This is a genomic window from Nocardia sp. NPDC058518, assembly GCF_042719655.1.
Lineage (GTDB): Bacteria > Actinomycetota > Actinomycetes > Mycobacteriales > Mycobacteriaceae > Nocardia.
Window position 1 is genome coordinate 4,896 of sequence record NZ_JBHXNJ010000017.1, and the last position, 46,641, is coordinate 51,536.

At 67.9% G+C, this 46,641-nt stretch carries 48 protein-coding genes; 27 read left to right on the forward strand and 21 right to left on the reverse strand.

Annotated features, from left to right (window positions below; translation table 11 throughout):
- Nucleotides 1-205 precede the first annotated feature (205 nt).
- A complete protein-coding gene (locus ACFWPX_RS25745) occupies nt 206-559 on the forward strand; it encodes a hypothetical protein (protein ID WP_378929751.1) in 354 nt (117 codons plus the stop codon).
- 155 nt (nt 560-714) lie between these two features.
- Here ACFWPX_RS25745 and radA read toward each other — a convergent pair whose 3' ends face one another.
- Both radA and ACFWPX_RS25755 read right to left on the reverse strand, forming a co-directional pair.
- Nucleotides 715-2,115, reverse strand: a complete 1,401-nt coding sequence (gene radA, locus ACFWPX_RS25750; RefSeq protein WP_378929753.1) for a DNA repair protein RadA — start codon at nt 2,113-2,115, stop codon at nt 715-717.
- A gap of 95 nt (nt 2,116-2,210) precedes the next feature.
- Complete coding sequence (locus ACFWPX_RS25755; RefSeq protein WP_378918416.1) at nt 2,211-2,927, reverse strand: hypothetical protein; 717 nt, start codon at nt 2,925-2,927, stop codon at nt 2,211-2,213.
- Between the two features lie 351 nt (nt 2,928-3,278).
- On the opposite strand from ACFWPX_RS25755, the gene carD reads away from it, so the two are divergent.
- The 6 genes from carD (at nt 3,279) to ACFWPX_RS25785 (ending at nt 7,835) form a co-directional block, all read left to right on the forward strand.
- Complete coding sequence (gene carD, locus ACFWPX_RS25760) at nt 3,279-3,767, forward strand: RNA polymerase-binding transcription factor CarD (protein ID WP_019044685.1); 489 nt, start codon at nt 3,279-3,281, stop codon at nt 3,765-3,767.
- Between the two features lie 12 nt (nt 3,768-3,779).
- On the forward strand, nt 3,780-4,517 hold the full coding sequence (gene ispD, locus ACFWPX_RS25765; protein ID WP_378929755.1) for a 2-C-methyl-D-erythritol 4-phosphate cytidylyltransferase: 738 nt from the start codon (nt 3,780-3,782) through the stop codon (nt 4,515-4,517).
- Nucleotides 4,514-4,981, forward strand: a complete 468-nt coding sequence (gene ispF, locus ACFWPX_RS25770) for a 2-C-methyl-D-erythritol 2,4-cyclodiphosphate synthase (protein WP_378708847.1) — start codon at nt 4,514-4,516, stop codon at nt 4,979-4,981. The genes ispD and ispF overlap by 4 nt, the downstream gene beginning before the upstream one ends.
- Nucleotides 4,982-5,113: 132 nt before the next feature.
- A complete protein-coding gene (gene cysS, locus ACFWPX_RS25775; protein ID WP_378918412.1) occupies nt 5,114-6,517 on the forward strand; it encodes a cysteine--tRNA ligase in 1,404 nt (467 codons plus the stop codon).
- A complete protein-coding gene (gene rlmB / locus ACFWPX_RS25780; RefSeq protein WP_378918410.1) occupies nt 6,517-7,506 on the forward strand; it encodes a 23S rRNA (guanosine(2251)-2'-O)-methyltransferase RlmB in 990 nt (329 codons plus the stop codon). Before cysS ends, rlmB begins: the two co-directional genes overlap by 1 nt.
- A gap of 50 nt (nt 7,507-7,556) precedes the next feature.
- A complete protein-coding gene (locus tag ACFWPX_RS25785) occupies nt 7,557-7,835 on the forward strand; it encodes a DUF4190 domain-containing protein (protein WP_378913754.1) in 279 nt (92 codons plus the stop codon).
- Nucleotides 7,836-7,837: 2 nt separating this feature from the next.
- On the opposite strand, the gene ACFWPX_RS25790 is transcribed toward ACFWPX_RS25785, so the two are convergent.
- From ACFWPX_RS25790 to kstR, 7 genes are all read right to left on the reverse strand, one after another.
- Nucleotides 7,838-8,641 (reverse strand): enoyl-CoA hydratase/isomerase family protein, encoded by an 804-nt coding sequence (locus ACFWPX_RS25790; RefSeq protein WP_378929757.1) that lies wholly within the window; start codon nt 8,639-8,641, stop codon nt 7,838-7,840.
- Nucleotides 8,642-8,655: 14 nt separating this feature from the next.
- Complete coding sequence (locus ACFWPX_RS25795) at nt 8,656-9,831, reverse strand: acyl-CoA dehydrogenase family protein (RefSeq protein WP_378913756.1); 1,176 nt, start codon at nt 9,829-9,831, stop codon at nt 8,656-8,658.
- Between the two features lie 22 nt (nt 9,832-9,853).
- Entirely contained in the window at nt 9,854-10,720 is an 867-nt protein-coding gene (locus ACFWPX_RS25800; RefSeq protein WP_378929759.1) for a metal ABC transporter permease, read from the reverse strand.
- Nucleotides 10,720-11,568, reverse strand: a complete 849-nt coding sequence (locus tag ACFWPX_RS25805) for a metal ABC transporter ATP-binding protein (RefSeq protein WP_378929761.1) — start codon at nt 11,566-11,568, stop codon at nt 10,720-10,722. Before ACFWPX_RS25805 ends, ACFWPX_RS25800 begins: the two co-directional genes overlap by 1 nt.
- Nucleotides 11,569-11,576: 8 nt before the next feature.
- Nucleotides 11,577-12,461, reverse strand: a complete 885-nt coding sequence (locus tag ACFWPX_RS25810; protein ID WP_378929763.1) for a metal ABC transporter solute-binding protein, Zn/Mn family — start codon at nt 12,459-12,461, stop codon at nt 11,577-11,579.
- A gap of 143 nt (nt 12,462-12,604) precedes the next feature.
- Nucleotides 12,605-15,175 carry a trehalose-phosphatase gene (otsB, locus tag ACFWPX_RS25815; RefSeq protein ID WP_378929765.1) on the reverse strand — a complete coding sequence of 857 codons (2,571 nt, stop codon included), beginning with the start codon at nt 15,173-15,175 and terminating at the stop codon, nt 12,605-12,607.
- 344 nt (nt 15,176-15,519) lie between these two features.
- Nucleotides 15,520-16,134, reverse strand: coding sequence for a cholesterol catabolism transcriptional regulator KstR (gene kstR / locus ACFWPX_RS25820; RefSeq protein WP_378908636.1), 615 nt, complete (start codon nt 16,132-16,134; stop codon nt 15,520-15,522).
- 147 nt (nt 16,135-16,281) lie between these two features.
- Here kstR and ACFWPX_RS25825 point away from each other — a divergent pair, with 147 nt between their 5' ends.
- The 7 genes from ACFWPX_RS25825 to ACFWPX_RS25855 all read left to right on the forward strand — a co-directional run bounded on the left by ACFWPX_RS25825 (nt 16,282) and on the right by ACFWPX_RS25855 (nt 23,754).
- A complete protein-coding gene (locus tag ACFWPX_RS25825) occupies nt 16,282-18,405 on the forward strand; it encodes an acyl-CoA dehydrogenase family protein (RefSeq protein WP_378929767.1) in 2,124 nt (707 codons plus the stop codon).
- Between the two features lie 19 nt (nt 18,406-18,424).
- Nucleotides 18,425-19,489, forward strand: a complete 1,065-nt coding sequence (locus ACFWPX_RS25830) for an acyl-CoA dehydrogenase family protein (RefSeq protein ID WP_378930006.1) — start codon at nt 18,425-18,427, stop codon at nt 19,487-19,489.
- Complete coding sequence (locus ACFWPX_RS25835) at nt 19,474-20,637, forward strand: acyl-CoA dehydrogenase family protein (RefSeq protein ID WP_378929769.1); 1,164 nt, start codon at nt 19,474-19,476, stop codon at nt 20,635-20,637. The genes ACFWPX_RS25830 and ACFWPX_RS25835 overlap by 16 nt, the downstream gene beginning before the upstream one ends.
- 14 nt (nt 20,638-20,651) lie before the next feature.
- A complete protein-coding gene (locus tag ACFWPX_RS25840) occupies nt 20,652-21,608 on the forward strand; it encodes a bifunctional MaoC family dehydratase N-terminal/OB-fold nucleic acid binding domain-containing protein (protein WP_378929771.1) in 957 nt (318 codons plus the stop codon).
- 61 nt (nt 21,609-21,669) lie between these two features.
- Nucleotides 21,670-22,092, forward strand: coding sequence for a MaoC family dehydratase (locus tag ACFWPX_RS25845; protein ID WP_378929773.1), 423 nt, complete (start codon nt 21,670-21,672; stop codon nt 22,090-22,092).
- The gene (locus ACFWPX_RS25850; protein WP_378929775.1) at nt 22,089-23,273 is read left to right on the forward strand and encodes a lipid-transfer protein; all 1,185 of its coding nucleotides are present in this window, start codon (nt 22,089-22,091) and stop codon (nt 23,271-23,273) included. The genes ACFWPX_RS25845 and ACFWPX_RS25850 overlap by 4 nt, the downstream gene beginning before the upstream one ends.
- 43 nt (nt 23,274-23,316) lie before the next feature.
- Nucleotides 23,317-23,754 (forward strand): NUDIX domain-containing protein, encoded by a 438-nt coding sequence (locus tag ACFWPX_RS25855; RefSeq protein WP_378929777.1) that lies wholly within the window; start codon nt 23,317-23,319, stop codon nt 23,752-23,754.
- On the opposite strand, the gene ACFWPX_RS25860 is transcribed toward ACFWPX_RS25855, so the two are convergent.
- Nucleotides 23,727-24,332 carry a TetR/AcrR family transcriptional regulator gene (locus ACFWPX_RS25860; RefSeq protein ID WP_378929779.1) on the reverse strand — a complete coding sequence of 202 codons (606 nt, stop codon included), beginning with the start codon at nt 24,330-24,332 and terminating at the stop codon, nt 23,727-23,729. The two genes, ACFWPX_RS25855 and ACFWPX_RS25860, sit on opposite strands and share 28 nt — an antisense overlap.
- Before the next feature lie 64 nt (nt 24,333-24,396).
- Here ACFWPX_RS25860 and zapE point away from each other — a divergent pair, with 64 nt between their 5' ends.
- From zapE to ACFWPX_RS25890, 6 genes are all read left to right on the forward strand, one after another.
- Complete coding sequence (gene zapE / locus ACFWPX_RS25865; RefSeq protein WP_378929781.1) at nt 24,397-25,455, forward strand: cell division protein ZapE; 1,059 nt, start codon at nt 24,397-24,399, stop codon at nt 25,453-25,455.
- Between the two features lie 136 nt (nt 25,456-25,591).
- Nucleotides 25,592-26,521, forward strand: a complete 930-nt coding sequence (locus ACFWPX_RS25870) for a DUF4129 domain-containing protein (protein ID WP_378929783.1) — start codon at nt 25,592-25,594, stop codon at nt 26,519-26,521.
- 100 nt (nt 26,522-26,621) lie between these two features.
- Entirely contained in the window at nt 26,622-27,086 is a 465-nt protein-coding gene (locus tag ACFWPX_RS25875; protein ID WP_378929785.1) for a hypothetical protein, read from the forward strand.
- 17 nt (nt 27,087-27,103) lie between these two features.
- Nucleotides 27,104-28,066 (forward strand): MoxR family ATPase, encoded by a 963-nt coding sequence (locus ACFWPX_RS25880; protein ID WP_056818940.1) that lies wholly within the window; start codon nt 27,104-27,106, stop codon nt 28,064-28,066.
- Nucleotides 28,063-29,337 (forward strand): DUF58 domain-containing protein, encoded by a 1,275-nt coding sequence (locus ACFWPX_RS25885; RefSeq protein ID WP_378913773.1) that lies wholly within the window; start codon nt 28,063-28,065, stop codon nt 29,335-29,337. Before ACFWPX_RS25880 ends, ACFWPX_RS25885 begins: the two co-directional genes overlap by 4 nt.
- The gene (locus ACFWPX_RS25890; RefSeq protein ID WP_378929787.1) at nt 29,334-29,789 is read left to right on the forward strand and encodes a hypothetical protein; all 456 of its coding nucleotides are present in this window, start codon (nt 29,334-29,336) and stop codon (nt 29,787-29,789) included. Before ACFWPX_RS25885 ends, ACFWPX_RS25890 begins: the two co-directional genes overlap by 4 nt.
- Here the strand turns inward: ACFWPX_RS25890 and ACFWPX_RS25895 are convergent.
- Nucleotides 29,786-30,697: an SDR family NAD(P)-dependent oxidoreductase gene (locus ACFWPX_RS25895; RefSeq protein WP_378929789.1), complete on the reverse strand. Its 912-nt coding sequence runs from the start codon at nt 30,695-30,697 to the stop codon at nt 29,786-29,788. The two genes, ACFWPX_RS25890 and ACFWPX_RS25895, sit on opposite strands and share 4 nt — an antisense overlap.
- A gap of 103 nt (nt 30,698-30,800) precedes the next feature.
- Between ACFWPX_RS25895 and ACFWPX_RS25900 the strand changes: the two genes are divergently transcribed.
- Nucleotides 30,801-31,466 carry a TetR/AcrR family transcriptional regulator gene (locus ACFWPX_RS25900; protein WP_378929791.1) on the forward strand — a complete coding sequence of 222 codons (666 nt, stop codon included), beginning with the start codon at nt 30,801-30,803 and terminating at the stop codon, nt 31,464-31,466.
- A gap of 10 nt (nt 31,467-31,476) precedes the next feature.
- On the opposite strand, the gene ACFWPX_RS25905 is transcribed toward ACFWPX_RS25900, so the two are convergent.
- Complete coding sequence (locus tag ACFWPX_RS25905; RefSeq protein ID WP_378913777.1) at nt 31,477-31,830, reverse strand: winged helix-turn-helix transcriptional regulator; 354 nt, start codon at nt 31,828-31,830, stop codon at nt 31,477-31,479.
- Nucleotides 31,831-31,901: 71 nt separating this feature from the next.
- Here ACFWPX_RS25905 and ACFWPX_RS25910 point away from each other — a divergent pair, with 71 nt between their 5' ends.
- On the forward strand, nt 31,902-32,660 hold the full coding sequence (locus ACFWPX_RS25910; protein WP_378929793.1) for an SDR family oxidoreductase: 759 nt from the start codon (nt 31,902-31,904) through the stop codon (nt 32,658-32,660).
- A 63-nt stretch (nt 32,661-32,723) separates the two neighbouring features.
- Here the strand turns inward: ACFWPX_RS25910 and dmpG are convergent, their stop codons facing one another.
- The 3 genes from dmpG to ACFWPX_RS25925 are packed head-to-tail and all read right to left on the reverse strand — an operon-like array spanning nt 32,724 to nt 35,510.
- Nucleotides 32,724-33,779 carry a 4-hydroxy-2-oxovalerate aldolase gene (dmpG, locus tag ACFWPX_RS25915; RefSeq protein WP_378929795.1) on the reverse strand — a complete coding sequence of 352 codons (1,056 nt, stop codon included), beginning with the start codon at nt 33,777-33,779 and terminating at the stop codon, nt 32,724-32,726.
- A gap of 15 nt (nt 33,780-33,794) precedes the next feature.
- Nucleotides 33,795-34,700: an acetaldehyde dehydrogenase (acetylating) gene (locus tag ACFWPX_RS25920; protein ID WP_378929797.1), complete on the reverse strand. Its 906-nt coding sequence runs from the start codon at nt 34,698-34,700 to the stop codon at nt 33,795-33,797.
- A gap of 24 nt (nt 34,701-34,724) precedes the next feature.
- Nucleotides 34,725-35,510: a 2-keto-4-pentenoate hydratase gene (locus ACFWPX_RS25925; RefSeq protein WP_378913779.1), complete on the reverse strand. Its 786-nt coding sequence runs from the start codon at nt 35,508-35,510 to the stop codon at nt 34,725-34,727.
- A gap of 181 nt (nt 35,511-35,691) precedes the next feature.
- Between ACFWPX_RS25925 and kstD the strand changes: the two genes are divergently transcribed.
- From kstD to ACFWPX_RS25940, 3 genes are all read left to right on the forward strand, one after another.
- Nucleotides 35,692-37,386 (forward strand): 3-oxosteroid 1-dehydrogenase, encoded by a 1,695-nt coding sequence (kstD, locus tag ACFWPX_RS25930; protein ID WP_378929799.1) that lies wholly within the window; start codon nt 35,692-35,694, stop codon nt 37,384-37,386.
- A 99-nt stretch (nt 37,387-37,485) separates the two neighbouring features.
- Nucleotides 37,486-38,346, forward strand: coding sequence for a MaoC/PaaZ C-terminal domain-containing protein (locus tag ACFWPX_RS25935; protein WP_378929801.1), 861 nt, complete (start codon nt 37,486-37,488; stop codon nt 38,344-38,346).
- Between the two features lie 283 nt (nt 38,347-38,629).
- Nucleotides 38,630-39,289 carry a GNAT family N-acetyltransferase gene (locus ACFWPX_RS25940; RefSeq protein ID WP_378930008.1) on the forward strand — a complete coding sequence of 220 codons (660 nt, stop codon included), beginning with the start codon at nt 38,630-38,632 and terminating at the stop codon, nt 39,287-39,289.
- Here the strand turns inward: ACFWPX_RS25940 and ACFWPX_RS25945 are convergent.
- Nucleotides 39,256-39,663, reverse strand: a complete 408-nt coding sequence (locus ACFWPX_RS25945) for a YdeI family protein (RefSeq protein WP_378929803.1) — start codon at nt 39,661-39,663, stop codon at nt 39,256-39,258. The genes ACFWPX_RS25940 and ACFWPX_RS25945 overlap by 34 nt on opposite strands.
- 59 nt (nt 39,664-39,722) lie before the next feature.
- Nucleotides 39,723-40,322: a TetR/AcrR family transcriptional regulator gene (locus ACFWPX_RS25950; protein ID WP_378929805.1), complete on the reverse strand. Its 600-nt coding sequence runs from the start codon at nt 40,320-40,322 to the stop codon at nt 39,723-39,725.
- A gap of 31 nt (nt 40,323-40,353) precedes the next feature.
- On the opposite strand from ACFWPX_RS25950, the gene ACFWPX_RS25955 reads away from it, so the two are divergent.
- Complete coding sequence (locus ACFWPX_RS25955) at nt 40,354-41,556, forward strand: saccharopine dehydrogenase family protein (protein WP_378929807.1); 1,203 nt, start codon at nt 40,354-40,356, stop codon at nt 41,554-41,556.
- Between the two features lie 65 nt (nt 41,557-41,621).
- Here the strand turns inward: ACFWPX_RS25955 and hsaB are convergent, their stop codons facing one another.
- Genes hsaB through hsaA form a run of 4 tightly spaced genes read right to left on the reverse strand, consistent with a single transcriptional unit; the run spans nt 41,622 to nt 45,155 of the window.
- Complete coding sequence (hsaB, locus tag ACFWPX_RS25960; protein ID WP_378929809.1) at nt 41,622-42,197, reverse strand: 3-hydroxy-9,10-secoandrosta-1,3,5(10)-triene-9,17-dione monooxygenase reductase subunit; 576 nt, start codon at nt 42,195-42,197, stop codon at nt 41,622-41,624.
- 16 nt (nt 42,198-42,213) lie between these two features.
- Nucleotides 42,214-43,119, reverse strand: coding sequence for an iron-dependent extradiol dioxygenase HsaC (gene hsaC, locus ACFWPX_RS25965; protein WP_378913786.1), 906 nt, complete (start codon nt 43,117-43,119; stop codon nt 42,214-42,216).
- The gene (hsaD, locus tag ACFWPX_RS25970; protein ID WP_378913787.1) at nt 43,116-43,988 is read right to left on the reverse strand and encodes a 4,5:9,10-diseco-3-hydroxy-5,9,17-trioxoandrosta-1(10),2-diene-4-oate hydrolase; all 873 of its coding nucleotides are present in this window, start codon (nt 43,986-43,988) and stop codon (nt 43,116-43,118) included. The genes hsaC and hsaD overlap by 4 nt, the downstream gene beginning before the upstream one ends.
- Nucleotides 43,989-43,991: 3 nt before the next feature.
- The gene (gene hsaA / locus ACFWPX_RS25975; protein ID WP_378929811.1) at nt 43,992-45,155 is read right to left on the reverse strand and encodes a 3-hydroxy-9,10-secoandrosta-1,3,5(10)-triene-9,17-dione monooxygenase oxygenase subunit; all 1,164 of its coding nucleotides are present in this window, start codon (nt 45,153-45,155) and stop codon (nt 43,992-43,994) included.
- 194 nt (nt 45,156-45,349) lie between these two features.
- Between hsaA and ACFWPX_RS25980 the strand changes: the two genes are divergently transcribed.
- Nucleotides 45,350-46,525: a Rieske 2Fe-2S domain-containing protein gene (locus tag ACFWPX_RS25980; RefSeq protein ID WP_378929813.1), complete on the forward strand. Its 1,176-nt coding sequence runs from the start codon at nt 45,350-45,352 to the stop codon at nt 46,523-46,525.
- Nucleotides 46,526-46,641 lie beyond the last annotated feature (116 nt).

Genomic DNA, 46,641 nt, shown 5'->3' on the forward strand with positions numbered 1-46,641 from the left:
GGTGTGTGGGGGGGGGGGGCTCTCTCCCGCGCTCTCACACACCCCCGGGGGCGGGGGGGCGCGCGCCCCGACCCCCACCCCCACCCCGACTAGCGCGTCGAGTACACCCAGCAGCGGGTCTGCCCCGCCGACCACGACAGCGAGTGCCGCCGCCCAGCCGGCGGCACAGCCGTGCCCGGATCAGTCGCTGGCGCTGAAGGTGACAGTGGGCCAGCCGACCTACCGAGTCGGCGACCAGCCCGCGTTCGGCACCGTGATCACCAACATCTCGTCGGCGGCCTGCTCGCGCGACCTCGGGGCGGGCCCACAGTTCCTCGTCTACACCCTCGACGGGCAGCGCAGGCTCTGGGCGAGCAACGACTGCAACCAGGACGACCCGGCGGAACTGAAGACGCTCAAGGCCGGTGAACAACTCTCGTACAAGGGCACCTGGTTCGGCACCACCTCGCAGCCGCAGTGCGCGGGCGACCGCCTGCAGGTGCCGGCGGGCGCGTACATGGTGGTCGCCCAGCTCGGTGCCGTTCGCAGCGCCGCGGAGCCCTTCAACCTCGCCTCTTGATGCCGCGTTCCCGCACGCCGGTGGCATTGTGCGGGTGCGCCATAGGTCACATGTTCAAGATGGGTTGATTTGCAGTGTTCGCAGGATCGGCCACGCCGTCAATGGACATTGCCGGGGTAATAGATGATCGGCGCCGAATCGGGCGGTTGCCGGAGTTATTCCACGGCCACCATCTCGCGGGGTGCGCGGGATTTGCGGAGTTCTGCCAATCGAAGGGCCGAGCGCAGATCCCCGACCTCGTGGATACGCATCGTCCCGGTCTTGGTTTTCTCCGAACCGGGGGGAACGAGAGCGGTGGTGAACCCCAAACGCTCGGCTTCGGCCAGGCGCCTGCCGAGCCCGGTGACCTTGCGGACCTCACCCGCCAAACCGACCTCGCCGAGAATCACCCAGCCCGCGGGCAGCGCGATATCGGCCTCGGCGGACGCGATGGCCAAGGCGATGGCCAGATCGGCCGTCGGCTCCAGCAAGCGCATGCCGCCGACGGTCGCCGCGTACACATCGTGCTTGCCGAGGAAGACCCGTCCTCGGCTCTGTAGCACCGCGAGCACCATGGCGACGCGGTTGTAGTCCAGCCCGCTCACGGCCCGGCGCGGCTGCGGAATCTCGGTCTTGACGGTCAGCCCCTGCACCTCGGCCACCAGCGGCCGTTTGCCGTCCATCGCGACGGTCACCGCGGTTCCTGGGACGGTGTCGGTGCGGTGGTGCAGGAACAGCCCGGACGGATCGTCGACGCAGGCGATGCCGTCGTCGTGCAGTTCGAAGCAGCCCACCTCGTCGGCGCTACCGAAGCGGTTCTTGATGCCGCGAACCATCCGCAGCGACGAGTTCTTGTCACCCTCGAACTGCAGCACCACGTCCACCAGGTGCTCGAGCGTGCGCGGGCCCGCCACATTCCCGTCCTTGGTGACATGCCCGACCAGCAGCACCGCGATCCCGGTCGCCTTGGCCAGCGAGGTGAGCGCCGCGGTGACCGCGCGCACCTGGGTGACACCGCCGATCACACCGTCCACCTCCGGCGCCAGCATGGTCTGCACCGAGTCCACCACCAGCAGCGACGGCCGCACCTGCTCCACATGCCCGAGCACGATCGACAGATCCGATTCGGCCGCCAGGTACACCCGGTCGTGCACCGCCCCGGTCCGATCGGCCCGCAACCGCACCTGCCCGGCCGATTCCTCGGCGGTGACGTACAGCGCGGTCTCCTCGCGCGCCGCCGCCCACCGGAACGCGACCTCGAGCAGCAGCGTCGACTTGCCGACACCCGGCTCACCCGACAGCAGGACCACCGACCCAGGTACCACCCCGCCCCCGAGTACCCGATCGAGCTCGGTCACCCCCGTCGACCGCGCCTGCGTGACCTTGGCGTCGATCTGCGACAGCGGTGCCGCCGCTGTACTGGGCAGCATCGCCCGGCGCCCTGGCGCCGCCGTGGACGCCGAAACGGCCACCTCGTTCACTGTTCCCCAGGCGCCACAATCGGGGCACTTACCCACCCATTTGGACACCTCGTGCGTGCACGCGGAGCACCGGAAGACTGCTTTGGTCTTGGCCACAGGCGCACCCTACGGAGCAGGACCGACACAAAGAGGACCGACACAAAGAGAAGAGCCGCCGCGAAGTTCGCGACGGCTCTTTCGCACTGCTGGTCTCAGTGACCGCCGCCCGCACCCTCGGGCGCGGGGCCGGACTTCTCGTTCTCGATGCGCGCGACCGCGGCGGCGTCGACCGGGACGGCCACCTGCACGGTGCCCGCGTCCTTGAAGTTGAAGGTGACGTTGTAGGTCAGGCCGGGCACGATGTCCTTGGACAGGCCGGTGATCTCGATCGTGGCCGGGTTTTTCACCGGATCGATCGACGGGGTGTCCTGGCCGGCTGCGGCAGTTGTCGGCGCGGCAGTTGTCGGCGCGGCCGTGGTGGTCGGCGCCGCCGTGGTGGTGCCGTGGTGATCGTCGGCCGCGGCGGGCTTGGTCTCGCCCGTGCCGACGACCACGGTCTGCTGGGGCTTCAGCACGAACTTGGCGTCGCCGCCCGGCCCGGTGATCTTGACCTGGCCCAGGTCGGTGCTGACGCTGGTCAGCTCGTCGGTGACGGTCTCGCTGGTGTTGATGATCGACAGCGCGATCACCGCCTTGCCGCCCTTGTCGTGCTCGGCGGTGGCCTCGGGGTACACGATGTGCACGTTGCGCAGGGCGATGTCGCCGACATTGGCGTGGTTGCCGTTGATGGCGGCGGCCTGCGACGAGGTCTGGGTGATCTGGCCGGCACTGCAGCCGGTCAGGGCGATACCCGCGGCAGCGGCGAGCGCGGCAACCGTCGCCATGCGACGTCGCGCCGACAGGGCGGTCACAGCTTTCAGGGCAGTCACGGTTTGTCCTCCATGTCGACCGGGCTCACTCCGTCCACAAGGGGATCGGAGGTTAGTAACTAGGCAGCGTAGTAGTTCACTTCGCGCGGGTGACGTTCGGGCTCGCGACGCGCGGGTGCGGAAGTAACAGTTCGGTGTCTCGAGCGCGTTTGCCGGATCGATGCCGGGTTCCCGACGCGCGATAACCGGTCGCTATGCTGGTGGTTAACCCGTTCTGGCGCAACACAATGCACACCGATTCTGTATTGTCAACCCCTGCGATGGCCTCGTTGTGGCCCTGACCTGCACAGTTGATCGCGCCGTTATCGAGTCGCATGTTAAACTGTGAACATCGAAAGGGGCACGGGACACATGATTTTTAAGGTCGGAGACACCGTCGTTTACCCCCACCACGGAGCGGCGCTGATCGAAGCAATCGAGACCCGCACCATCAAGGGTGTGCAGAAAGAGTATCTGGTCCTGAAGGTTGCGCAAGGCGACCTGACCGTTCGGGTTCCCGCAGAGAACGCTGAATACGTCGGCGTCCGTGACGTCGTCGGCCAGGAAGGTCTCGACCGCGTCTTCCAGGTGCTGCGCGCGCCACACACGGAGGAGCCGACCAACTGGTCCCGCCGTTACAAGGCCAACCTCGAGAAACTCGCCTCCGGCGATGTGAACAAGGTAGCCGAAGTGGTTCGTGACCTGTGGCGTCGTGAGCAGGACCGCGGCCTGTCCGCCGGTGAGAAGCGGATGCTTGCCAAGGCTCGTCAGATCCTCGTCGGTGAGCTCGCGCTCGCCGAGGGCACCGACGACGGCAAGGCTGAATCGCTGCTCGACGAGGTCCTCGCCGCGGCTTCCTAGAAATTTGAACAAGTGCGACCTGTCGTAGCACTGGTCCCTGCCGCCGGTCGTGGCGTGCGCCTGGGTGAACCCACCCCGAAGGCGTTCGTTCCGGTCGGCGGCACACCTATGGTCCGGTTGGCCGTCGACGGTCTGATCGCGTCCGGTGCGGTGCACCGGGTTGTCGTGGTCGTGCCCGCCGATCTGGTCGAGGCCGCATCCGCGCTGCTGTCCACCACCACCTCGCTCACCGGCGGTTCGATGCCCCCTGTGCCGGTGCAGGTGGTCGTGGGCGGCGCCGAGCGCACCGATTCGGTGCGTGCCGGCATCACTGCCGCACCCGACGCCGCGTTCTACCTCGTGCACGATGCCGCACGCGCGCTCACGCCACCGGAGCTGATCGCGCGAGTGGCCGCCGAGCTCCAGGCAGGTAGCCAGGCCGTGGTCCCCGCGTTGCCCGTGGTCGACACCGTGAAATCGGTGGACGACGCGGGCGTCGTCACCGGCACCCCCGATCGCGCCCACCTGCGCGCCATCCAAACCCCCCAGGGCTTCGCCGCCGACCTGCTGCGCCGCGCCTACGCCACCGACGTGGGCGCCACCGACGACGCGGGCCTGGTCGAACGCCTCGGTGTCGCCGTGCAGACAGTCCCGGGTGACCCACTGGCATTCAAGATCACCACCCCCCTCGACCTGCACCTGGCCGAGGCGCTCCTCGGCAACGGGTCCCCGGCCGCCGGGCGGCCCGCCGAGCAGGCGGTTGCCCGATGAGAGTCGGCATCGGCAGCGACGTGCACCCCATCGAGCCGGGACGCCCCTGCTGGATGGCCGGTCTGCTGTTCGCCGACGCCGACGGTTGCGCGGGCCACTCCGACGGTGACGTCGCCGCCCACGCCCTCTGCGATGCCCTGCTCTCCGCCGCTGGTCTCGGCGACGTCGGCGCTGTCTTCGGGGTCGGCCGTCCCGAATGGGCCGGCGTCACCGGCGCCGCCATGCTCACCGAGGTCCGCAGGCTGCTGGCCGAGGAGGGCTTCGAAGTCGTGAACGCCGCGGTGCAGGTCATCGGTAATCGCCCGAAGATCGGCCCCCGCCGCGCCGAGGCGCAAAAAGTCCTCGGCGAACTCCTCGACGCCCCTGTTTCGGTGTCCGGAACCACGACGGACGGTCTCGGTCTGACCGGCCGCGGCGAGGGAATCGCCGCCATCGCCACCTGTCTGATCGCAGCGTGTTCGTAGCCCCGACGGGCCCCTGAATCTTTCCTACCGCGCAGTGCCTTCTCGCCGATTCGATCAGCCGTTCCATAAACCACGGCGCCACGAACCGGCCGGTCAACCCCACCACAATCCCACCGACTAGGATCGAATGCCGTGACCTTGCGCCTTTTTGACACCGACACGCGGACCATGCGGGAATTCACCCCGCTGGTCCCCGGCCGTGCCTCGGTGTATCTGTGTGGGGCCACCGTGCAGGGTCAGCCCCATATCGGTCATGTGCGCAGTGGCGTCGCCTTCGACGTGCTGCGTCGCTGGTTGCTCGCGCACGACTACGACGTGCGGTTCATCCGCAATGTCACCGATATCGACGACAAGATCCTGAACAAGGCCGCCGAAGCGGGCAGGCCGTGGTGGGAATGGGCCGCGACCCACGAGCGCGCTTTCGACTCCGCCTACGAAACCCTCGGCGTGCTGCCGCCATCGGCCGAACCGCGCGCCACCGGTCACATCACCCAGATGGTCGACCTGATGCAGCGCCTGATCGAGCGCGGCCACGCCTACGCCGCCGACGGCGATGTGTATTTCGACGTGATGAGCTGGCCGAATTACGGCGAGCTGTCGGGCCACCGCCTCGACGACGTGCACCAGGGCGAAACCCCGACCCGCTGCAAACGTGATCCCCGTGACTTCACGCTGTGGAAGGCCGCCAAGCCCGGCGAGCCGAGCTGGCCATCGCCCTGGGGCCCCGGTCGCCCCGGCTGGCATCTGGAATGCTCCGCGATGGCCGAGTTCTATCTCGGCGCGGAATTCGATATCCACTGCGGTGGAATGGATTTGATTTTCCCGCACCACGAGAACGAGATCGCCCAGTCCAAAGCGGCAGGCGACGGTTTCGCGCGTTACTGGCTGCACAACGGCTGGGTGACGATGGGCGGGGAGAAAATGTCGAAGTCACTCGGCAATGTGCTCTCGGTGCCGAATGTTCTCACCCGGGTGCGCCCGGTAGAATTGCGTTTCTACTTGGGCAGCGCGCATTACCGCTCGATGCTCGAATACTCCGACAAGGCACTCGACGACGCGGTCGCCTCGTATCAGCGCATCGAAGCCTTCGTGCAGCGAGTGCTGGACCGAGCGGGCGAAGTGCCGGTCGGAAAATGGACCGACGGATTCGCCGCCGCGATCGACGACGATCTGGCAGTGCCCAAGGCACTCGCCGAAATCCACCACGTGGTGCACGAGGGCAATCGCGCGCTGGAAGCGGGTGCGGTGGAGACCGCGGTCGAACTGGCCGGTCAAGTGCGGGCGATGCTGGGAATTCTCGGCGTCGACCCGCTCGACGAACACTGGTACACCCCCGCCGACAATTCGGCGGCGATCGATGCGCTCGACGTGCTCGTCCGCACGGAGCTGGATCGCCGGGCGAACGCGCGGGCCGACAAGAACTGGGCAGAAGCCGATGCCGCACGGGATCGGCTCATCGCCGCGGGTATCGAGGTAACCGATACCCCGCAGGGGCCGGAATGGTCGCTGGGCGCATCGAGCGGAAAGGCGAACTGATGGCAGGCAATTCACAGCGACGCGGAGCGGTACGTAAGGGCGGCACCAAGAAGGGGCAGGTCGCCGGTTCCGGTGGCAAGCACCGCCGCGGGCTGGAGGGCAGGGGCGCGACCCCGCCTGCCGTCGCGCGCACCAAGCACCCCGCCGCCAAGCGGGCCCGAGCGGCCGAGAAGGCCAAAGCCAATGCCGCACAGGGCCGTCCGACCGGTAAGTCCGGTGTGCCGCGCGTCGGCCGTAAGTCCGACGAGGGTCCCGAGTTGGTGCTCGGCCGCAACCCCGTGCTCGAGTGTCTACGCGCCGACGTGCCCGCGACCGCCCTGTACGTGGCGGTCGGCACCGAGAACGACGACCGGCTCTCGGAGAGCGTGCAGCGCGCCGCCGATATGGGCATCTCCATCCTCGAGGTGCCGCGCACCGATCTGGATCGGCTCAGTGCCAATGGTTTGCACCAGGGCGTCGCCCTGCAGGTGCCGCCGTACCGCTACGCCCACCCCGACGACCTGATGGACCGGGTGAAGTCCACCGCCGAGCCCGCGCTGCTGGTCGCGCTGGACAACATCACCGACCCGCGCAACCTCGGCGCCGTCATCCGCTCGGTGTCCGCGTTCGGCGGGCAGGGCGTGGTGATCCCGCAGCGTCGCAGCGCGAGTGTCACCGCAGTGGCATGGCGTACCAGCGCCGGTGCCGCCGCCCGGCTGCCTGTCGCGCGGGCCACCAATCTGACTCGCACGCTGAAGGATTGGGCCGCCAACGGCATCCAGATCGTCGGCCTCGACGCCGATGGTGACACCACCCTCGACGACTTCGACGGCAGTGTCCCGACAGTCGTCGTCGTCGGCTCCGAGGGCAAGGGCCTCTCGCGCCTCGTGCGCGAGAACTGCGATTCGATCCTGAGCATCCCGATGGCGGGTCCGGTCGAGTCCCTCAACGCCTCGGTCGCCGCGGGCGTCGTCCTCGCCGACATCGCGAGGCAGCGCCGTCTGGGCTGAGTCCGCGCGGTTGACGGGCAAAACTGCTCTGTCACCGTACAATTCGTGCTGTGGCGATCCCTAATCAGCCGATCGGTGAGACGGTCGAGCACCCGCAGGCCAACCTGATCCTTGTCCTCGGGCTGCTCAGCCCGTTCTGCTGCGGGATCTTCGGGCCGGTCGCGTGGGTGCTCGGCAAGCGGGCACTCAACGAGATCGACGCGTCCTACGGCGCGCTCAGCGGCCGCTCGCAGGTGGTGATCGGCTACATAGCGGGCATTGTCGGCACGATCCTCATGCTGATGTTCGCACTGCTGTATCTGGCCGGTTCCTGCAACGGGAACTTCTGAGTTCAGTCCAGGCTCGGGCGCTCGCCGGGAGCGTCCCAGGCCGGCCATTCGCCGCTGACGCTGCCGGTCCAGTTCGGCGGGCGGCGCTCCTTGAACGCCACCATCGCCTCACCACCGTCGACGCTCTTGGCAACGTGCGCGTTGAGCTCGGATTCGAGCTGCCCGACCACTGTGGGCGTCATGCCGAGGCTCTCCCAGATCAGCCGCTTGGTCAGCGCGACCGGCAGGGGAGCGGTCCCGGTGGCGATATCGTGGGCCACTGCCATGGCCGTCATCAGGATTTCGTCGGCGGGCAGCGAGGCATTGGCCAGGCCGAGCGACTTGGCTTCGTCACCGTCGAACGTGCGCCCGGTGAGCATGATGTCGGCGGCATTGGCCAGCCCGGCCAGTCGCGGCACCGTCCAGTGCGCGAACCCGTCGGCGAGCACCCCGCGACGCACCTGGTTCAGCCCGTACACCGCGTCGCGAGCGAAATACCGCAGGTCGCATTGCAAAGCCAGCGCCAGGCCTATGCCGACCGCATGCCCGTTCACCGCGGCGATCACCGGCTTGCGGACCTGCCAGGGCGGCGGATCGAGCGTCGCGCTCACGTCGCCACCGCGCGCGGCCAGATCCGCGCCCGCGCAGAAGGCCGGTGGGGTGCCGGTAATGACCACGGCGCGGATCGCGTCCTCGATATCGCAGCGTCGTAGCGCGGCGCTCAGCTCGGCGGCCATCGTCGGGGTGACGGCGTTCTGCTTGGCAGGCCGGTTGAGCGTCAACAAGGCGACGCCGCCTTCGACATCGACGAGCAATTCCGAACTCATGGGACCGAATCGTACTAGCGACCGGCCAGCAAGTGTCTGCCGATCGCATACTTGTGCACTTCCGTCGGACCGTCGTAGAGCCGGAACGCCCGCATATCCCGGAACAACATCTCCACCACCGTCTCGTCGCTGATCCCGATTCCGCCGAGCACCTGCACACACCGGTCGGTGACCTTGAACAGCTCCTCGGACACGTACGACTTCGCCATCGAAGACTCGTGCCTGGCCTGCTGCCCCTGGTCCATCAGCCAGCAGGCGTGCCAGATGGTCAGCCTGCACTGGTGCAGCGCCACCTCGTTGTCGGCGAGCATGAACGACACGCCCTCGTGTTCGCCGATCGGCTTGCCGAAGGCGGTGCGGGTGCGCGCGTAGTCCAGCGCGATGGACTGGGCGCGGGCGGCGGCGCCGAGCCAGCGCATGCAGTGGGTCAGCCGGGCGGGTGCCAGCCGCAATTGCGCGTACCGCAGGGCTTGTCCGGTGCGGCCGAGCACGGCGGTCGGCGGCAGCGTGAGGTTGTCGAACCGCACCACCGCGTGCCCGCCGACGTAATTGCGGTCCATCGTGTTCATGATCCGCTCGATCACGATGCCCGGCGCGTCACCTTCGGTGATGAACAGGGTCGGGCCCGCGGGCAGGTGCGGGTTCTCGGCGAGCAGGGCCATGATGATCCAGGTCTTGGCGCCGTCGGCCCCGGTGATCAACCATTTGAGACCGTTGATCACGAAGTTCTCGCCGTCGAAGATCGCCTCGGTGCTGAGCTGCCCGGGATCCGACCCGGCCCCACCGGGTTCGGTCATCGCGAAAACCGAGCGCTGCTCGCCCCGGATCACCGGCATCAGGTACTGGTCGACCTGCTCCGGATCGGCGATCTTGCCGAGCAGAAACATGTTTCCCTCGTCGGGCGCGGCGCAGTTCATGGCGACCGGCCCGAGCGTCGACCAACCCGCCGCCTCGTACACCAGTGCCTGCTCGACGTGGCTGAGTCCGAGCCCGCCGTATTCCACCGGCGCCTGCACGGTCAGCAGCTTCTCGGCGCGGGCCAGCTCCACGAGTTCGGCCCGTAGTTCGTCGGTCGGGCCGTGCGCGGTGAGGCGGGGATCGCGCTCGAACGGCACGATCTGCTCGACGACGAAGTTCCGAACCCGGTCACGCAGGGCGGCGAGATCGTCCGGCACAGAGAAATCGATCATGAACCGATTGTGTTCTATCGGTTCAGCGCGCGGGTGCGAGTTGCCGATTGCGATGGCCGACTACTCGGCACACCAGGTAGATGCTGAACGAGATCGCGGTGACGAAGGTCGACACCGGAACTCCGGGGGCCAGCGACAGCAGCAGCCCGCCGACCGCGGCGACCTCGGCGAAGATCACCGACAGCACGGTCGCCCGCATCGGGCTCGAGGTCACCTGCGCGGCCGCTGCGGCCGGGGTGATCAGCAACGCGAGCACCAGCAGCGCGCCGACGATCTGCACGCCGAACGCGGCCGTGATCCCGAGCAGCACCGCGAACACCACCGACAGCGCCCGCACCGGCACGCCACGCGCGATCGCGACCTCGGGATCGGAACTGGCGAACAACAACGGCCGATACACCACGGCCAGCACGGCGAGCACGCCCGCGGTACACGTGACCAGCAACGCGAGCCCGTCATAGCCGACGCCGGCGACCTGCCCGGTGAGCAGCGAGAACTTCGACCCGGCCCGCTCCGGCGCGAGCCACAGGAACAGCACCGACAATCCGAGCCCGAACGACAGCACCACCGCGATCACCGAATCACGTTCGCGCGCACGAGAGCCCAGCCACCCGAACAGAACGGCCGCGACCACCGAACCGGCGATCGCCCCGAATCCGACCCCGACGCCGACGAGCAGCGCCGCCGACGCGCCGGTCAGCGACAGCTCGCTGGTCCCGTGTACCGCGAACGACATCTGCCTGGCGACGATCAGCGGCCCGATCAGCCCGGCCAGCAACCCGAGCAGGGCACTCGCCAGCAGCGCCTGCTGCACGAAGTCGTAGCCGAGCAGATTAGCGGTGGTGCCGAAGTCGAACATCTGCTGAAAGACCTTGGTGAGCTTTTCCATCAGGCAGTACCGCCGAGCGCGTCCATGTCGTCACCGGTGCCGACCACGACCAGGCGTCCACGCACCCGCAACACCTCGACCTCGGTGCCGTACAACTCCGACAGCGTCGCCGACGTCATCACCTCGTCGGGGGTCCCGATCCGGAACCCGCCGTCGACCAGATACAGCACCCGATCCACCAGCGGCAGGATCGGATTGATCTCGTGCGTCACGAACAGCACCGCCGTGTCGTGTTCGCGGCGGCGTTTGTCGACCAGTTCGGCCACCAGCCGCTGATTCGCCATATCCAGGCTCAGCAACGGTTCGTCACACAGCAGTACCGACGGATCGCCCACCAGCGCCTGCGCGACCCGCAACCGCTGCTGCTCACCGCCGGACAACGTCTCCAGCGGCGCATGCGCGAACGACCCGGCACCCACCGCGGCGATGGCGCTGTCGACCTTCTCGGCACGGCTGCGCCGACCACGCCAGCCGAGCCCCCACCGGTGCCCGTCCACGCCGAGTCCCACCAGATCGATTCCGCGCAGCTGCACCCCGGCGTCGATGGTCTTCTGCTGCGGGATGTAGCCGATGCCCGGATTGCCGACCCCGGCGCGCCGTCCCGCGATCTGTGCGCTGCCCGAGCTCAAGGCGAGCGTGCCGAGCAGCACCCGCAGCAGCGAGGTCTTGCCGGAGCCGTTGGGACCGAGGACGGCGATGAACTCACCCGGGCGCACGTCGAGATCGAGGTCGTGCCAGAGGGTGCGGTCGCCGAAGGCCATGGTCGCCGCGCGCAGCCGGATCGCCGCGTCGACGGCATCGACGTCGGGCGCGGTGGTGGTTTCCGACAGTGCGGTTGCCTCGGTCATCGGCGTCCTCAGCGCAGGGCCGCGGCGAGCGCCTTGGCGTTGGCGGTCTGCCACTGGATGTAATCCATTCCGGCGGGCAGGGTTTCGGTGACCTCGACCACAGCGATGCCGGCGGCCTGTGCGGTGGCCCGCAGGTCCTGGGTGATCTTGTCCTCGGTCTGGGTGTTGTAGATCAGTGCCTTGACCTGCTTGCCGGTGATCAGGTCGCGAGTGCTGGCGACGGCGGCCGGTGCCGGGTCGGTCTCCTGCTCGATCGCTTCCTGGAACTCGTGCGGGGTCTTGTCCTGCGCGGTCGCGGCCACCAGCAGGTAGTGCGCGAGGGGCTCGGACTGGGCGACCGGCGCGTTCGGGGTCTGGGTGGCGATGGTGCCGGTGATGGTGCTGACGCCGATCAGCTGATTCTTGAAGGCGACCGCGCGCTCGGCGTAGGCATTCGCGTGGGCGGCGTCGACCCGGCCGAGCTCGGCGGCGATCCGGTCGGCGACGGCGGCGACGGTGCTCACGTCGTACCAGACGTGCTCGTTCTCGTCGCCCTTGTTCGCGCGCTGATCGAAGGCCACGACGGTCCGCTTGTCCTTGCCCGAGATGGCCTTCTCGATGAACTCGTCGTAGTGGCCGCCGTTGAACACCACCAGATCCGCGTCGCTGATCTTGGCGGTATCGGTGGCCGAGGTCTCGAACGAGTGCGGGTCGGCGGCGGGATCGCTGATGATCGAGGTCACTTGCGCATCCGGCCCGGCGACGGCGGTCGCGACCGAACCCCACACATTGGTGGAGGCGACGATCTGCGGGGCACCGGAATCGGTGGAGCTGGTGCCGCAGGCGCTGAGGACGACCACGGCCGCCACCCCTGCCGTGAGACCGGCGAACAAGCGGGCGAATCGAGGGTTCACGCGGCACTCCTGGCGATGCTGGCGAGCAAGCTCTAGATCATAATGGAAATCGTTACCGTTTTAGATTAGCAGCTACGAATACCCAGTACGAACCGCATCGAAAAGCCGGGCTCGAAATTCGAACCCGGCTTTATCGAGTGCCGTCAGACCAGGGCGTTGACCGGCTGGCTCAGGAGCTGAGCGCAGCGCAGCAGGCCCAGGTGGCTGTAAGCCTGGGGGTGATTACCGAGGGAACGCTCGGCGACGGGGTCGTATTCCTCGCTGAGCAGGCCGGTGGGGCCCGCCGCCGCGACGAGCTGAGCGAAGAGTGCCTCGGCATCGGAGCGCCTGCCGATCAGCAGGTAGGCCTCCACCAGCCAGGCGGCACACAGGTGGAAGCCACCTTCGCCGCCGGGCAGGCCGTCGTCGTGGTGGTAGCGGTACACCGTCGCACCACTGCGCAGCTCGGCCTCGGTGGCCACCACCGTCGCGGCGAAGCGCGGGTCGGCGGGGTCGATCAGGCCGCTCAGGCCGATGTGCAGGGTGGCCGCGTCGAGGTCGGTGCCGTCGTAGGCGGCGGTGTAGGACTGGACCTCGTCGTTCCAGCCCTTCGCCTTCACCTCGTCGGCGATCGTGTCGCGCAGCGTCACCCAGTCGGGATCGGCGGGGCGGTCGAAGCGCTCCGCCAGGGTCAGGGCGCGGTCGATGGTGAGCCAGCCCATCACCTTCGAGTACACGTGGTGGCGCGGATTGCCGCGGATCTCCCAGATGCCGTGGTCGGGTTCGGTCCAGCGACGCTGCACCGCCGACACCATGGCGTGCACGAGTTCCCAGTCGGCGTCCGGCAGGGCCTTGGCCGGGGAGGTGATGCCCTGACGCTCGCGTTCGTGCGACATCGAGGTGATCAGGTCGACGATCGGCCCGAACACGTCGAGCTGCACCTGCATATTGGCCGCGTTGCCCACCCGCACCGGCCGCGAACCGGCATAACCGGGCAGCGCGTCGATCACGGCTTCGGGCGGCAGCGTCTCGCCGTAGATCGTGTACAGCGGGTGCAGGCGCTCCGGCCCCGGCAGGGTGTCGAGCACCTTGTGTACCCAGCCGAGGAATTCGTCGGCCTCGGTCAGTGAGCCCAGCGTCACCAGTGCCTGCGCGGTCAGCGACGCGTCACGCAGCCAGCAGTAGCGGTAGTCCCAGTTGCGCACGCCGCCGATGTCCTCGGGCAGCGAGGTGGTGGCCGCGGCCAGGATCGATCCCGACGGGCGATGCACCAGCCCGCGCAGTGTGAGCGCCGAACGCTTCATCAGATCCGGCTTGAGCGGTGGCAACTGCAACCCGGCCGCCCACTGCGACCAGTACTGCTCGGCGAGCTGGCGGCGCTGCGGCTCCGGCGTCATCGAGGGTGCGAGATCGGCTGTCCCGCATCGCAATTCGAGCACGACCGGCCCGAGCGACGGATCGACCACCGCGCGCGCCTGCTCGTTGATGCCATCGGAGAGGATCTCCCACACCACGCCGGGGGAGCGCAGCACCATCGGATCGTTGGTGCCGCTGACCTGAATTCCGTTGTGCACAGACTCCATTCGCACCGGCACCTGACCGAACTCCGGCTGTGGCGCGAAGGTGACAACGGCCTTCGCGCTGCCGGAGATCACCCTGGTCAGGTCGGTGCGATCGGGGGCCACGTCGTGTGGCAGGTAGTCGGCCACTTGCAAACTGGCCCAGCGTGTTTCGACCGTCATCGTGCCGTCCACATATCGCTGCGACAGCGGCAGGCTCGGCCGCTCCGGTGCCACCGTGAAGTGCCCGGCCGCCGCGCCGCCGAGCAGGTGCGCGAACACCGCCGCCGAATCCGGCTCGGGATGGCAGAACCAGGTGACCGTCGCGTCGGGGGTGAGCAGCGCGACCGAGCGCGGGCTGGCGAGCATGCTCAGCCGCTCGATCCGCGGTGCGCTCGCCCCGGCCAGCCAGGTGCGCCGCTCCTCGACCAGGAACGCCAGCGCGCGTGCCACGTCCTCGGTGGAGTCCACGTGCAGCTTGGCGATGGTCTCGCCCTCGCCGACCTTGATGCCCACATCGGGTCCCGACAGCACCCGGAACGCCTTCTCGTCGGTCACGTCGTCGCCGAAGAACACTGCGGCGGAAGCGCTTTCCTGATGGCGGATGGTGTCGAGCGCGGTGCCCTTGTCGGTCGGGATCACCGCGAGCTCGATCACCGCCTTGCCCTCGGTCACCTGCACGCCCACCCAGCAGGCCGGGCCCTGGCGTGCGGAAGTCAGTGCGCGCCTGCCGATTTCGGGGCTGGCGTTACGCACGTGCAGCGCGGCGCTGGCCGGCTTCATCTCGACGGTCACACCCGGGTTCTCGGCGGCGATCTTGGAGAACGCGGAATTGATCTCCGTCAGTAGCTGTTTGGCGTCGTTGTCGATCGCGTGCACGAAGCCGACGTCGAATTCCGAGCCGTGACTTCCGATCAGCTGCACCTCGACCGGCAGGCGCGACAGCGCGGCCAGATCGCGTAGCGCTCTGCCGGAAATCACCGCCGCGGTAGTGTTCGCCAACCCCGCCAGCGCGCGTAGCGCGCTCACCGATTCCCGCTGGGGAAACGCTTTCGACGGGTCGGACACGATCGGGGCGATTGTCCCGTCGTAGTCCGAGGCAACCAAGAGCCGTGGCACGCGCGCAACCGACGCCAGTGCACGGCGGACATCCAAGGGCAGTTCCTGTGCGCTCACGCATCCAACCTAGTGATGGGAGGAGTTGATCAGGGGGCGCGAAAAACAATACTGCGTCAATTTTGCCGCGCGAGCGGCGCGGCAGGTTGTGCGCACCATCCCCGGTCGATTGCTCGCGACCTTACGGCAAATTCCGGACCCGCGGCCTGCCGCCGTAGGCCGGATCCGCCGAGCTCACCGGGCGTATGGCGGCGCGGGCGAGGCGCGCGGGGCCGGTAGATGCGATGTTTCGCATATGCGACGTCGGCTATGCATCTTCCTACTGGAAGTCGCACAGCCGACGTGTGTCAACAGCGATGGGCGATTTGTGATGATGCGCCGGTACGAAATGCCGGGTTGCTGGGTTATCCGCGATCGCCCAGCAACAGGTCGACGGTGAGCTCCAGCCGTTCCGTGACATCGGTCGCGGACGCCCGCCGGGTGAGCCAGGCCACCAGGTTCGACAGCCACACATCGGAGATGACGCGGGCGATCGCGAGCTGACGGTCGTCGGGTTCGCCGTCGCTCATCGCGCGGGCGAAGACCCGGTCCATCACCTTGCCGACCCGATCGACCTCCGCGGCGGCCGAGGCGTCGGCGAACATGAACGCGCGCGTCATCGCCTCGGTGAGCAGCGGGTCGCGCTGCATCATCCGGGTGATCTGGGTGAGCAGGCCGTGCATCCGTTCGGACGGGCCGTCGCCGGGTAGCGGCTTGCGCTTGCCCTCGAACATCTCGAATTCCCTGGCCAGCGCCGAGACGAGCAGGTGCACCTTGGAGGGGAAGTAGCGGTACAGGGTGCCGACGGCGACATCGGCGCGCTCGGCGACCGCACGCATCTGCACGGCGTCGTAGCCGCCCTTGGAGGCCAGCGCGAGGGTGGCGTCGAGGATGCGCTTGCGCCGGTCGCGCTGCGCGCTGGAGCTGAGCTCTTCCTCGGACAGCGTGGTCACGGTGGGCGTTGGTGCGGGACTGTCCATCGTGGAAACCCTTTCGCTTCAGTGAAATTTCGTCGGCCGGGCCGCGCGAAAAGCGTGGCGCGAGTGTAGCGCTCTTGACTTATGCCCGGCCCAGATATTAGAACATGTTCTAGGAGTGGGAACCACGCCGGAAGGGCGGATCTTCTTGTGACCATCGCCACCACTGACGAGCATAAAGCCGTCGCGGCGTCGCTGCGGGGCTGGGCGAGTACGGTCGCGCCGATTGAAACAATGCGGGCAGGCGGTTCGGGCGCCTGGCGCGACTACTGGCCCGCGCTCGGTGAGTTCGGGCTGTTCGAAGTCGCGCTATCCGAGGACAATGGCGGGCTCGGCGGCACGGTCGCCGACCTCGCTGTGATGCTCGAGCAGACCGGCGACGACCTGGTCGGCGGTCCGGTACTGGCGACCGCGCTGGCCGGACTGATCACCAAGGGCGCGCTCGCCGCGGGTGCGCCGTGCGCGGTCGCGGTGCCCGGCGACGAGCAGGCGGCGAAGGCCGCTGCCACCGATGCGGGCTGGAGTGTCACCGGCACTTGGGATTTCGTCTACGGCGCCGATGCCGATACGCAGGTGCTGGTGTCGGCCAACACCGTCGACGGCGTCCGCTGGCTGCTGATTCCGGCTGCGGCGGTGACGATTACGCCGCTGACGCAGGGCGATCACACCGTGTCGCTGGCCCGGGTGAGCGCCACCGAGGTGGTGGTCCCCGCTGAGCACGGCTTCGCGCCCACCGCCGATGTCACCGATCTCTTCGTGGCGCTCGCGGTGTCGGAACTGGCGGGCGTGGCAGGCTGGTGTCTGCGCACCGCCGTCGAATATGCCCGTGTCCGTGAACAATTCGGCAAACCGATCGGCAGCTTCCAGGCGATCAAGCACCTGTGTGCCTGGATGCTGTGCCGCACCGAGCTGATCCGCGCCGTCGCCGCCGACGCCGCCGCCGCGATCGACGAGGGTGGTGAGGAGCTCCCGATCGCCGCCGCTGTCGCCGCGTCGGTGGCACTGGATGCCGCGGTCGACAACGCCAAGGACGCCATCCAGGTGCTCGGCGGTATCGGCTTCACCTGGGAGCACGACGCGCACTTCTACCTGCGCCGGGCGAGCTCGCTGCGCCAGCTCCTCGGTGGTTCGGCGCGCTGGCGTGCCCGCGTCGCCGAGCTCACCAGGGCCGGTCAGCGCCGCACCACCGGCGCCGAACGGGTGCTCGGCGACGCCGCCGTGGACTCCGAGCTGGCCGCCGAGATCGCGTCCATCGCCGCCCTCGACCCGGCGGACCGCTCGCGCGCGCTGGTGGAGGCGGGCCTGGTGATGCCGCACTGGCCACGGCCCTACGGCCGCGCCGCCGATCCGATGACCTGTCTGCAGATCGCCGAACAGCTGCGCCGCGTCGACCTGGCGGTCCCCGACCTGGCCATCGCGGGCTGGGCCGTGCCCACGCTGTTGCGCTTCGGCTCCGAGGAGCAGATCGAACGCTTCGTCTGGCCGACCCTGCACGGCGAGGTCATCTGGTGTCAGCTGTTCAGCGAGCCCGGCGCGGGCTCCGACCTCGCCGCCCTGCGCACCACCGCCGAGAAGGTCGACGGTGGCTGGGTGCTGCGCGGGCAGAAGGTGTGGACCTCGCTCGGTTCCACCGCGAACTGGGGCATCTGCCTGGCCCGCACCGATCCGTCCGCGGCCAAGCATCGCGGTATCAGCTACTTCCTCGTCGATATGCGCGCCGCGGGCGTGCAGGTGCGGCCGCTGGTGCAGATCACCGGCGAGGACCGGTTCAGCGAGGTCTTCCTCGATGACGTGTTCGTGGCCGACGACTGCCTGGTCGGCGCGCTGAACAACGGCTGGAAGATCGCGCGCACCACGCTGTCGGCCGAACGGGTCGCCATGGGTGGCGGCGGCATCGGCGGCGCGCTCGAAGCCCTGCTCGACCGTTTCCCGGTCGGCGGATGGGGAACAGAGCTGCGTGAGGACCGTTTCGGCGCACTGATCACCTCTTCGATTGCTGGATCATTGCTGGAACAGCGAATCGCGGTGGCGACGATGGCGGGTGTCGACGCGGGTGCACAAGCGGGTGTCCGCAAACTGGTCGGCGTCCGGCATCGGCAAGAGCTGGCGGAATACGCGCTGGAACTTGTCGGCCAAGAAGGTTCACTGGACAGCGATGCTCTGAAAGAATTCCTGCTTACCCGGTGTCTCTCGATTGCGGGCGGTACCGAGCAGATCCTGTTGACCGTGGCCGCCGAACGGATTCTCGGCCTGCCGCGCGATGCGGACAGTTAGCTCGATGAGGGAGGACGCCGTGGATTTCACCCGCGACGAAAGCGCCGACGCCGTAGCCGAGGTGGTGGTAAGCCTGCTCGAACGTGAGTCGGCCAGGGATATGGCCCTGTGGCCGAGCCTGATCGACTCCGGTCTGCTCGCCGTGCCGGTACCGGAGCGATTCGGTGGCGACGGCATGGGACTACTCGAGGTGTCGGCCCTGCTCATGGAGCTGGCCACCGACGCCGCCGCGGTTCCGGCACTGCCGACCTTCGGGTTCGGTGTGCTGCCGCTGCTGGGCGTGCTGTCGGACGAATTGGCCGAGCGCGTGCTCGCCGAGGTCGGCAAGGGCATCGTGATCACCGCCGCGCTCAACGAACCGGGCGCGCCGTTCACCACCGCGCCGACCACCACGGCCGTGCGCGACGGCGATACGGTGCGGATCACCGGCCGCAAGTCCGGCGTGATCTACGCGTCGGAGGCCCGGTGGATTCTGGTGCCCACCGATGCCGGTGTGGCGCTGGTGGATTCGGTCGCGCCGGGAGTCGAGATCATCCCGGTGACGGGTTCGGCGGGCATTCCGGAGGCGACGCTGGTCCTCGACGATGTCGAGATCCCGGCCGACCAGCTGCTGCCCGACGCGCTGCCCGTCGTGCACCGCCACGCCCTCGCCTGTATCGGCGCGGTCGCCGACGGTCTGCTGAAGGGCGCGATCACGCTCACCGCCGAGCACGTGCGCACCAGGGAACAGTTCGGCAGGCCGCTGGCCGAGTTCCAGGCCGTGGCTCAGCAGATCGCCGATCTGTACGTGGTGTCGCGCACGCTGCACGTCGCGGCGGAGTCGGCGTGCTGGGCGCTGGCCCAGCCCGATCCCTCGCCCGAGCAGCAGCACCGCATCGACGAAGACCTCGACGTGCTCGCCTACTGGGCGGCCGCCGAAGTTCCGCGCGCCATGCAGAAATGTCATCACCTGCACGGTGGGCTGGGTGTGGATATCACTCACCCGATGCACCGCTATTACTCGCAAGCCAAAGACCTCGCCCGGCTACTCGGCGGAGCGAGTCTGCGGCTCGACCTTCTGGGGGCAAGATGTTCATCGATCTGACCGCCGAACAGCGGCGGTTGCGCGAAGAATTGCGTTCCTATTTCGCCGATCTCATCAGCCCGGCCGAAGCCGCGGCGATGGCAGTGGACCGGCACGGCGACACCTACCGCGAGGTGGTGCGCCGGATGGGCCGCGACGGCTGGCTCGGTGTCGGCTGGCCAAAGGAGTTCGGCGGCCAGGGTTTCGGCCCGATGGAACAGCAGATCTTCTTCAACGAGGCTGTCCGTGCCGATGTTCCGCTGCCCTTGGTCACCTTGCTGACCGTCGGTCCGACCTTGCAGAAGTACGGCACCGACGCGCAGAAGAAGAAGTTCCTGCCCGGAATCCTGTCCGGTGACATCCATTTCGCCATCGGCTATTCCGAGCCGTCGGCGGGCACCGACCTCGCCGCGCTGCGCACCACCGCGGTGCGCGACGGCGATGGTGACTGGATCGTCAACGGGCAGAAGATCTTCACCACCGGAGCCCACGAAGCCGACTACGTCTGGACGGCGTGCCGCACCGGCTCGGTCGAGTCCCGCCACCGTGGCATCACGATCCTGATCGTCGATACCAAGGACCCCGGCTACTCCTGGACCCCGATCATCACCTGCGACGGCGCCCACCACACCAACGCCACGTACTTCGACGACGTGCGGGTGCCCGCGGACATGCTGGTCGGCGAGGAGAACCGCGGCTGGCGGCTGATCACCACCCAGCTCAACCACGAGCGCGTGAGCCTTGGCCCATCGGGCAAGATCGAGCAGCTCTACGACCGTCTGCGCGACTGGTCGGCCCAGCACGGCCTGCTCGGCGAGCCCGAGGTCCGGCGTGCGCTCGGCCGGGTGCGAACCATGGTGCGGCTCAACGAATTGCTGAACTGGCAGGTGGCCGCCGCCGATACCTCCGCCGCGCAGAACGCGGTGATCGCCGACGCCTCGGCCACCAAGATCTTCTCCACCGAATCGCTGCAGGAAGCGGGTCGTGTGGTGGAGGAGATCATCGGCCGCTACGGCGACCCGGCCGAGCCCGGCACCGCCGACCTGCTCGGCTGGCTGGATCGGCGCACCAAGCAGAACCTCGTCGTCACCTTCGGTGGCGGCGTCAACGAGATCATGCGCGAACTGGTCGCCACGGCCGGGCTCGATCTGCCGCGCGTCCCCCGATGAACAAGGAGCGGCGCGTGCCGGACAGCATCACCCCTGAAGATCTCCCGGAAGCGCTGGCGAAATTGTCGGCGGCAGGGCAATCGGCGCCGCGTGCCGGACGTGACCCGGTGAACCAGCCGATGATTCACAACTGGGTCGAGGCGCTGGGCGACACCAACCCGATCTATGTCGACGCCGAAGCCGCCAGGGCGGCAGGTCATCCCGGCATCGTCGCTCCGCCCGCCATGGCGCAGGTGTGGACGATGAACGGCTTGCGCGGGGTGCGCACCGCCGACGATCCGCTCGGCTTGGCGACACAGTTGCTCGACGACGCGGGCTATACCTCCGTCGTCGGGACCAATTGTGAGCAGACCTACCACCGCTACCTGGAGCCAGGGGAGGAGGTGACGGTTTCCAGCAGGCTCTCGGAGTTCAAGGGCCCCAAGCGAACCGGGCTCGGCGACGGCTGGTTCCTGACCTTCGCCACCACCTGGTCGGTCGGCGACGAGGTCGTCACCGAAATGCTGTTCCGCATCCTGAAGTTCGCGCCGGCGACGACAGATGGGCAGACTCCGGCAACGGCGTCGGCCGACGTCGCGCCTGCTGGTCGCGTCGGCCCGGTCATCTCCCGCGATACCGAGTTCTTCTGGGCGGGAACCGAAATCGGTGAACTGCGCATTCAACGTCTTCCGGACGGCACGCTGCGCCACCCACCCGTTCCCGCGCTGTGGCAGGACAAATCGGAGACAACCGATTACGTGGTCGCCGCGGGCACCGGCACGGTGTTCAGCTTCGTCGTGCACCACGCGCCCAAGGTGCCTGGTCGCGATCTGCCCTTCGTCGTCGCCTTGGTCGAACTCGCCGAGGGGGTGCGCATGCTCGGTGAATTGCGCGGCATCGACCCCGCCGACCTCGGTATCGACCAGCCCGTCCGCGCCGCCTTCGAGAAGCTCGCCGACGGCACCGTGCTGCCGTACTGGCAGGCCGTGTGATGCCCGCCGCCGACCGCGCCGTGCCGCCGACCCGCTCCGCCCGTCCGGAAAGGACGCCACGATGACCCCCACCGTCGAACTCGCCACCGTCGCGGTGGGAACCACGTTGCCGGAGTTGGTGATCCACGCCGACCCGACCTTCGTGATCAGTACCGCCATGGCCACGCGGGATTTCCAGGATGTGCACCACGACCGCGACAAGGCAGTCGAGCGTGGGTCCACCGACATCTTCGTCAACATCCTCACCGACACCGGCCTGGTGCAGCGCTTCGTCACCGACTGGGCGGGCCCTCGCGCCTTGGTGAAGTCCATCGCCCTTCGCCTGGGTGTCCCCCTGTATGCCGGTGACACCCTGACGCTTTCCGGCACGGTCACCGAGATCAACGGCACCCAGATCACCGTCGATGTGCACGGCAGAGACAGCCTCGGCGAACACATCACCGCCACGGCCGTCATCGCCCTTCCCGATCTGGAGTCGAAATGAGCACCACTGCCCAGGCCGGTCTCTCCGGACGCGCCGCCATTGTCGGCATCGGCGCCACCGACTTCTCCAAGGATTCCGGCCGCAGCGAATTGCGGTTGGCCGCGGAAGCTGTGAGCGCCGCCCTCGCCGACGCTGGTCTCACACCCGACGATGTCGACGGACTGACCACCTTCACCATGGACACCAACACCCAGGCCGCGGTGGCAAGGGCAGTCGGCATTCCGAGCCTGAAGTTCTTCAGCCACATCGGTTACGGCGGCGGTGCCGCGTGCGCGACCGTCCAGCAGGCCGCCATGGCTGTGGCCACCGGCGTGGCCGATGTCGTGGTCGCCTACCGGGCGTTCAACGAACGGTCCGGCGCCCGATTCGGTCAGTTCTCGCCCGCGCTGGCCGCCGCGCCCACGTCATCGGGGATCGACGCGGGCTGGGCCTACCCGCAGGGTCTCGGCACGCCCGCCGCGCAGGTCGCGATGGTCGCCCGCCGCTATATGCATGTCACCGGCGCGACGAGTGCCGATTTCGGCGCGGTGGCGGTCGCCGACCGCAAGCACGCCGCGGTGAATCCCAACGCCTTCTTCTACGGCAAGCCGATCACCCTGGAGCAGCACCAGGATTCGCGCTGGATCGCCGAACCGCTGCACCTGCTCGACTGCTGCCAGGAGTCCGATGGTGGTGTGGCCATCGTGGTCACCAGCGTCGAACGCGCCCGCGACCTCCCGCAGCGCCCCGCGATCATCGCGGCCGCCGCGCAGGGCAGCGGCGCCGACCAGTACGTGATGACCAGCTACTACCGCGACGCCATGACCGGCCTGCCGGAAATGGGTCTCGTCGGCGACCAGCTGTGGGCGCAGAGCGGGCTGACCGCCGCCGATATGCAGGCCGCGATCCTCTACGACCACTTCACCCCGTTCGTGCTCATGCAGCTCGAGGAACTCGGCTTCTGCCCCCGCGGCGAAGCCAAGAACTTCATCGCCGACGGCGCCATCGAGATCGGCGGCCGCCTGCCGCTCAACACCCACGGCGGCCAGCTCGGTGAGGCGTATATCCACGGCATGAACGGCATCGCCGAAGCGGTCCGCCAGATCCGCGGTACCTCCGTCAACCAGGTAGACGCCCTGGAACGCATCCTGGTCACCGCGGGCACCGGCGTGCCGACCTCCGGGCTGGTTCTGACGTCGTAACACGGTGGCCCGTTCGGGCCGTGCCTCTCGTACGCTCGACCAGGTGACTCCCCGCCACCTGGTCGACGTGCACATCCTGCTGATCCGCGGTGACCAGGTCCTGCTGAGCCTGCGCCGCAGCGGCGACGAGTTCGATCACCGCTGGCACCTGCCCTCGGGAAAACTCGAGGCCGACGAATCAGTGGCGACGGCCGCGGCCCGCGAAGCCGCGGAGGAGATCGGGGTCGACATCGATCCCACCGCTTTGCGCCTTTTCCACGTCGCCCATGTCACCGCCCCCGGTCGCGACTCCCGGCTCGGCTTGTTCTTCCGTACCGAGGTTTGGCGCGGTGAACCTTTCAATCGTGAACCCGATAACTGCTATGCCCTGCAATGGTTTCCGCTGAATGAGCTACCCGCCGACCTGATCGCATATTCCGCGCTCGGATTGGCGGCGCTGAATTCGGCCGCGCCCTATTCCGAATTCGGTTGGCGGGGCTGATAGTTACGGCCACTTGTCAGGAACTCGGCCAGTGGCCGGGCGAGCTGATCGACGTTGCCCGCCGATCCCGCGCGCAGTCCCGCGAACCGATCGAAGACGAGTCCTTCCAGCAGTGCGAGGAAGTCGTGGGCCGACTCGCGGGGATGGGTGGCGCCGAGCGCGTCGAACAGGTCGGTGGCGCGGTCCAGCGAGAACAGGCTGCCTGCCAGGCCTGAGTGCAATGCGGGGTCGGAGAGGACCTCGATGATCAAGGCGTGCCGGGCGATCAGGTCGTGCCGGCGATGTGTGAGTAGCTGATCGAGCCAAGTCGCGATATCGCGTGCGACCTGCACTGGGTCCAGCGGTTGCCCACTCGCGGAGTCTTCCTGTGCGGCAATGAAATCCGCGCGCGATCGGGCGGTGATCCCCGTTGCGACCGCCTCGATCAAAGCCTGTCGCGTGCGGAAGTAATACGAGGTCGAACCCGGTGGCAGTGCCAGCTGGGTGTCCAGCGCGCGGTGGGTGAGCGCGCGGATTCCCCGGGTCGCGATGAGTTCGATGGCGCCCGTCACGATCTGTGCCCGCCGGTCTGTGGACATCGTCACCCTTTCTGGCCGTCGGCGACGCCCGTCCTCTACAACTGTAGAGGACGAGGAGGTTCGCATGAAACCCGACACCGTGGTGCTCGACCCCGCACAACAAGCGGCCCTACACGCGCTCGAATCACTGCTCCCGCGCCTGCGCCCCGCTGACCGCGGCAACCGATGGCCTGGTGCGTTTGCCGCGCTGCGCGGGCGCCCCGCCGACCTGCGCGCGGATCGGTCCGGCATCTACCTGCACGGCCGCCCGGGTCGCGGCAAGACCATGGTGATGGACCGCTTCTTCGCCTCGGTCGATACACATCACAAGCGCCGCTTCCACTTCCACGCCTTCTTCGCGGCCCTGCACACCGCCACCCACACCCTCGGCTCGATCGAACGCGCCATCGACGACCTCCTCGGCGACGCCGACCTGGTCTGCTTCGACGAATTCCATGTCACCGACATCGGCGACGCCATGCTCATCGCCCGCATGCTCGACACCCTCTTCGCCGACCACCGCGCCCTGGTCGTCACCTCCAACTACCGGCCGCAGGACCTCCTGCCCAACCCCCTGTTCCACGACCACTTCCTGCCCAGCATCGAGCAGATCCTCGCCAACCTCGACATCGTCACCCTCGACGGACCGCTCGACTACCGCACCCGAACCGCACACCGCGACACCGGCTTCCTCGCTGGTCACTACGTGCTCACAGCTGGAGTCGCTCGTCACGGCATGCGCTCGGCCGACTCCGGCTGTGTCGAGCGGGGGGTCGTCGACGTGCCCCTCGGCAACGGCCGAACCATCCGCGCACACACCACCACCGACGCCATCACTGTCGGCTTCCACGACATCTGTGCCGCCCCCACCAGCGCCGCCGACTACCTCCGCCTCACCGAGCGCTACCGCCACTGGACCCTGCGCGATGTCCCGCCACTACGCGATGTCCCGCCCGACTGGTCCATGCGCCTGGTGAACCTCGTCGACGTCCTCTACGACGCCGATCTCCCGTTCACCATCCACGCCCCGGAACTCCCACACGAACTGACCGTCGGCGTCCCCGCGATTCCCGATCTCGCGCGCACCACGAGCCGTCTCGGTGAGTTGCCATTAACTGGTGGTTCGGACGTTCGCACTGCGTAGCAAGCCCTTGATCCCAGGGGGACAATAAGAGGAGAGCGGTCCAAAGTATCGATTTGCTCTCGAGCGGACCACTCGGCATGTAACTATGTGGCTGTTTTGTGCATCTCTGGGGTTTGGTGGTACAGCTGTGATCGGGGTGAATCAGCCCATTACGCGGGCGATTGTCGTGATCGCACTGGTCGTCGCCGCGACGATCGCGTTGCAGGGCAGTCTGCCCGGCGCCGGGCCGAACTCGACCGGCGCTCCTTCGCCGCTGCTCGTCGCCGTGATGCCGGTATTGCTGCTGGTCTCGATCGTCATCCTGGTCGCGGGCGTGATCGCCAGCCAGCATCGGCTGCCGCTGGCGATGCCGGAAGCCGAACGCGACGCCATGCCGCGCATCCAGTGGCGCAGGATGGCGCTGCTGATCCCGGTCGCCGTGGCCGGAATCGCGCTGATCTTCGCCGGTGGTGTCACCGCGCTGTTCCTGCTGCCCGGTGCCCGCCCCGTGCGCCCGGCCGCCGAAACGCTGTCCGAGGGTTCCGGGCCCGTGCCGACGACCGACACCCATGCCGCCGACCCCACCACCGGACCTACTGAACTCACCGGCACCGCCCTGGTGATCGCGGCGATTCTGGCCATCGTGCTGATCGTGGTCGCCCTGGTCGGGCTGGTCGTCGTCGCTGTGGCCGCGCGCCGTGAACCGGCCCCCGTCGCCGCCATCGAGGACGAACCGAGTTCCAGCGAAGTCGATTCCCTCACGCGCGCCGCCGAAATGGGCCTCGCCGCGATGAACGCCCCCGGTCAGGACCCGCGCACCGCCATCATCGCCTGTTATGTGGCGATGGAGCGCGGCCTGTCCAGCGACCGCGCCGCCCGCCCGCTGGCCTCCGACACCCCGATGGAAGTGCTCGCCCGTGCCTTCGAAAGCGGTGTGCTGCACGATGCTTCGGCCCGTGAGCTGGTCGCGCTGTTCGAGGAGGCGCGGTTCAGCCCGCACTCGATGCTCGAATGGCAGCGCATGCGCGCCGAACAACTGTTGCGGATCGTGCTGACCGATCTGCAGCGCAGGCTGGTGACGGCATGAGCGGTCAGCGCCCGGAGGCGGTAGCTTGCGTGACCACGCAGGGCGCCCGAGCATGCCAGGGGGGCACCGCGTGAATCGGACTTCGGTGATTGTCACGGCCGTGCTCGCGGTCGCTGTGATCGAAGTGGTGTTGGTGCGGCTCAATCGTGACTCGGTGCTGCTCGCTGTCGCCGTTCCGGTGGCCGCGGCGCTCGCGATGCTGGTCTGGTCGCTGCGCCACCGCGTGATCCGCGAGGAACCGCTCACCGAGTACATCGACAACGGACCGGCGGAGATGCTCGGACGCTGGCACGCGCGCGCCGAGATGCTCACCGCGCGCGCCGACGGCACCCGTGCCGACTGGGACCGCCACCTGCGGCCGTTGCTCGCCAAAGAGTTCGAGTTGTCCACCGGGCTGAGGGTTTCCAAGAATCGCCGGGCCACCGAGGCCGCCGGTCAGCTGCAGTTCGGACCCGAACTGTGGCGCTGGGTGGATCCGGCGAACTCCGCGCTGCGCGATCAAACCGGTCGCGCACCGGGTAGAGAGGCGCTGGATGAGATCCTGCGCCGTTTGCAGACGATGTGAGGGGTTAGAGGCCACCGATGACAATGCCGTTGAACGTGACCGTCCAGCGCTCCGATGCCGTACTGCGTGAGCTGGGCCGTGTCGTGGTCGGCAAGCGGGATGAGATGCAGCTCATCATGATTGCCGTGCTGGCCGGAGGGCATGTACTCATCGAGGACCTGCCGGGCCTCGGAAAGACCCTGATCGCGCGGTCTTTCGCGGCCGCGCTCGGACTCGACTTCACCCGCGTGCAGTTCACGCCGGATCTACTGCCCGCCGACCTGCTGGGTTCCACGATCTATGACATGGCGTCGGGCCGGTTCAACTTCCGTCGCGGTCCGGTGTTCACCAATGTGCTGCTCGCCGACGAGATCAACCGCACCCCGCCCAAGACCCAGGCCGCCCTGCTGGAGGCCATGGCCGAGGGCCAGGTGAGCATCGACGGTGAAACCTTCCTGCTCCCACAGCCTTTCGTCGTGCTGGCCACCGACAACCCGATCGAGTACGAGGGCACCTACCCGCTGCCGGAGGCCCAGCTCGACCGCTTCGCCATCCAGCTGCGGCTGGGCTACCTCTCCGAGGCCGACGAGACCCAGATGATCCGGCGCAGGCTCGAACGTGGTTCCACCGCACCACAAGTGGGCCAGGTCGTCGACGCGCAGGGGCTGATGGAGATGCGTCAGTCGGTCGAATTCGTCACCGTGCATCCCGACGTGGTGAGCTATGTCGTCGCGCTGGCCTCGGCTACCCGCAGCCATCCCCAGGTGGAGGTCGGTGCCAGCCCGCGTGCCGAACTCGATCTGGTGCAGATGTCACGGGCCAGGGCCCTGCTGCTCGGCCGCGACTACGTGATTCCCGAAGACGTGAAAGCGCTGGCGGTCGCGGCGATGTCGCATCGCATCACCCTGCGCCCCGAGATGTGGGTCCGCCGCATTCGCGGTGAGGACGTCATCACCGAACTACTCCGCCGGCTACCGGTGCCCCGCGCCACGAGCACATGAAGCATCGCGACGAATCCAGAACGGTCGAGGTCGACCTCCGGTGGCGGCCCGCCCCGCTGGTGTTCATCCTGGCCGGGTGCGCGGCAGCGGCACTGGTCGTCGCGGTGTTGCTCGGGCAGTGGCAGCTGGTCGTCTTCGCGGCCCCGATGCTCGGGGTGCTCGCCACCGCACCGTGGCAGCAGGCGCCGACCAGGGTCCAGGTCGATGGCAGCGGCACCGTTCGCTGTTTCGAGAACGAGGTGATCGGTTGCAGCGCTGCCGCTTTCGTGGAAAGCGGGCACGCGTTGCTGCGGATGACGGCCCTGCCGATGCCAGGTCTCGAGCTCGAGGTCGAGGAATCCCACGATTCCGGCGGTGCCCCCGCAGGCCTGCGGCTCGGACTCTCTGCCACCCGCTGGGGACGTTATCCGGTGCAGGTCAAGGTGTCCGCGCTGAGCCCGGCCGGTCTCGCGGTCGCGACCACCGAGCTGCCCGCGGCCAAACTCTACGTCTATCCCATCGCCGATCCGCAGCGAATGCGTTTGCCGCGCACAGAACTTCCCGACCGCATCGGCACCCACCTGACTCGCCGCCACGGTCCCGGCGTCGAATACGCCGACATCCGCGCCTACACGCCGGGCGATCAATTGCGCGCCGTCAACTGGCCGGTGAGCGCGCGGCGCGGCAGGCTCTACGTCACCCAGCGGTTCACCAACCGCTCCGCCGACGTGGTGGTCATGGTCGACACCTCCCTGCAAGCACCCGGCCCGGCCAGCGCCTCGCTGGAACTCTCGGTGCGCGGCGCGGCCCAGGTGGTGCAGTCGACCCTGCAATCGGGCGACCGCACCGCCGTGGTGTGCCTGGGTGAATCGCCCCGCTGGCTGCGCCCCGATATCGGCCGCAGGCAGTTCTATCGCATCGTCGACACCGTCCTCGGCGTCGGCGACGAACACGTCGAGACCACCGGCACCCTCGCGCCCCACGCCGCCGTCCCGATCGGCGCGATCGTGGTCGCCTTCTCCACGCTGCTCGACACCCAGTTCGCACTGGCCCTGATCGACCTGCGCAAACGCGGACACGTGGTCGTCGCGGTCGACGTCCTGCGTGGCACTCCCTTCGAGGACGGCCTCGATCCGACCATGGCCAAGATGTGGCAGCTCGAACGCGCCTCGATGTATCGGGACATGGGCACCGTCGGCGTCGACATCATCGCCTGGCCCGAAGGCACCCGCCTCGACCAGGCCATGCGCCTGCTGCCCGAACACCGCCGAGCAGTACGGGTACGCCGATGACGAGATTCCTTGCCCTGCTGGCCGGGCTGCTCCTGGTCGCCGCGATCGCGCTGATCAACCCCATCGCCGGAGTGCCCGCGCTGGCGCTGGTGATGGCGAGCTGGTGGTGGCGACCGGCCTCGGTCGGCGCGGTCCTGATCGCCATCACCGCCCTCGCCCTCGCCGATGTCGGCGTAATAGCCGCGGCGGCAACAGGTTTGGTAGCGACCACCTACCTGCTCAACGCCGCCGTCCTGCACGCTCCCGAAGGCGTAGTGCCCACCACGATCCCCTCGGTCGGCGGTGCGGTGCTGTTCACCATCGCCGCCGCCACCGCGGCCTGGGTTCCCGTCGAACTGATCTGGGCCCCGCTGGCCGCCCCCATCCTCATCGTCGCGATCTACGCCCTGCTGGTGAGCGGCCTCTCGGCCAAGGGTCCGACCGTCGAAGAGATCCGCATCGACGCGGACTAGCTGTCGCGGCCCAGGGGGAAAGTCACGCCGGTGAGTTCCTCGGAGACGGTCCACAGGCGCTGCTGGGCCGCTCGGTCGTGCGAGTCGGAGCTGGAGGTGACCAGCTTCGGATACCCGCGCAACTCCCAGCGGTCGCCGGGGCCGTAGTACTGCCCGCCGGCGACGGCCGGGTCGGTGGCGGCGCGCACGGTGGGCAGGGCGCCCATGGCGGCATTCTGGGTGACCAGTGGCGCGAGCCAGGTGACGGGCAGGCGGAGCGCGGCCGGCGTATTGCGCATGAGTTCGGTGTTGGAGACGCCGGGGTGGGCGGCGACCGCGACGGTGGTGCCGTGCGATGCGAGCTTGCGCTGCAGTTCGTAGGTGAACATCAGGTTGGCGAGCTTGGACTGGCCGTAGGCGGAGACGCGGCTGTACGAGCGCTCCCACTGCAGGTCGTCGAAGTGGATGGCGGCCCGGATGCGGTGGCCGGTGCTGCTGACCGTCACGACGCGGGAGCCGGGGACGGGCAGGAGCCGGTCCAGCAGCAGGCCGGTGAAGGCGAAGTGGCCGAGATGGTTGGTGCCGAACTGCATTTCGAAGCCGTCGGCGGTGGTCTGCCGCGGGGTGTACATCACACCCGCGTTGTTGACGAGGAGGTCGATGCGCGGGTGGGCGGCGCGCAGGTCGGCCGCCGCGGACCGGATCGAGTCCAGTGACGTCAGGTCGAGGGTCTGGACGGTGACGTCGCCGGTAATGCGGGCGGCTGCCTGCTTGCCCTTCTCGATATCGCGGACCGCCAGAACCACCGCCGCCCCTCGTTCGGCGAGCATCCGTGCGGTCTCGAAGCCCAGCCCGGTGTTGGCGCCGGTCACGATCGCCACCCTGCCGTGCTGGTCGGGGATGTGTTGCTCGGTCCAGTTGCCGCTCATGACGTACTCCTTATTAAGAACCATCGGTCTCTTATGAAGTCCAATCTAAGAGACCGATGGTCTTCTGTCAAGGGACCGGCGGTCTTTAAGCTAGGGTGAAGGCGTGAGTTTTCAGCGGGCACGCAGCGAGGAGCAGCGCGAGATCCGCCGCCGGGCGATCCTGGACACGGCGGCGGCGATGCTCGACGAGATGCCCGTGGCCGAGGTGACCCTCAACGAGCTCAGCCGACGGGTGGGCCTGGCCAAGTCGAACGTCCTGCGGTACTTCGAGTCGCGCGAGGCGGTGCTGCTCGAACTACAGGACGTCTTCCTGGGAAGGTGGCTCGCCGAGCTGGCCGACGAACTGGCCGCGGGTGTCGAGGCGAAGGCGGCGCCGGAGGTGCGGGCGGGTCAGCTGGCCGAGATCCTCAGCCGGTCGCTGGCGGAGCAGGTGGTGCTCTGCGACCTCTTCGGCGCGCAGGGTGGTGTCCTCGAGCGCAATATCTCGGTCGAGGTGGTCAAGCAGCACAAGCGTTCCTCCCTCGCGAGGCTCGCGGCCATGGCCGATCTCGTGCGCCGTCACCTGCCGGAGCTCGGCGACGGCGCACAGCTGTTCTGTCTGATGAGCCTGCTCTCGGCGGGTGCCATGTCGGCCTACGTCCCGCCGCCGCCCAGTGTCCTCGCCGCCTACGCGGACGAGCCCGCCCTCGGCGTGTACAACATGGAGCTGCGCGACGCCCTCCGGTACTCCTTCACCGCGGCGCTCGTCGGCGTGCTGCCGCGCGCCTGAACCTGGCCTGCTAGCGCTCGGGCCGCCAGGGGATTCGTCCGTTGCCGTCGCCGGTGGGGGTCCACTGTTCGGACCAGTCCCACAGCGGCTGGAGGGATTCGGCGAGGAGCGCGCCTTCGGTGGTGAGCTCGTAGGCGCCACGCGGGCCGTTCTTGCGGATCAGCGCTGCGGACTGGAGCTGCTGTAGCCGGTCGGAGAGCATGCTCGACGAGCAATTGCCCATGCGCCTGCGGATGTCGAGGAAGCCGAGGGGGCCTGGTTCCAGTTCCCAGATGACGCGCAGCATCCAGCGTTGGCCGAGTAAGTCGATCGCGGCCACGATCGCTTGGGAGGGTTCGGCGCCGTCGCCGGTTGCGCTTCTCATTCAGAAGCACGATAGTTGCTTCTGAATCAGAAGCGTTATGGCCGTTCGGGGTATGGACGAGGAGATCGACGATGGATTCGACAGTTCAGCGAATCGTGTTGGTGACCGGGGCCTCGCGGGGCATCGGGGCTGAGGCCGCCGCGCAGTTCGGGGCGGCGGGGGCGCATGTCGTCGTGAACTTCCGGGAGAAGCGCAAGCGGGCGCAGGATGTCGTGGACGGGATCGTGGCGGCGGGCGGGAGCGCCTCGGTGCACGGTGGCGATGTTTCCGATCCGGCGGCTGTCGAGACGATGGTCGAGGAGGTCGGCCGGACGTTCGGGCGGCTGGATACCTTGGTGCTCAACGCGTCCGGCGGACTCGAGCGGGATGCCGATCCAGGGTACGCACTCCGACTCAATCGGGATGCGCAGGTGAACCTGGCGACGGCGATGCTGCCGCTGATGTCAGAGGGTGGCCGGATCGTGTTCGTTACCAGCCATCAGGCGCACTTCATCCACGAAAACGACAACGTGCCACAGGGTTACACGCCGATAGCACGGAGCAAGCGGGCCGGCGAGGATGCGCTGCGGGCGCTGATTCCCGAATTCCGCGAGCGCGGAGTCGGTTTCACGGTGGTGTCCGGCGACATGATCGACGGGACGATCATCGTCCGCCTGCTGGAACGGCGTGACCCTGGCAGTGTCGAATCCCGCCGCGCGGCGGGCCCGTTGCCCACGGTCGAGGACTTCGCGCGCGTGATCGTTCGGGCAGGCACCGAAGCGGTCGCCGACGGGCACACATACTTCGTCGGCGGAGACGACTATCTCGCCGCCGGTGCGCTCACGCGGTAACCATGTGGACCCGCCAACGCCGAACGGCGTGACCCGGGGGTCACGCCGTCAGGAGGGTCCGCATCAGGCAGAGGCGGTGACCGAAGCTTCGCGCTGGAGTTCCAGGGCGATATCGATGAGCTGGTCTTCCTGGCCGCCGACGAGCTTGCGCTTGCCCGCGCGAACGAGCATTTCGGCGGCGGAGACACCGTAGCGTTCGGCCTGGCGTTCGGCATGGCGCAGGAAGCTGGAGTAGACACCCGCGTAGCCCATCATCAGCGCCTGACGGTCGAGCAGGCATTCCGACGGCATGGCCGGGCGGACCACGTCCTCGGCGGCATCGGTGACGGCGAAGAAGTCCACGCCGGTCTTGACGCCGAGCTTGTCGCAGACGCCGATGAAGGCTTCGACCGGCAGATTGCCCGCGCCCGCGCCGAAGCGGCGAGCCGAGCCGTCGATCTGGGTGGCGCCCGCGCGCACGGCGTAGACCGAGTTCGCCACGGCGAGGCCGAGGTTCTCGTGGCCGTGGAAGCCGACCTGGGCGTCGTCGCCGAGTTCGGCGACCAGGGCCGAAACGCGGTCCGAAACCTGTTCCAGCACAAGCGCGCCCGCCGAGTCGACGACGTACACGCACTGGCAGCCCGCGTCGGCCATGATGCGCGCCTGCTTGGCCAGCAGCTCCGGGGTGGTGCTGTGCGCCATCATCAGGAAGCCGACGGTCTCCAGGCCGAGATCACGGGCGTAGCCGAAGTGCTGGATGGAGACGTCGGCTTCGGTGCAGTGGGTGGCGATCCGGCAGATGGACGCGCCGTTGTCCTGGGAGATCTTGATGTCTTCCTTGACGCCGACGCCGGGCAGCATGAGGAAGGCGATCTTGGCCTGCTTGGCGGTCTCCGCGGCGGCCTTGATCAGTTCCTGCTCCGGGGTCTTGGAGAACCCGTAGTTGAACGAGGACCCGGCCAGGCCGTCACCGTGGGTGACCTCGATGACCGGGACACCGGACGCGTCGAGCGCCCCGACGATGTCGCGAACCTCGGTCACGGTGAACTGGTGACGCTTGTGATGCGAGCCGTCACGCAGCGAGGTATCGGTGACGCGCACATCGAGTTCGCCCGAGTAGGGCTTCAGCACATTGCTCATAGTTGAGTTCTCCCTTTACGCCCGAGCCGAGAGGATTTGATCGGCCAGCACATCGCCGACCTTTGTGGCCGCGGCCGTCATGATGTCGAGGTTGCCCGCGTACGGCGGCAGGAAGTCGCCCGCACCCTCGACCTCGACGAAGATCGACACTTTCGCCAAGCCGCCGGATACCAGCGACGGTTCGTCGAACTGCGGGTCGTTGAGCAGTCGGTAGCCGGGCACGTACTCCTGAATGGACTTCTCCATCCGGAAGATCGACTCGGAGATCGCGTCGCGATCGGCATCCTCGGGGATGGCGCAGAAGATGGTGTCGCGCATGATCATCGGCGGCTCGGCCGGGTTCAGGATGATGATGGCCTTTCCACGTTCGGCGCCACCGATGGTCTCCACACCCCTTGAGGTGGTCTTGGTGAACTCGTCGATGTTCGCGCGGGTACCCGGACCGGCCGACACCGAGGACACCGAGGCCACGATCTCGGCGTAGGACACCGGGACAACCCGCGAGACCGCGTTGACCATCGGAATCGTGGCCTGACCACCGCAGGTGATCATGTTGACGTTCGCCGCGTCGCGCAGCGAATCCAGGTTCACCGGGGGGATCACAGCCGGGCCGACCGCGGCCGGGGTGAGGTCGACGGCGCGGATGCCAGCGGCCTCGTATTTCGGCGCGTACGCGCGGTGCACGTAGGCGGAGGTGGCCTCGAACAGCAGATCCGGCTTCTCGTCGAGGGCGAGCAGCCAGTCCGCGCCCTCGGCTGAGGTTTCCAGACCCAGCCCGCGTGCCCGCTTCAGCCCCTCCGAATCCGGGTCGATGCCGATCATCCAGCGCGGCTCGATCTTGTCCGAGCGCAGCAGCTTGTAGAGCAGGTCGGTGCTGATGTTGCCGGACCCCACGATCGCGGCGGTGACTTTGGTGGTCACGGTGTACTCCTTGGGAAGTCTGGTTCAGCTGAAACGCAAACGGACGGAACCGAGTCCGGAGAACTCGGCGAGGAAGTCGTCACCGGGGCGGGCATCGATGGCGCGAGTGCAGGAACCGGGCAGCACGATGTCTCCCTTCTTCAACCGCACGCCGAAGGTCGCGACCTTGCGCGCCAGCCACGCGACGGCGATCACCGGATCACCCAGCACCGCGTCGCTGCGGCCCTCGGCGATGACCTCGCCATTGCGGGTGAGTACGGCGTCGATGGCCTTGATGTCGATGTCGCCGGGTGCGACGCGTTCTTTGCCGAGCACCCAGCCGGCCGAGGAGGCGTTGTCGGCGATGGTGTCGGTCAGGCCGATCTTCCAGTCGTTGATGCGCGAGTCGATGAGTTCGATCGAGGGCGCGTACGCGACGGTCGCGGCCAGCACGTCGGCCTCGGTGCAGTCCTCGCCGGGCAGGTCGGCGCCGAGCACGAATCCGACCTCGACCTCCACGCGCGGCAGCAGGAACTTCGAGGTGTCGACGGGGACGTCTTCGTAGACCTCCATGTCGGCGAGCAGGTGACCGTAGTCGGGCTCGTCGACGCCCATCATCTCCTGCATCGCCTTCGACGACAGCCCCACCTTGTGCCCGACGACCTTCGCGCCGGACCGGAGCCTGCGCTGGATGTTGAGCAGCTGGATCTCGTAGGCGTCGACCACATCGATATCGGGGAACCGGTCGACGAGCGGCGGCACGGCGACCCGGTCGTCTTCGGCGCGGGCGAGTTCGTCGGCGAGTTGAGTTCGTACCGCGTCAGGCAGCACGCGGACCTCCTTGGCAGCACGGTCGGAAGGATCTAGACGCCAAAACTGTAACCGGTTTTCCAGTTCAGCATCAGCCGTTCACCTGACAATACAACGCTACATCTGGTGATTTCTGCAACATGTTCTACCGAGTTCAACTTTTATCTGTCCAATGACCGGACCCTTCTATAACGTGTTCTACATGAGTGATCGGGAATACGATGTCGTGGTCGTCGGTAGCGGCGCCGCCGGGATGACCGCCGCCCTCGCGGCGGCGCACAAGGGACTGAGCGTTGTGCTGCTGGAGAAGGCCGCGCACTACGGCGGGTCGACGGCCCGATCCGGCGGTGGCGTCTGGATTCCGGGCAACAAGGCGTTGCTCGCCTCCGGCCGCCCCGACGACCGCGAGGACGCGCGCACCTACCTGCACAGCATCATCGGCGACGTGGTGCCCGCCGAGAAGATCGACACCTACCTCGATCGCGGCGCCGAGGCGTTCGACTTCGTCCTCGACCACACCCCGCTGAAGATGAAGTGGGTTCCCGGCTACTCCGACTACTACCCCGAGGCGCCGGGCGGGCTCGGTCAGGGACGTTCGTGCGAGCCGACGCCGTTCAACGGCAAGGTGCTCGGCGCGGAACTGGTCAATCTGGAACCGCCCTACGCCAAGGCGCCGCTCAACGTGGTCGTCATGCAGGCCGACTTCGTGCGGCTCAACCTGATCCGCCGTCATCCCAAGGGCGCGATGCGGGCGCTGCGCGTCGGCGCGCGCACCTACCTGGCCAAGTGGACCGGCAAGCATCTGCTCGGCATGGGGCAGGCCATCATCGCCGCCATGCGCAAGGGCCTGCTCGACGCGGGCGTGCCGGTGCTGCTCAACACCCCACTCACCGACCTGGTGGTCACCGACGGCAAGGTCACCGGGGTCAAGGCCACCGTCGACGGCGAACCGGTCACCTTCACCGCGCGCTACGGCGTGGTGCTCGGCGCCGGCGGGTTCGAACACAATGCCGACATGCGGGCGAAGTACCAGCGGCAGCCGATAACCACTGAGTGGACAACCGGTGCCGCGGCCAACACCGGCGATGGCATCGTCGCGGGTATGGCAGTGGGAGCGACGGTCGGGTTCATGGAGGACGCCTGGTGGGGTCCGACGATCTTCAAGGGCGGCAAGCCCTGGTTCGCGCTGGCCGAGCGCAACCTGCCCGGCACCATCATGGTCAACGACCGGGGCGAGCGGTTCGGCAACGAGTCGGCCCCCTACGTCGAGGCGGTGCACACCATGTACGGCGGTGAGTACGGTCAGGGCGCGGGGCCCGGCGAGAACGTGCCGTCCTGGCTGGTGTTCGACCAGCGCTACCGCAACCGCTACATCTTCGCGGGCCTGCAACCGGGACAGCGCTTTCCGTCGCGCTGGCTGGAGAACGACTACATCGTCAAGGCCGACTCGATCGCGGAGCTGGCCGAGCGCATCGGCGTGCCCGTCGAGAACCTGACCTCGACGGTCGAGCGCTTCAACGGCTTCGCCGCCACCGGCAAGGACGAGGACTTCGGGCGCGGCAACAGCCACTACGACCGCTACTACGGCGACCCGACCGTGAAGCCGAATCCGTGCCTGGCCGAACTGTCGCAGGGCCCGTTCTACGCGGCGAAGATGGTGCCCGGCGACCTCGGCACCAAGGGCGGCCTCGTCACCGACACGGCCGGACGGGTGCTGCGCGAGGACGATTCCGTCATCGACGGCCTCTACGCCGCGGGCAACTCCAGCTCGCCGGTGATGGGCCACACCTACGCGGGCCCCGGCGCCACCATCGGCCCCGCGATCACCTTCGCCTACCTGGCGGTCCTCGACATCGTCGCCAGGAAGACGACCGACTCGGCGAAGGCGAACGCATGAGCGTGAGCCCGACGATCACCCTCGGCTACCTCGCAGTGCTCGACGTCTCCACGACCGGGTCGGCGGACGACACGGCCCGATACCCACAGGAGTAAAACCGTGCCCATTGATCTAGCGACCGCGCTCGGCGCGACTCTGCCCGCGCGCGAGTTCAGTTGGACGCCCACCGATGTGCAGCTCTATCACCTGGGTCTCGGCGCGGGCGCGCGCCCGACCGATCCGGCCGAGCTGGCCTACCTCGACGATCGCGAACCCCAGGTGCTGCCGACGTTCGCGGCGGTGGCGCCGACCCTCGGCGCGACCGAGCCGCCGAGGGTGAGTTTCCCCGGCATCGAGATCGACCTGGCCAAGGTGGTGCACGGGCACCAGGAAGTGGTGGTGCACAAGCCGATTCCGGCCGCGGGCAAGGCGGTCTGGGGCGGCCGGATCGCCGAGATCTGGGACAAGGGCGCCAATGCGGTGATCGTGCAGGAGCACACCGTCACCGGGTCCGACGGTGAACCGCTGTGGACGGTGCGGTCCTCGATCTTCGCCAAGGGTGAAGGCGGCTTCGGTGGCGATCGCGGCCCGAGCACCCGAACCGAACTGCCCGATCGCGCGCCCGACGCGGAGCTGCTCACCCCGACGTTGCCCCAGCAGGCGCTCCTGTACCGCCTGTCCGGCGACCTCAACCCCCTGCACTCGGATCCCGAATTCGCCCGTGGCGCAGGCTTTCCCGCCCCGATCCTGCACGGACTGTGCACCTACGGCATGGTATGCAAGGCCATCACCGACGCCCTGCTCGACAGCGACGCGAGCCGGGTCGGCGGCTTCCGGGCCAAGTTCGCGGGCGTGCTCTACCCGGGTGAGACCCTGCGCACCAAGGTCTGGCGGCAGGGCGACGAGCTGATCGCGGTCGTCACCGTGGTCGAGCGCGACGACGCCCCGGTCCTCGGCGACGTGGCGTTGCGAATCGTCTGATCCGAACCACTGATCATCAGGGCATGGTGCCGAGAGGGACCATGCCCTGATGACTTGGTGCGTGCGGAAACTCGCTGGACAGGGCCGATATAAGTAGTACATGGGTGAAGGCTCGGGGTCGTTGTTCTGTGGGGTCGCGCTGGCTGCTCGGATCGAGCGGTTGGAGGTCGATGCGATGGTGGGGGCCTGCGCGGTGGGGCGGGCGCGGGGTGGTGGGGGGTTCGTTCGGCCGGTTGCCGGCGGGGCGGCGTGTTTCGCGGAGGTGGGGTCGCCGTTGAACAAAGTGGTGGGGATCGGGTTCGGCGGGGCGCCTTCGGCGGGGGAGTGGGAGGCGATAGAGGCCGCGTACGCGGAGGTGGGTGTGCCGGTGCAGGTCGAGATCGCGCACCTGGCCGATCCGCGGATCGCGGCGGAGCTGACCGGGCGGGGGTATCGGTTGCTGTCGTTCGAGAATGTGCTCGGGATGGAGTTGGCGGGGCGTACCTGGGCCGCTCCGGCGCAGGTCGAGGTTCGCCGTGCGGACGCCGACGCATTCGATACCTGGCTCGATGTCGTTGTCGGCGGGTTCGCCCATCCCGATGACGAGGATGTTCCGTCGCATGAGGAGTTCTCGCGCGAGGCGATCGCCGCGGTGATGCGAGATATGGCATCCGCCAACGAGACTCGCTGCTATCTCGCGTATCGCGATGGGCAGCCCGCCGGCGGTGCGAGCATGCGGACCGGGAGTGGCATCGCGGCTCTCGCGGGCGCCGCGACCGCGCCCGAGCATCGCAGGCAGGGTGTGCAAACCGCGCTCCTGTCCGCTCGCCTGACCGATGCGGTGGCAGCGGGGTGCGACCTCGCCGTGATCACCACTGCGCCCGGCTCGAAGTCACAGCAGAACGCTCAGGGCCGCGGCTTCTCGCTCCTCTACACCCGCGCAGTCCTGGTCAAAGAGGTCTGACAGGCAATTGACGACCCGCGCCACCGCCCGTCGGCCACGGCGGCATCGATCGCCGCGTATCCCGCGGGTCGCATCCGCCCGGCCGCGATGAGGGCTTCGGCCTTCGCGACATTGATCTGCGACCACGGGCTGCGCGCCCGCCGCGGCGAATAACGCTGCAGGTAGTGATCGGCATCGAGGCCGCGGCGGTGGCTGTCGATCCAGCCGTAGCAGAGTGCGCCGTCGAGGGTTTCGGTGATCGTCACCGAGGGATCCGGCGCGCCCTTCTTGGCGATCCGCACCCAGACCTCGCTCGCGTCGGCATGGTTGGCCACCAGCCAGGCCTCCCATTCGGCCGAATCGGCGCAGGTGATGATTTCGATGCTCTGGTTCATGAGAACCATCCTGGCCGTCAAAGTGCTCATCAAATGAGCAGTTTTACCAGCAGTTGGTCTTACTTCTTGCCGTCGAGTGCGGCCAGCAGTGTATGAGCGGCCTGTTTCGCTTGATCGGCGCGGCCGGGGCTCTCCACCCCTTGCAGGTGGAAGGCCCAGTGGGCTTCGAACAGGCAGGCGAGGGCATACGCGGTCGCGGCTACCCGCTCCGCCGTCGCCGCGGGGTACGCGGTGCCGAGCTGCTGCTCGAGGCCGGGTAGCCAGCGATCGGTCCAGAGTTCGGTGAGCCGTTGGCGGACAACAGGTTCCCTGGCCGCGAGGGCGACCAATTCGGACCACACCACCAGGTCGTCGCGATTCGCGTAGGCGCCCGGCTCGAACATCCGGGTCACCCGGTGCTCGATCGGCTCGTCGGCGTCGAGGCGCACGAGCGCGTCACCGTACTCGGCGACGGCATCGGTGATGAAGGCCTGCATGAGCCCGTCCCGGCTACCGAAATAGTGCAGGACCAGGGTGCGCTGGACACCTGCCGCCGTAGCCACCCGCGACAGCGTCGTGTTGGCGAAGCCCTCCGCGGCGACGACCGAACGCGCCGCCCGCAGGATCTGGGCGATCCGCTCTCTGGCCTTGCTCGGGCGGCCGACTTTATTTACTGTCATGTTAGTAAATATATTCGATGGGGAGGCAATGATGCGAGTTCTGGCACTGGGTGGGGCAGGGGAAATGGGGCGCGCCGCGGCGCGGGTGCTCCACGGCGACAGCAGGGTGACCGCGCTGACGATCGCCGACCGGGACGAGTCAGCGGCCCACGCGGTTGCCGCGGAGCTGGGGGCCAAGGCCACACGCCGCCGCCTCGATGTCACCGACGGACCATCGTTGACCGCGGCATTGCGCGAGGCCGACCTCGTCGTGAATACCGTCGGCCCCTACTTCCGCTTCGGCCCGCCCATCCTGGCCGCGGCGATCGCCGCGCGCTGCGACTACATCGACATCTGCGACGATCCGCAGCCGACCATGGACATGCTGGAACTGGACGCGCAGGCGCGCGCGGCGGGCGTGACAGCACTGGTCGGCATGGGCGCCAGCCCCGGCATCGCCAATCTGCTCGCCGTGCTGGCCGGCTCGGAACTCGACCGGGTCGATTCCGTGGTCACCGGTTGGAACATTCACTCCGCCCACACCGAACCGGCAGGTCAGGGCGCGACCGCTGCCGTGGTGCACGGCATGCTGCAGATTGCCGGTGACATCCCGGTCATCCGCGATGGCTTGCGCACCCAGCGACCGGCGCTGGAACGGATGCGCATCGACTATCCGGGACTCGGCACCGGCGAAGGCCGCAGCTTCGGCCACCCGGAAGCGATCACCGTCTCGCGAGCCTTCCCCGAACTCCGCGACGCGACCACCGTGGTCGTCGGCGACCGCTCGACTTCGGCCGCGCTGCTGGCCCTGCGCTGGGCGATGGGCGCTCGCCTGCTGACACTCGATCAGGCGGCAGGACTGGCCGCCCGCGTCGAACGACTCCTGCCCGCCGATCCGGCGAAACTGATCACGGCCGGTGGTCTGCCACCCCTGTTCGCCATCGCGACCGGCCTTCGCGAGGGTGTCGCCGCGACCGCCGCCACGGCACTGTGCCAGGTCCCCGGCCTCACCATGGCCGACAACACCGGCGTGCCATTGGCGGTCGCGGCGCTGTTGGGGTCGCGGAACCCCGGCGTCCACACTCCGGAGACCCTGCTCGATCCCCACGAGTTCTTCGCCGCGTTCGCCCCGCACTGTCTCGGTGCGCCGAGCCCCGCCGCGATGACGGTCACCACCCGAAGCTGGGCCACCGAGGAAGACAACACCGCAGCACTGTCGTCCGCGCTGTTGACCGCATTGCTCACAACGAAATGAGCCGACGCCCAGGTGTCCCCGTGGCGTCGGCACATGCTCCTCACCGCCTGCTCAGGCCGCTCGATTCACAGCCAGGTGTCGAGGCTGGTGGTGGTGAGGAAGTGGTCCAGGTCGGCGCGCCAGGGGGCCGGAGTGGTCTTGTCCGGCTCGATGCCGGTGTATTGGCCGCGGTAGAACAGCAGCGGACGGCCGCCGGTAGCGGCCGATTCCGCGAGGGCGTGGACCCGGCCGATGACGATGTAATGATCGCCCCCGTCGACGACGGAGTCGACGGTGCACTCGATGGTCGCCAGCGAATCGTCGAGCACCGGCACACCGAGTTCGGATTTCTGCCAGCCCACACCGGCGAACTTGTCGGGCTCACGCGAACCGAAGCGCGCGCAGACCGGCTGCTGTTCCTCGGAGAGAACGTTCACGCAGAACTTGCCCGCCGCCTCGATCGCCGCCCACGAGCGCGAGCCCTTGGTGGGGCAGAACAGCACCAGCGGCGGGTCGAGGGAGAGGGCGGCGAAGGACTGGCAGGCGAACCCGATCGGCGCGCCGTCGGGGTCGAGTGCGGTGATCACCGTGATGCCGGTGCAGAACTGCCCGAGCACGGTGCGGAACTGCCGGCCGTCGATCGCCGGTATTTGCTCTGTCATGTCCTTCGCCCCTGCTCTACTGCTGCCGAAATCCGACGGTGAAATCGTGACCCCACAGGCTGACCGCGGTCGATTCGCGGGCGACCCAGGCGTGGTCGTCGACTTCCAGTCCTTCACAGCCGAATTCGATATCGAATCCGCCGGGAGTCTTCATGTAGAAGGACAGCATCTTGTCGTTGATGTGCCTGCCGAGGGTGGCCGACATCTTCACCTTCTTGCGGTAGGCGCGGTCGAGGCAGAGGCCGACGTCGTCGGAGTTCTCCACCTCGATCATCAGATGCACGATGCCGGTCGGATTCGGCAGCGGCAGGAACGCCAGCGCGTGGTGGCGCGGGTTGCAGCCGTAGAAGCGCAGCCACGCCGGGTCGCCATCGGCGGGACGCCCCACCATCTGCGGCGGCAGCCGCATGGAATCCCGGAGCCGGAAGCCGAGCACGTCCTGGTAGAACGCCTGTGCCGCGGCATCGTCGGTGCAGGTGAGAACCACGTGGCCCAGACCCTGTTCGGCGGTGACGAACTTGTGGCCGTAGGGGCTCACGAAGCGGCGGCCCAGGTACTGCGCGCCGTAGAACGCCTCGAGGGTGTTCCCGGCCGGATCCTGGAACCGGATCATGCCCTCGACGCGGCGCTCACCGAGCTCTTCCTTGGTGCCCTCGGTGAAGGCGACGCCTGCCTTGTCCAGGGTCTCCCGCAGCTGCTGCAGGCCGGGAGCGTCGGTGACCTCCCAGCCCGAGACCAGCAGCCGGTCCTGCTCGCCAGGGACGATCACCAGTCGTGCGGCGAAATCATCCATGCGCAGGTAGAGCGCGTCGGGGTTCTGCCCGGTGCCCTCCATCATGCCGAGCACCTTGAGGCCGTACTCGCGCCAGGCCGCCATGTCGGTGGCCTCGATGCGCATGTAGCCGAGCGCGCGAATACTCATTGCTTCTCCCCGAGGAAATCGACTGTGAGCCGGTTGAACTCGTCGAACTTCTCCAGCTGCGCCCAGTGCCCGCAGCCACCGAACACGTGCAGCTGGACGCGCGGGATCACCTTGGTGGCCACGAGCGCGCCGTCGAGCGGGTTCACCCGATCTTCGCGACCCCAGATCAGCAGCACCGGCTGACGCAGCTTGTACGCGTCACGCCACAGCATGCCCTTCTCGAAGTCGGCACTGGCGAAGGACTTGCCCATCGCCTTCATCGCGGCCAACGACTCGGGGGTGCTGGCCAGTGCGAACCGTTCGTCGATCAGCTCGTCGGTCACCAGCGACTGGTCGAAGACCATGATCCGCAGGAACTTCTCCAGGTTGTCCCTGGTCGGTTCGTAGGTGAACCGCGAGAGCAGCTTCACGCCCTCGGTGGGGTCGGGCGCGAACAGATTGGTGCTCAGCCCGCCCGGTCCCATCAGCACGAGCTTGCCCGCGCGGGTGGGGTGGTCGAGGGCGAATCGCACCGAAGCGCCGCCGCCGAGGGAGTTGCCGAGCAGGTGCACCCGGTCGGTGATCTCCAGATGATCGAGCAGCGCGAGCAAGGCGTTCGAGCTGTGCACGAAGTACTGCGGGTGGTCGATCGGCTTGTCGGACTTGCCGTATCCCGGCTGATCGGGCGCGATCACGTGATAGTGCTCGGCCAGCACCGGGATATTGCGGGCGAAGTTCGACCACGCCGAGGCGCCGGGTCCGCCACCGTGCAGCAGCACGATCGTCGTCGCGTTGCCCACACCGGCTTCGTGGTAGTGCAGCTTCAGGTCGGGGGTGACCTGCGCGAAGCGAGAGGTCGCTTCGTAGGTGAGTTCAGCGGTCTGGGTCATCGGCTACACCATGGCGTCGGTGACGGGCAGCCCGAACTCGTGCGTGCCGTACATGACGTAGGCGCGCTCGGGATCGTTGGCCGCGTGCACCCGCCCGGCGTGCGCGTCACGCCAGAAGCGCTGCAGCGGAGTGCCGTTGGCGAGCGCGGTCGCGCCGGAGGACTCGAACAGCTTGTCGATCGAGGCGATCACGCGACCGGTCGCGCGTACCTGGTCGCGACGAGCGCGCACGCGCAGATCGAACGGCACTTCCTCGCCTGCCAGCAGCAACGCGTACTCCTCGGCGACATTGCCCGAGAGCTGACGCCACGCGGCGTCGATGTCGCTGGCCGCCTCGGCCACGCGGACCTTGGCGAACGGGTCGTCCTTGGCGTTCTCGCCGGCGAAGGCCGCGCGCACGCGCTTGCCCTGGTGCTCGACGTGCGCCTCGTAGGCGCCGTAGCCCATGCCGACGATCGGCGCGGAGATGGTGGTGGGGTGGATGGTGCCCCACGGCATCTTGTACACCGCGTCGGTGTTCTGCTCGAGGCCCGGCGCGCGGCCTTCGCTCATCGCGCGGAAGCTCAGGAACCGGTGCGACGGGACGAAGACGTCCTCGACCACGACGGTGTTGGAGCCGGTGCCACGCAGGCCGACGACGTTCCACACGTCATCGATGCGGTAGTCGGAGCGGGGGATCAGGAAGCTGCCGAAGTCGACCGGCTTGCCGTTCTTGATCACCGGACCGCCCAGCACCGCCCAGGTGGCGTGGTCGGAACCCGAGGACCAGGCCCACGAGCCGCGCACGATGTAGCCACCGTCGACGGCCTGTCCCGCACCCATCGGCGCGTAGGAGGACGAGATGCGCACATCGGTGTCCTCGCCCCAGACGTCCTGCTGGGCCTGCTGATCGAACAGCGCCAGGTGCCAGTTGTGCACACCGATGATGCCCGCCACCCAGCCGGTGGAGCCGCACGCGCTGGCGATCCTGCGCACGGTGTCGTAGAAGACCACCGGGTCGGCGGCGTGGCCGCCCCACTGCTTGGGCTGGAGCAGCCGGAAGAAACCGGTCTCCTGCAGCGCCTTCATGGATTCTTCGGGAATGCGGCGCAGGTCCTCGGCCTCCTGCGCGCGCTCACGCAGCGTCGGCAGCAGTGCCTCGACCCGTTCGGTCACTTCTTGCGTCATTTCGGAGCCCGCTCCTGCCCTTGTCGGATCGACAACCGGTTCTTTTCGTCTCTGAGATTAGAACAGGTTCTCGTTTCTGTCGAGAAGATCGCCCTACCTCGGATATAACAGGAGTCAACAGAGAAGTTCGCTGGACAACTGGCGTGAAGTGGCTCAGTTTTGTAACGTGTTCTAGTGAACGAGGAGGGTTCGGGATGGCGATCAACCCCAAGGTGAGGGAACTCGATGTCGGTGCACCGCCGACGAGGTTCGCGCGCGGCTGGCACTGTGTCGGCCTCGCGTCGACGTTCCGCGACGGCAAGCCGCACGCGGTAGAGGTCTTCGGTACGAAGCTCGTCGTGTGGACCGATACCGACGACCAGATCCGCGTGCTCGACGCCTATTGCAGGCATATGGGCGGCGACCTGAGCATGGGAACGGTGAAGGGCGACGACATCGCCTGTCCGTTCCACGACTGGCGCTGGGGCGCCAGCGGAAAGTGCACCGCGATTCCGTACGCGCGTCGCGTTCCGCCGCTGGCCCGCACCAGGAAGTGGACCACGCTCGAGCGCAACGGTCAGCTCTACATCTGGCACGATCATGAGGGCAACGAGCCGCCCGCCGAGGTCACGATCCCGTATATCGAGGGTCCGTACACCGACGACCAGGGCAATCCGACCGAGACCCACAACAGCGGCTGGACCGACTGGACCTGGGACTCGTTGCTGATCCAGGGCGCCAACTGCCGCGAGATCATCGACAACGTCGTGGACATGGCGCACTTCTTCTACATCCACTACGCCTTCCCGACGTTCTTCAAGAACGTCTTCGAAGGGCATGTGGCGACGCAGTTCCTGGAGACCAAGGGCCGACCCGACGTCGGCATGGCCGCCAAGCACGGCGGTGACACGCTGCTGAAGTCGGAGGCGTCCTACTTCGGGCCGTCCTACATGATCAATCCGCTGGTGAACATCTACAGCGGGTACGAGATCAAAGTTCAGCTGATCAACTGCCACTACCCGGTCGACCAGGATTCGTTCGTGCTGCAGTGGGGCCTGAGCGTCGAGAAGCCCAAGGGTCTCCCCGACGAGGCCGCGAAGAAGCTGGCCGACACGATGGCCAAGTTCTTCGGCGACGGCTTCCTGCAGGACGTGGAGATCTGGAAGCACAAGTCCAAGGTCGAGAACCCACTGCTCTGCGAGGAGGACGGCCCGGTCTACCAGCTGCGCCGCTGGTACGACCAGTTCTACGTCGACGTCGCCGATGTCACCGAGAAGATGACCCAGCGCTTCGAATTCGAGGTCGACACGACCAAGGCGAATCAGGCATGGGAGGCCGAAGTGGCGGAGAATCTGCGTCGCAAGGCCGAATCCGAGGAAGCGGGCGTCTGAAAATGAGTCGAAGCGAGCCGCAAAGGTGGCGCGCGGAGGGGGGGGGGGGGGTGGGGCGGCACGCGGGGGGGGGGTTGGGCGCGGCGGGTGGGTTTGAACAAAAACAGAGCCCCCCC

Bases quoted from the DNA above. Each gene is read 5' to 3' on its own strand.
- hsaD (WP_378913787.1), bottom strand. From the start codon at position 43,988: ATGACCCAGACCGCTGAACTCACCTACGAAGCGACCTCTCGCTTCGCG.
- ACFWPX_RS25955 (WP_378929807.1), top strand. From the start codon at position 40,354: ATGCGAGTTCTGGCACTGGGTGGGGCAGGGGAAATGGGGCGCGCCGCG.
- hsaC (WP_378913786.1), bottom strand. From the start codon at position 43,119: ATGAGTATTCGCGCGCTCGGCTACATGCGCATCGAGGCCACCGACATG.
- ACFWPX_RS25845 (WP_378929773.1), top strand. From the start codon at position 21,670: ATGACCCCCACCGTCGAACTCGCCACCGTCGCGGTGGGAACCACGTTG.
- ACFWPX_RS25880 (WP_056818940.1), top strand. From the start codon at position 27,104: ATGACAATGCCGTTGAACGTGACCGTCCAGCGCTCCGATGCCGTACTG.
- ACFWPX_RS25885 (WP_378913773.1), top strand. From the start codon at position 28,063: ATGAAGCATCGCGACGAATCCAGAACGGTCGAGGTCGACCTCCGGTGG.
- ACFWPX_RS25905 (WP_378913777.1), bottom strand. From the start codon at position 31,830: ATGAGAAGCGCAACCGGCGACGGCGCCGAACCCTCCCAAGCGATCGTG.
- ACFWPX_RS25980 (WP_378929813.1), top strand. From the start codon at position 45,350: ATGGCGATCAACCCCAAGGTGAGGGAACTCGATGTCGGTGCACCGCCG.
- ACFWPX_RS25945 (WP_378929803.1), bottom strand. From the start codon at position 39,663: ATGAACCAGAGCATCGAAATCATCACCTGCGCCGATTCGGCCGAATGG.
- ACFWPX_RS25860 (WP_378929779.1), bottom strand. From the start codon at position 24,332: ATGTCCACAGACCGGCGGGCACAGATCGTGACGGGCGCCATCGAACTC.
- zapE (WP_378929781.1), top strand. From the start codon at position 24,397: ATGAAACCCGACACCGTGGTGCTCGACCCCGCACAACAAGCGGCCCTA.
- ACFWPX_RS25835 (WP_378929769.1), top strand. From the start codon at position 19,474: ATGTTCATCGATCTGACCGCCGAACAGCGGCGGTTGCGCGAAGAATTG.
- ACFWPX_RS25950 (WP_378929805.1), bottom strand. From the start codon at position 40,322: ATGACAGTAAATAAAGTCGGCCGCCCGAGCAAGGCCAGAGAGCGGATC.
- hsaB (WP_378929809.1), bottom strand. From the start codon at position 42,197: ATGACAGAGCAAATACCGGCGATCGACGGCCGGCAGTTCCGCACCGTG.
- ispF (WP_378708847.1), top strand. From the start codon at position 4,514: ATGAGAGTCGGCATCGGCAGCGACGTGCACCCCATCGAGCCGGGACGC.
- rlmB (WP_378918410.1), top strand. From the start codon at position 6,517: ATGGCAGGCAATTCACAGCGACGCGGAGCGGTACGTAAGGGCGGCACC.
- carD (WP_019044685.1), top strand. From the start codon at position 3,279: ATGATTTTTAAGGTCGGAGACACCGTCGTTTACCCCCACCACGGAGCG.
- ACFWPX_RS25790 (WP_378929757.1), bottom strand. From the start codon at position 8,641: ATGAGTTCGGAATTGCTCGTCGATGTCGAAGGCGGCGTCGCCTTGTTG.
- hsaA (WP_378929811.1), bottom strand. From the start codon at position 45,155: ATGACGCAAGAAGTGACCGAACGGGTCGAGGCACTGCTGCCGACGCTG.
- ACFWPX_RS25850 (WP_378929775.1), top strand. From the start codon at position 22,089: ATGAGCACCACTGCCCAGGCCGGTCTCTCCGGACGCGCCGCCATTGTC.
- ACFWPX_RS25800 (WP_378929759.1), bottom strand. From the start codon at position 10,720: ATGGAAAAGCTCACCAAGGTCTTTCAGCAGATGTTCGACTTCGGCACC.
- ACFWPX_RS25895 (WP_378929789.1), bottom strand. From the start codon at position 30,697: ATGAGCGGCAACTGGACCGAGCAACACATCCCCGACCAGCACGGCAGG.
- ACFWPX_RS25910 (WP_378929793.1), top strand. From the start codon at position 31,902: ATGGATTCGACAGTTCAGCGAATCGTGTTGGTGACCGGGGCCTCGCGG.
- kstD (WP_378929799.1), top strand. From the start codon at position 35,692: ATGAGTGATCGGGAATACGATGTCGTGGTCGTCGGTAGCGGCGCCGCC.
- ACFWPX_RS25890 (WP_378929787.1), top strand. From the start codon at position 29,334: ATGACGAGATTCCTTGCCCTGCTGGCCGGGCTGCTCCTGGTCGCCGCG.
- ACFWPX_RS25795 (WP_378913756.1), bottom strand. From the start codon at position 9,831: ATGATCGATTTCTCTGTGCCGGACGATCTCGCCGCCCTGCGTGACCGG.
- ACFWPX_RS25805 (WP_378929761.1), bottom strand. From the start codon at position 11,568: ATGACCGAGGCAACCGCACTGTCGGAAACCACCACCGCGCCCGACGTC.
- dmpG (WP_378929795.1), bottom strand. From the start codon at position 33,779: ATGAGCAATGTGCTGAAGCCCTACTCGGGCGAACTCGATGTGCGCGTC.
- kstR (WP_378908636.1), bottom strand. From the start codon at position 16,134: ATGGACAGTCCCGCACCAACGCCCACCGTGACCACGCTGTCCGAGGAA.